Source organism: Vibrio zhanjiangensis (assembly GCF_030161235.1).
Classification (GTDB): Bacteria; Pseudomonadota; Gammaproteobacteria; order Enterobacterales; family Vibrionaceae; genus Vibrio; species Vibrio zhanjiangensis.
In genome coordinates this window covers 1-57671 of record NZ_BSPW01000091.1, presented here as the reverse complement: position 1 = coordinate 57671, position 57671 = coordinate 1, and the positions used below count along the sequence as shown (strand labels likewise).

Below are 57671 nucleotides of genomic sequence, written 5' to 3'. Positions count from 1 at the left end.
GTTTTTTGTCTAGCTGTCTCACTTCCCTGCTGTAATATTCTTAATAGATAGTTTGGTTCAGACAGTAATTTGCTGCGTTCTTGTCGAATAGGTTTTAAGATTTCTTGTAGGCACTCTTCTAAGATTCGTTTTGTTTCACCATCCCCAAGTCCACCAGCGCGATAATGTTGCTTTAGTTTGTCTACATAGGATGCATCTGGATGGAACGCATCAAGGTAAGTGAACACCACATTACCCTCAACTCTACCTGGGTCGTTAACTTTAAGATGCATTGGGTCTGTGTACATAGATTTGATTGCTGCACTAATCTGCTTAGGGCTTGAACCTAGATTAATGGTGTTGCCCATTGTTTTTGACATTTTAGTTTTACCATCAGTACTTGGTAACCGAGATGATTTACTGAGTAATGGCTGGCACTCAGTTAGTACCTTCTTTCCAGCAAGTGAGTTTATTTTTCGAACAATCTCATTCGTTTGTTCGATCATAGGTAACTGGTCGTCTCCAACGGGGACGAGTGATGCATTAAATGCGGTGATATCTGCAGCTTGAGATATTGGGTAGGTTAAAAAGCCTGCCGGTATCGAGCGTTGGAATCCTTTGCTTACTATTTCTGCTTTTACCGTTGGGTTACGTTCAAGTCTAGCAATTGTGACTAAGTTACTATAATACATTGTAATTTCAGACAATGCTGGCAGTTGTGATTGCAAACAAATGGTGGTTTGTGTTGGTTCAATACCTACGGCCAAATAGTCTGCAACAACATTAAGTATGTTAGAGGAAACCTTGGAAGGGTTGGTGGCATTGTCGGTCAGGCCTTGCATATCCGCAACCAGTATTGTTTGGTCATTGTGTTTCTGCAGTTCTACTCGTTGCTGCAGTGAACCGACATAATGGCCAAGGTGAAGTGGACCAGTCGCGCGATCACCTGTCAATATGATCTGATTTTGGATGGTATTGGTTAGATTTTTCATGAATGAGTTCTCCGGCTGTTAATTCTTGGCTACTGGAGATAATTCAAAGGTATGATGCCGCCTTATGCTGTTATTCCAGCAGCATAAGGACGAAAAAAGTCTTGGCTGCTCTTAAAGAGAGCGCCACCAATTAGTCTGAAACGATAGTTGTATGCGTAAGTTCATATTGAAAAAGCTACCATAGGTGATCATAAGGGTCAATATGTAACATTCGTCATCAATTGAGTAAAACAAATTCAAATCCACAAAGTAAATAATGATACTATTGTGTGGTAAAGCTAAGGAAGTTTTTTCTTCTTTTGGCTTTTTTTATAGATTTATTTTTTGAAAATATGAAAAATGATAGATAACAAGATAAAAACATTCTCTCGTTAAATTCGTATACTGTGACACGTCTTAAGTTCACTACAAGGTAGTGTTTACTCTGTCGGTTTGTTATTAGGTGAATGTTCCCATGAATTCGAAGTCTGTATCTTATCTGCTTTTTCTTTCCGTCTGTTTAATTTGGGGAACCACTTGGTTTGCTATGGAGGTCGCACTGGAAACCATCCCGCCTATTTTTGCAACGGCGATGCGTTTCTTGCTGGCTGCCCCGTTGTTAGCAGCGTTAGCTAAACTGTTTGGACAACCTTTGCTGTTTCCCAGAGGGAAGGGGCCGTGGATACTGATAGTCGCCATGATGTATTTTGCTATTCCATTTACCTTGATGATCTATGGAGAACAATACATATCATCTGGGCTGGCGTCGATAATCTTTGCTAATATGCCAGTTGTTGTTATGTTGATGTCTGGCTTGTTTCTGGGGTTACGCTTAGCAAAGCATCAGCTGTTTGGCCTTGTCATCGCGGTAGTGAGTTTGTCGCTTATTCTCGGAACTGAGATGCAGCTAGGTGGTACCGATTATCTGATCGGCAGTATTTGTCTTGGGATGGCTGTTGCTATTCACGCTGTCATGTATGTACTGGTGCAGAAATATTGTCAAGACATTCAAGTACTGACTTATAATGCGATACCTTGCTTTGTTGCTTCACTATTGCTCTTCGTTGTCTCTTTCATGGGAGAAAACATTGACTATCATGCGTTTAGTACCGAGTCAGTGTCCGCAGTCGCGTACTTAGGGCTAGTGGCAAGTGTTGGCGGGATTGTTGCCTACTTTAAGTTAGGACAGGTTTCTACGCCATTTCAAGCATCTATCTGCTTTCTGATTTTCCCCGTCGTTGCTCTGTTTATATCTGCTTATGTGAACGGTGAGGTTTTATCACTACAATCGTTAATACTACTTGTGCCCTTACTCGGCGGTATTTTATTGACTAAGGTACCCAAGTCGATATTTTCTCGGCGTTTTTACAAATTTATCGCCAATATCTAATGAAATAACATGTTGAGTAGTGCTGTAGCGCGAGTCTTCACTTGACAAGATGCCCATATTAGAGATATCAAGCGTCTCAAAGCAAATTTGCAACAAAAGGGTATGGTAATCAGGGTGGTTTACAGGCTCATTAAACTTGCGGTGATATGTGGTGTGTTTTTCACCGTTTACGACTTGATTGAACAGGGGCAAGTGACTTGGCCAGCTCGCTTATTTGGCATCACGTGGTGACAGCTTAAATGGTTGGATTAAGTTTTTCATTTAACGCTCTGCTGATGTAATCGATAAAAACACGTAGACGAGCGGGCATGTACTTTGTCTGAGCGTACTGCATCGCAACAGCACCGTGATAGTTACTCTTGATAGTCCAGTCTGAGAGGATAGGGATGACCTCTTGTGATTCAATCGCCGTGGCAATAACAAAGTCATGAAATATACCGATCCCCAGTGCTTGTTTCACTCCATTTAAACGCATTTGTGAGTGATTAACGGCATATCGTCCTGAAACGGCAATAGAGTGGAATTCATCATCTTTGAAAAAATCCCAGACATTGTCACGCCTTGTTTCTGCCAGATAAAGGCAATCGTGGTTGACTAACTCTGTCGGGTGAATAGGTATGCCTTTATTTTTGATATATTCAGGGCTGGCGCACAGTACAAGATTAGTTTTGCCTATCTCTTTCAAAACTAAGTTTTCATCCGGTTTGTCGGTGAGTTTAAAAGCGACATCAATACCATCTTTTAATAGGTCAATTTCCCCATCTGCGACACGCAATTTAAGCTGTATTTCAGGATACTGATGTAAAAAGGGGACCACAAAAGGTTGTAAAACGGAGTTAAGGAAAGCTTCAGGTGCTGCAACAGTGAGTGCTCCGGTTGGTTGAGTGTGGTCTGTCGTTGATAGCTCCCAAGCTTTTTGTGCAGCATTGACCATGACAATCGCTTGATCGTATATCTGCTGACCCGTTGGTGTTATGAGCAAGGTGCGAGTGGTGCGTTCAAACAACTTGACTGAGAGAGCATTCTCCAAACGTGTGATGAGTTTACTGAGTGCAGAGGGTGTCACACTAAGCTTCTTCGCTGCGGCAGTAAAGCTACCTTCATCGACAATTAAAATGAATGAAGCAAGGTCTGGAAGTAGAGCAATAAGTTTTGAGTTAACCATATCAACACCATGAACAAATACACTTTTGCAATCAGTCAACATTCAATGGTGGCTAACGCATTCTTTAAGCTGAACATTGCACCACTTCCATACTACCATGTGATTCACGTCATAAAAAAGCACTATTTGTGCCTAGGTTTCAATAATGTTTTTCCAGTAGGCGGGATAATGCAAATCTGTCGCTTAGATTACACTTACGCTCTGAACTTATTACCGCAGCTATACTATGGCTTTTACGTGTGCTAAGACGGCAATGGTTCAATACTTCATACAATAACAACCAAGGAATTTAACATGGCTTCTGCATTTTACGACCAAATCAAGCAACAAATTGAAGAGGTAAAGACCGAAGGTCTATACAAATCTGAGCGTGTCATTACTTCTCAACAACAGGCCGCTGTTAAAATTTCGACCGGCGAAGAAGTGTTAAACTTTTGTGCAAACAACTACTTAGGACTTGCAAACCATCCTGAATTGATTGAAGCCGGCAAGATTGGAATGGAACAATATGGCTTCGGCATGGCGTCTGTCCGTTTTATCTGCGGAACTCAAAATATTCACAAGGAACTTGAGCAGAAGTTGTCTACTTTCCTTGGTAAAGAAGATACGATCCTTTATACCTCTTGCTTTGATGCAAACGCTGGCCTTTTTGAAACTATTCTTGATAAAGAAGACGCGATTATCTCAGATGCGTTAAACCATGCTTCCATTATTGATGGTGTACGTTTGTGTAAAGCAATGCGTTTTCGTTATGCAAACAACAACATGCAAGAATTGGAACAGCAATTAATTGCCGCAAAAGAGGCCGGGGCACGCAACATCTTAGTTGTGACAGACGGTGTGTTTTCTATGGATGGTGTGGTAGCCAACTTACCTGCCATTTGTGATTTAGCGGAAAAATATGGTGCGTTGACAATGGTTGATGATTCTCACGCAGTTGGCTTTATGGGGAAAACTGGAGCCGGCACCCACGAGTATCACGACGTTGTTGACCGTATTGATATCATCACAGGTACGCTTGGTAAAGCAATGGGTGGAGCTTCTGGTGGCTATACCTCTGCGAAGAAAGAGGTGGTTGATTGGCTACGTCAGCGTTCACGTCCGTATTTGTTCTCTAATTCGGTTGCACCCGCAATTGTAAACGCGTCTATACGTGTTTTAGACCTTCTTCAAGAAAGCGGTGATCTTCGTGACCGTTTATGGGAAAACGCTAAGCATTTCCGTAGCCGTATGACGGAAGCGGGTTTTACTCTAGCCGGAGCTGATCACGCGATAATCCCTATTATGTTAGGTGATGCAAAAGTTGCAGCTGAGTTTGCTGAACGTGCCTTAGAAAAAGGCATTTATGTCGTTGGATTTTCCTTCCCTGTTGTGCCTAAGGGACAAGCTCGTATTCGTACGCAAATGTCAGCGGCACATTCTCGTGAGCAATTGGATCGAGCGATTGATGCATTTATTCAAGTTGGCCGAGATATGGAGATCATCAAATAATGAAAATCAAAGCCCTGTCAAAACTGAAGCCAGAAGAAGGTATCTGGATGACGGAAGTGAATATTCCGGAACCTGGACATAATGACATACTCATCAAAATAAAGAAAACAGCCATTTGTGGTACAGATGTTCATATCTATAACTGGGATGAATGGTCACAAAATACAATTCCTGTTCCTATGGTTGTTGGTCATGAGTATGTGGGTGAGGTCGTTGGTATTGGTCAAGAAGTTCGGGGCTTCGAAATTGGAGATCGAGTTTCCGGAGAAGGGCATATTACCTGTGGACATTGCCGAAATTGTCGTGGTGGCCGTACGCATTTATGCCGTAATACCGTTGGTGTCGGGGTCAACCGTGAAGGTGCCTTTGCCGAGTATCTAGTGATTCCTGCATTTAATGCTTTTAAGATTCCTGATGGTATCTCCGATGATCTCGCGTCGATTTTTGATCCCTTTGGTAATGCAGTTCACACCGCTTTATCGTTTGATTTGGTTGGTGAAGATGTGCTTATTACGGGCGCTGGACCAATCGGTATTATGGCAGCGGCTGTCGCTAAGCATGTTGGCGCTCGCCATGTCGTGATCACCGATGTTAACGAGTATCGCTTGGAGCTTGCACGCAAAATGGGCGTAACTCGCGCCGTCAATGTTGCCAATGAGAGCTTACAAGATGTGATGACAGAATTGGGTATGACAGAAGGATTCGATGTTGGTCTTGAAATGTCAGGTGTTCAATCCGCGTTTAGTAGTATGCTCAAAACAATGAACCATGGTGGACGCATTGCTCTTTTAGGTATTCCTCCATCCGATATGGGTATTGATTGGAACCAAGTGATTTTCAAAGGTCTTGTGATAAAAGGTATCTACGGCAGAGAGATGTTTGAAACATGGTACAAGATGGCAAGCTTGATTCAATCTGGCTTAGATCTTACCCCTATTATTACTCATCACTTCACCGTTGATGACTTCCAAAAAGGCTTTGATGCCATGCGTTCAGGTCAGTCGGGTAAGGTAATACTCGATTGGCAGTAGCGAAGTTTTAGCAATTTTTAGCTTCAGACTGTAGGAATAAAAAGGCGGCTAAGTACTTCTGCTTAGCTGCCTTCTTTTTGTATCCAATTTACAAGTGATAAAAGCATACATTTTATTCTTTTTTCTTTGTACACCACATTCATATTTAATTGCTTTGTTTTACGATCTTTTACTATTCGCCAGTTTTGTATTCGACTTATGATTCCCGCATTTTTTGACAAATAACTCACTATAGAGAAGGGAAGAATATGATAAGGAAAACAATATTGGCAGTCAGTTTGGCTGTCTCGGTGTGTGGCATCACACAAGCGACAGAATGGGGATATAAGGATGATGTAGGTCCCGAACATTGGGGAGAGTTTGCAAAAGCGTGTGCTGAGGGTAAAAACCAAAGCCCAATTGATATTAGCGACACGGTTGAGGCAGAGCTACAGTCATTAGATATTCACTATAATGGTATGGTAACGGGTTTAACGAACAACGGTCATACATTACAGGCGGTTGTAAGTGGCGATAATGTTTTTTCTATCGATGGTATAGAATTTAACTTGGCACAATTTCATTTTCACACCCCTTCTGAAAACCACATAAAAGGTCAAAGTTACCCTTTAGAGGCGCATTTTGTTAATGCAGACAAATCAGGTAATCTTGCCGTTTTATCTGTGATGTATGCAGTAGATAAAAGTGAGAATAGCCAGATAGGTAAGCTGATTGATTCCATGCCCCAAACCCATCAAACCGTCCAATTGAAACAAGCATTTCCGGTTAAGGATATGTTGCCTAAAATGGCCAAATATTACCGTTTCAACGGATCGTTGACGACACCCCCATGTTCTGAGGGCGTTCGATGGATAGTGGCTCAATCGCAGCAGAGTCTGACTTCGGAACAAGTACAAAAGATGCAGGCGGTGATGGGGGAAAATAATCGTCCGTTGCAAGACCACAATGCGCGAGTTGTACTTTCAGATGATTAATTGAACTCGTTTAAAATAGGTTCTGTGATGAATGGGTATAACTTGCTTACAGAGCCTATTGATATTCAGCGTTTATTGCTCAGCTATTTGTGCGTACTGTCGAAGTAAATCTGTCAAACATGCTACCCACTCTAGGGCGTTTAATGGCGCATTTTCAAGCAAAATTTCTGCATGCTTGCAGTGTGTTTCCAGCGTAATAGCTTGCTCCAATTTGAAAGACACGGCGTAAAAATGCCACAGTAGTAATCGCTGCATGCGTTGAATATTCTGCATTGAATTTTCGGATTCAGCAAAAAGAGCAGGTAACTGACTTAATGCTATTGCACTCATTCTCAGCAGGGCATCAAATTGCGCTTGCTGGAACTTATCTTCAGAATCTGTTTCCTCACTATCAAATGTAAAAAGCTCTGTCATTGACTGCTCGTCTATCAGGCGATGGAGCATTTTAAGACTTAATTCTTCTAAATCATGTTTCGGGGTTACTTTCAAATATGAGAGGGTATAGTCGCGTTCCACAAAATTGCCAGTGTTGCTGATAGTTGATGGGTATTCTATAGCGCACTAAGTAGAAATCCAACAGAACCTGTCGGGAATTGGTACGATTTCTTCCAACAAATAGCCCCACGTAAAAGTGGGGCTAAAGCTATTTTGTTTTGGAACTAGCCTCTGACGTTGTTCGCGAATACTTAGTTCACGAGTACGTTAGTTGATACAGTTATAAAGCTAGATGGCTGACGCTAATTTGCAAACATTAATATGTGATGTGTTTAATTCCATATTCGTTTTTGTGATCCTTGTCTATTGTTTCATGTCAATTATGTGCATATCAATAAAGGCAATGGTGTCAGCTAATCCAGTTATTATCGCCCTATATAATGCACACATACTTCCAGTCAGACTGCTAGTATTGTGATTTTTGTAGGAAAACACTCACTAGGAAAGAGCAGATATTTATAGGGTATCTATTATCTAATTATTCATATTGCTGGCTTTTTATAAAGACAAACTCATCTTAGGTCTTGGAATGAAAAAAATTGGTTTTCTGTTTACACATTTAGTTTGTGGTGGGTTAGGGTTCGCTATTGGCGTTTACACTTTACCGATACTTATCCAACCAGATTCTCCTTCTATGAGCTCTGTTGAAAGTGTTACTAACAACGCAATTTATACCGCGACTTTCCAACGTGAGCGTGAAGACAGTGATTTTTTCCATTGGGGTGAGGGTTCAGTATCGATTAGTGGGCAACAGATTGCTTTTATTGGGGAACTGGCCCCCGGCCCAGACTATAAGCTGTATTTATCACCACAATTTATTGAAACAGAAAAGGAGTTTAATCGATACAAGCACAAAATGGCGAAAATCGGTGATATAAAAACGTTTGACCGTTTTGCACTTACCCTTCCTCAAGAGCTGGAGCTCTCTCGGTACAACACTGTGGTGGTTTGGTGTGAGAGCTTTGGTGAATTTATTACCTCAGCGCGTTTTCAGTAACCATGATGCGGTTCCAGTATTTTACAGAGTGAATTGATAAAACTTGGCATGTTAGATCGGTTGCTTTAGAGTGAGGGCCTTTTATGGGGCCTGACCTTATGTTATTTGCTTGGATAGGGAGCTTAGAATGGAGAATTTGCATCTCATTACCGATTTTCTTCTGACTAACAAGTTTATTTTCACATTACTCATTATTGGGCTTGTCGTTATTGTCAGAAAATTTGTCTTGTTCAAGATTCGAGGCGATGTCGCTTTTGTGACTGAAAAGCAGCGTAGCTGGATGTCGAGAACAAAAAATGGTGCCTTCGCCATTACGGTTTTTCTACTTTTTGTACTCTGGAAATCGGAAATCAATCAGTTTGCCTTGTCGGTAACCGCTATCGCCGTTGCGATTGTGGTAGCATCAAAAGAGATCATTCTTTGTTTCACGGGTTCTATTCAACGTGCGAGTTCCCGGTCTTTTCGTATAGGGGATTGGATTGAAGTCGGCAAATTGTGTGGCGAAGTCATTGAGCATAATATGATGGCGACGGTTATCCAAGAAATTGATTTGCATCATGGGCAATATAACTACACGGGAAAAACCGCAACATTGCCCAATAGCATGTTTTTTACTTATCCAGTAAAAAATCTAAATTTCATGAAGCGTTATGTTTTTCACAATTTTTCGATAGTCGTCGCCGAATTTGTTAACTTGTATCCTTTACTACCCGATATGATCGCTAAGATCGAAGAACATTGTCATTACTTCAGTGAAGTGGCGACTCGATACAATGCTATGATTGAAAAACATGCAGGTGTCGATTTGCCTGGCGCTGAACCGCATGTCCACATAAATAGTACACCAACAGGAGAGCAAGTTGTTCATTTCATGCTTTTTTGTCCAACAGATAAAGCCAACCACCTTGAACAGAAAATTAGGCAAGATTTTATGGTTTTGTATGAGAATAAGTTCAAGCCAAAAGAAGAGAGAGTGGAATGGGGTCTTCAGGAGCATAATGTTGAAATACAGAATTAGACCGCTTATTTGTCGTTCACTCACATGTACAGGGTCTTAGAGTAGGAAATACATGTGAATAAGGACAAGGACGTACCATCACCATGTGTTCGTATGTGTTGCCTAGATGAAAAAAATATATGTCTTGGGTGTTATCGTACTTTGGATGAAATTCTAGAATGGAGCGCTTATAGTGCCCAAGATAAGGCAAGGGTGATAGCTCGTTGTGACACACGCAGAAAGGCCCTAGATAAGAAGCGCAAAAGTTAACTAACGTTCTTATTGTCGTCCTCGTTGAGCTCAATCTGGTGCCTTGTAACTAAGCAAGGCTAGGCGTCAGCAATTTCGAGCTCAACTCGAATTGGTTGCTTGGCGATAATTGATTTTAGCTCACACAATCGTTTTACTAATCGTCCGTCAAGTTGAGTGCCTGCTCTTACAAGACATCCTCCATTCTGTGCAAAGATATCGCCCACCAACGTCATGCCAGAACGTAAATCGTAAAGGCTATTGAGTGTGGTAATCTGACCGGTATTTTTCTTTCTAAGAGCACTCGTTTGATTGTTTGTTTTGCGGCTGAGATCGGTTTCTATTTCTTCATAAAGATGTTGCTGATAGAGCTCAGTGTGGCCGGTCACAGCTTGTTCAATTTGTTGACGAGCATCTTTCACCGCTACAGGTTTGGGTAAAAAGGCATCGATTTCGAGCCTCATGCAAGCAGATATTGTCTCTATATCAGACAAGGAGGTCACAGCGATGATACTGGTCTCTGGGGTAGCGTGTGTTTTATCTGTACGTATCGCCTTAATAAGCTGTAATCCATTAATATGGGGCATGTTAATGTCAGTCACCACGAGGTCAACGTGATTGTATTCGATTTTTTCTATTGCGGTTTGTCCATCTGGTGCACTTAAGATGTTCTCGTAACCACTCTTAAAAAGCATACCTATCAGCGATTTTCGGGATACGTTGTTGTCTTCTACGACCAAGATTGTGAATTTGTCTGGTTCAAATTGTGCCATACATTTTCCTCTTTTATATCAGTCGATTAGTTTCTACGCATTTTCAATTAGTATTTGTTTAGCAAGAATTGAACCATAATGAAGATTAAAGATATGAAAATATCGTTATTCGTATATATATGATTTCTTATGGCTGGATTTTTTAAAATATATATAAAAATCAGGTAATTATCACGATTAAAATGGTTTTATAGAAGGGAGCGATACAAAGAAAACTCCCACTGTCTATGTGTCGTTAGTGGGAGAGCATTTATTTTGATTCTCAGATTGAAATTATTATAAGGCAATTTGAATAGCACATTACGTGGCGATATTGAGATTAAGCCTTAAATCAAGTGGGAGCTTGGACAGTTTATCGCTCAAGATTCGCCGAGTTTTTTCTATGTCTGCAATAGCAAGTTGCTTGTCATCCGAATGAACATTTAGACTGACTCTCAGTTCACGTCCCACTTTTGTGACAGCATCGACTTCAATGTGTTGTTTAACTTGCTTATCCAAAGCGTCAACTTCGCGGTCGACAACGTCGAGTATATCTGTACTCGGAGCCATCATAAGCATTTCTCGGATGGAGCCTCTTAACATGTCAGCAGGTACTTTGATAAAGTAAAAAGACATCAGGATCATCATCATAGGATCTGCATAGACTGCGTAGCTTTCAAATGGAGACAGTGTTATTGCCCATGCTAAAACAAAGCCTAATGTTACCGCTACACTTAAAAGAGTATCCATTTGCCACTGTTTAACTTCAGCCTGAATTAATCCAGAAGAGAATCGCTTGGACTTCATAGCAATATGCCACCAAGCGTAACCGCAGCCCACAACATTGATAGCCCCAAACAAACTCGCGATGGAAGCATCAACCTCACGGCCTCCAGTAAACAGCGCTAGGACAGCAGAGTAGAGTGAGTAACTCACAATGATGAGGATGACGCTACCTTTAACCGCAATCACAACAGGTTCCAACACCGCTTTTCCGAAAGGGAAATGATGTCGGGATGGACTTTGTATATACTTTGATACTGCCAGCGACAATAAAGTTAACACCAAGCTGACGGAAGAATAAACCCCATCAAAAACGATGACTAATGAGCCTACAAGTGTGCCAAGAACGAGTCCACCTACGGCAAAGCCTGATGCTAAAAGCGCTGAAAAAATAAGGACTCGTTTTTCATTCAAGCTTGTTTGGGCACACATAGAGAAGTCTCTGTTAAATACATACTCTTATTCTTCTCGTTAAAGACAGGATTTACAAACACGATTTGTATTAAAATTGGCCACAAGATGAGTGGTAAGATTATTTTCTAATATTATTCAATGAGATAAATCAAATTTCATGCGCCAATAATTTTGTCGCTGAGTGTCCTTTTTGTAAATATAGTTATCAAGATGAACGATGTTGGCTGCCCAAAGCGTGTTTTTTTGTTGATATCTTGATGGGATTAGAAGTCAAATAAGTACTCATTTAGCCTGTCGGCTAACCATGACATTCCGGGATGTTCAGCCATTCCTGCAGCAGTGAACATACAATAGTCTTCTTGTGTTAATCCATAAGTATGTTTTATTACCGCGAGTTCTTGTCGACGGAGGTAATGACGGATAAGAGGTTCGGGGAGAACTCCCCAAGCATCTTCAGTAAGAATGGTACTTAACATATTATCAAAGCTTGAAAACCCAATATGACGCAATGAAAATGGTTGAAGTTCTGGGTTATCTTTTTCGTTAAGATAAACCATGACAACCTGCATAGCATTGCGTAGTTGTTCGTCTGATACACGATGCATTTGACTCAATTTATGCTCGGCTTTACATACCGACATTAGGCGAATCTTCCCTAATGGATGGTAGGTAATCAGAGGATCGTCTATTCGTTCATAATCAACACCAAAGGCAAAATCTACTTGTTGAGTGGTGACTAAATTCGCCAGATCACCGCTGGAGGCGAGTACTATGTTAAATGAGGTTGCGGGAAACATATTATTGAGTTTGTGTGAGAATTCTTGCCACATCTCATTGGGAAGAGAGTCATCTCTTGCTATCCATACTTCTGCGTTAAACTCTCCTGAAACTTGAGCACAAGTTTGTCGAATGCGAGATACAGTAACCAGCAAATTTTCACAATCTTTATAGATGGCTTTACCGGCTTCAGAGAGCGTAAGGTGGTTACCCGTCCGGGCAAAAAGCTCTATATCTAGGTCTTTTTCTAATGCTTTTATAGACATACTAAGCTTTGTTCGATTGCAATTTAGCTGGCGAGCAGCCTCTGAAACCGATCCGGTGTCTGCTATGGTGCAAAAGGCTTCAATTTGCGATAGATTCATCTTAGGTTGTTACTTCATTAGTGTGTGTACGCATATATGTTATAAGAATACACAAATGTTGTCTGTTTTATGAAGCTAAAAGCTATGAATTTAATGTAGTTTTGGTAATCTTGTTCGGTGCCTAATTGGGAAGTAACAGGGAGATGAGGATGGCCATAAGCTGGGACGATTACGCGGTAGAGTGGGAAAATGAGCCCTCTGCGCTCTTGTATGCGGACAAAGCCTTTGAATCTCTTCAACAAGTTGTTGATATCCAGAGTACGAGAGTGCTTGACTTTGGGTGTGGCACTGGGTTGTTAAGTCAAAAGCTCTCTCCGCTGGTAAAAGATATTGTTGCGTTGGACAGTTCAGAAGCAATGATAGAGCAACTGGATAGTAAGCAGCTCAAAAATGTAGAGCCTGTGGTTGATACTCTTAGTCGGGGTTTAGTGGCGATGCATCCAGCATTTCGTCATCAGTTTGACTTGGTGGTGGCTTCATCGGTCTGTAGTTTCTTGCCGAATTATTCCGATGTTGCTGATATTGTTTATAGCTTATTGAATAAAGGCAACTACTTTGTTCATTGGGATTGGTTTTCTGAGGATGACCAAGAGGGGACGATGAACCCAAGACATGTGTTGCAAGTATTGAGCAGCGTTGGTTTTGATGAGGTGGAAGTAACCACCCCATTTAGCATTGATACCCCAAGAGGTAAGTTGACAGTTTTGATGGCGACGGCAAAAAAGTAACGCTTAGTGAATTTTTAGTTTTACGCCCAAACTGTTGGATTTGGGCGTAGATTGATTAACACGCGGTTTGAATAGCATATTGAGCAATTTCCTCTAGGACTAGAGGGTTTGCTATGGCTCCTTTGTTCTTGACTTCTTTTCCATGCAGTACTTGTTTTACCGCCATCTCGACAAGTTTTCCTGATTTGGTTTTTGGTATATCGCTTATGGCGTATATCTCGGCGGGCACGTGCCTTGGTGAACATTTGGTTTTAAGCTCTAACTTGATCCTTGCAATCAGCGCATCATCGAGGAGATGGTCATCATCCAATTGAACGAATAAAACGACGCGCTCATCCCCATCAACCGACCGGCCGACGGCAATAGAGTCTTTGATTTGGGGCAGTCGGTTGACTTGTTGATATATTTCCGCGGTACCAATACGTACTCCACCAGGGTTAAGGGTAGTATCACTTCTACCATAAAATATTAACCCGCCATTGGTTGTTTTTTCTACATCATCACCGTGATGCCAAGTGTTGGGATATTTGTCCCAATAGGCTTTGTGATATCGTTCACCACTATCCCTCCAAAAACCTAGAGGCTGATTTGGAAAACTGTTAAGGCAAACAAGCTCACCACGCTGATTGACCACAGTCTGGCCTTGTTCGTTAAAGACTTGTACGTTAAGACCTAGGCCGGGGGCTTGACATTCTCCACGAAATACAGGGGAGATGGGGTTGCCGATAACAAAACAGCCGCATATATCGGTGCCACCCGAAATCGAGGCGAGATGAAGATCTGTTTTAATCTGGCTATACACAAAATCAAACTGATTTGGATAAAGCACTGAACCAGTAGAACACAGGGTTTTTAGGTACTTTAATTCGTGATGTTGAATGGGAGAGTATTGTGACTTTTCAAGTGCTTCTAGGTACTTGGCTGATGTCCCGAAAAGTGAAACTTGAGATCGCTCCGCCAGCTCCCAGAGAACGTTTTCGGACGGGTACATTGGGCTACCATCATATATAACAAGTGTTGCACCGCTGGCTAGCGCTGATACATGCCAGTTCCACATCATCCAGCCACATGTTGTGTAATAAAAGACTCTATCGCGTGGTTGTATATCACAATGGAGTTGATGTTCTTTCAGATGATTAAGTATCGTGCCTCCAACTGAGTGAACGATACATTTGGGTTTACCAGTGGTGCCTGACGAATATAGGATGAACAGAGGCTCGTTAAAGCCAATACGTTGATACTCGACAGTGCGTGGAAGATAGCTAGATAAGATTGACTCCCAATCATGCACCTTATCTTTTATCTCTTCACTATTTTCAGTCATCGCTAGGTAGTGAATACAACACACATGTTGGATACTTGCAATGCTGTCTGCAATCTGAAGATTTTTATCCTCCATATCGAAGACTTTTCCATTGAAGCTATAACCATTGCAGCAAAATAACACTTTAGGCTGAACTTGACCAAAGCGTTCGTTGACACTGTCAACTCCGAAATCTGGTGAGGTAGAGGTCCAAATAGCTCCCAAACTGGTCGTGGCGAGCATTGCGATGACCGTTTCTGGCATGTGAGGCAAATAACCAGCGACAACATCACCAGTCCCGACGCCATTTTGTTTTAACCATTGTTGTACAATGGATACTTGATCGCAGATCTGCTGCCAAGTCAGGCTTTGCTCTTCTGCGCGTTCATTCCTGAAAAGAATGGCGACGGATTCTGGTTCCTGAAATGCGTATGAGAGTAGGTTTTCGGCATAATTCAATCTCGCTTGTGGAAACCATATCGTGTCACGACTGGGTGAAAATGATTCCCAGCGAGCAACACCTTCGCCGTAAATACAATCGCCCTTAAAGCCGATGACATCGCAGTACTGCCATAAGTTCGACCAAAAGTGCTTTGCATTTTCTATCGACCACTGGAGTAAGTCAGAATAGGTTTCGAACGCTTCGCCCTGCATATTGATATGCTTGATGAACTGGTGCAAGTTAGATGCCTGTATGCGTTGACTACTAGGTTTCCAAATAGGTGTGGCGGTATCTTGGCTAGACATGACTTCCTCGTCTTGGGTGGTTTCCATTACAACATGGCTAAGTTTTGTGTTAAAGGCTGCCAAAGTCAAACAAATCACTTATAGATCATATCCCTGATAATTAAGAAGAAATTACAACGGTGTAAATAAAATGTTACATATCTCGGTGGTGAGGATCGCAACTCGTCGATTGTCACCGATTTAGTCAGACGATAGGCTTTATGTAAAGGATTTGTTAAAGAGCGTTGCGATGAGCGAGTACGTTTCTAAACCAGTTGATAAACAGGGGTTTGTCGATTGGAGCCGTGAAGAGGACCAAATTTGGCATGATTTGGTTTCACGTCAATTATCTCTAGTTAACGAGCGTGCATGTAAGGAATACTTGCGCGGTTTAGAGTTATTGAATTTGCCTGTCAAACGGGTTCCTCAATTGCCAGAAATCAATCACATATTGCAAAGAGAAACTGGTTGGAAAGTTGAACCTGTACCTGCACTGATAAACTTTGATCGTTTTTTTGCTTTGCTTGCGGAGAAAAAGTTTCCAGTCGCGACCTTTCTGCGCTCGCGTGAAGAGTTTGATTATTTGCAGGAACCGGATTTCTTTCACGAGATTTTTGGCCATTGCGCTATGCTGACCAATCCGGAATTTGCCCGTTTTACTGAAACGTACGGTAAGTTGGGCAGAGACGCAGACAGCAAAGAGCGAGTATATCTTGCAAGGCTATACTGGTTCACTGTTGAGTTTGGTTTAGTGAGAGAGGGGCAGGGCTTTAAAATCTACGGTGGAGGCATTTTGTCTTCGCCAGGGGAAACACTGTATGCCCTTGATGATGAAAGGCCAGTTAGAGAAGAGTTTGATATTCAAACTGTACTACGCACACCTTATCGTATTGATATAATGCAACCAGCGTATTTTTTCTTAAACGACATCGAACACTTGTATCAGTTGAGCCAAGAGAACCTAATGACTCATGTTCATCAGGCTATGAAGGCCGGACTCCTTCCCCCATTATTTGAATCAAAGGAAAAAACACATGCTTAACGAATTACGTTGTGAAGCTTGCAGCCCAGAGTCTATAGCACTAACGAGTGAAGAGCAGAGGCTTTTGCTTACTGAGTTAGACAACTGGCAGATTGTAGTGCGTAACGATATTCCACAACTCGAAAAAGTATATAAATTCAAGAATTTTCAGTTAGCATGGGACTTTTCAAATAAAATAGCTCAGCTAGCAGAAGATGAATTTCATCATCCATCAATCCTACTTGAGTGGGGTAAGGTGACGGTAACTTGGTGGAGTCATGCTATAAAGGGATTACACCGTAACGATTTTATTTGTGCTGCCAAATGTGACCGTCTACTTTAAATCTTTGTGGCCTGAAGCGACAGTTCCCCCAACGCTTCAGGCCTTTTTTATGTAGATGGCCGTTCAGACCTAGATGTTTCGAGCAATAGCCATTTGCTCATCACGGCAAATTTGCAACCAATATTTAAGTGTTTGTTGCAGCATTTTTACCTGATCACCAATTCGGTTGATTTCTTTCAGTTCTTCGTCGGTGAGAGGCCGAGCAGGTAGATTTTTGGACAATTCCGTGAAGTAATCTACCGTGACGCCTTGTGTAGACCAGAAATTCATACCATAACCAGTGCCTTCGTTGGGACTAGTAGTATAGTAATAATTCCAGCCGTCAAGGTCACTATTTATGTAAGTGATTGTATTTTTGCCGTAGTGATCTGTCATAAAGGCATCAATATCAGACAAACTACCGGTAAGAAACATATTATATTCTTCGGAGGTGAGTTCTATAGACTCGTCAGCTAGTACACTAGAGAGTAATGCCATACGCATTAATGGAGATACTTCACCAACGCCATTATTCCAGTCGTCATACCATTGGTCCAAATTCCCCCAGTTGTCTTCAAATTGCTGTACTAAAGCATCAGGACAATTGGACTGACTGCTCATAGAACGAGTAATTGTATACGCAAGGCTATCAGGTGGTGCTTGGTTGTAAATGCTGTTAAATAAGCTAGCGATATCGTCGGCAAAATCATCACCATTATAGTATTCGTGAGAGCCATGCATTCCTGAACCACCACATTCCATAAAACGTTGTAGTGTATTCATGTCTTCAGTCGATAAGTGGTAGTCATCGGCATGGATTAACACGTCCATAAGAACAAGTTGGAAGGCGTCTTCCAAGGCATATCCCGTTAATGGAGATGTTTGGGATATATCTTCCCACATGACTTCCATGGCATCTTCAAATGCTCCTAAGCCCTTAGTTTGTTGTTCTATTGCTTCAAGTTGAGCACTGTAGGCTTCAATACTTGCTGCAATAGTTAATGCAATCGCATCCTCAGGGTTACTGCTCACCATGGATTGAACAACTTGTTTTTGGTGGGCTGCAACCATAGCCAGAACTTCAGAATCTGCTGGCTGCTCATCAACTAGTGCAATTGCAGGGTCGACTTTCTCAAGGTCTTTTTGAGCTTTTTCAATCGTTGCAAGATAAGTCTCAACGTTTTGTGGAGCGACTTGAGGAGTCTGTTGCTCAATGCCGCTGAGTAGAGCGTTGGTTATGTTATTGGTTATCATTCCGAGATTCCTAGCATAGTGAGATGGGAAAATACTAATTTGCAAGATTATAGAGGTATCTCTTAAATGGTTAGACGGATTTAAAGTGAGATTTTATGAACTTAAGTTTTTTGATTGAATAATATGGTTTTTTGTGAAAATACTTAAGTACAGAGTACCTGAAATTGATACTTCAGATACTCTATAACCCAGTTAAGAATTAGATGTTACGAGCGATGGCCATTTGCTCATCACGGCAAATTTGTAACCAATATTTAAGTGTCTGTTGCAGCATTTTTACCTGATCGCCAATGCGGTTTACTTCTTCGAGTTCTGCATCAGTGAGTTCTCTGCCTGGAAACGTGTCCAGAACTTCAATGAGATCGTCTGGGTAAATTCCAGCGCTTCCGGTAAAGTCAGGATAACGATCGGTTTCTACATGGTCGCCAGCACCACTACCAGAAGCCCCAGGGCTTGGAGCCCATCCATCAATATCCATTAAGTAGAGCCCCAGTTCACCATCAGGGATTCCCAATAATTCTTCGAAATCACTGACATCACCCATGATTAACCGGTCCCATTGTTCTGCTGTAATTGTTCCTTTGTCTGCTGCGTCAGCAAGTATGATTATTTTTAATGTTGGGCTCAGTCTCTCACAATCTTCAGAACTTAATTCATCTGAACCGTTGATAAAACCATTGGGATCTGTCCAATAATTATCAGCACATTCTTCTAGTCCTTTTTGATTCGTAGGGTCATTGTAAAATGTGAGAATTTGGCCAGTCAGTGAATCATCTGGGATTGGGTTTGGAACCAATGGAGTTAAAGAAGTAACTAGTGTATTCAAAAACCAGTCAACAATTTCTTCTGGTGGATGATTATCATACTGGCCATATGGTGCGTGCAAACCGCTGCCAAAGTGTTCTGTAATTTGCGCTAGATAGACTTCGTAGTCGTTGCCAAGCAAAGCAGTAAGGTTTAACCCCCACTCATCAGAGTGCATAAGTAAATCGATCACTAATAGCTGCATAAGGTCCTCATATTCGGTACCATCAACACCGTCAGCGAGGATAGACTGGTATATCATATCTAGCATTGGTTCTAGAACAGCACTTCCGCCCTCGGTCCAAGCTTGTATATCCTCTAATTGCTTTGAATATGCTTCTATGCCTGCGGCAAGCGTTAATGCAATAGTATCTTCTGGATTACTGCTCATCATCGACTGGACAACTTGCTTTTGGTGGGCTGCAACCATAGCCAGGACTTCGGAATCTGCTGGCTGGTTGTCGAGTAGAGCAATAGAGGGGTCGATTTTCTCTAGGTTTTTTTGGCCTTTATCAATCGTTGCAAGGTAAGCCTCGAGATTTTTGGGAGCAACTTGAGGAGTACTTTGTTCGATGCCACTGAACAGTGCGTTGGTTATGTTATTGGTAATCATTTCAAGATTCCTACTTTTAGAAATGTTTTGGAGCGGAGCTTGGAGGAGTATAAAGTAATGAGATTTATGAGAGGTCAGATTTATTCTGACTTGTTGTGATTTCATAAAGTAAGGTAATACAGGTATGTATTATTCATAGCTTACTTTGTCTTAAACCTACGAAGCATATTCTATATTGTTGATAAATGAGGATTAAAATCAATTCCTCTGCTGTGAGCCACTTTCTAGCACCTTTACTTCTTTTTCATAAACATCTAATAGAAATTTATATTTATTAAGCAAAGTTTTAGTATCTTGTAGTATGTTTTGATTGATCTGCATATATCTCTGGCTAGAGGCGCTGTTGATTGCTAATCCAGCTTGGTTACAGTGATCATATATACTCGCCCAATTAGCATAAGCTAATTTTACAATGTCAGACTGCTCTCTTACACGTGATACTTCATTGTTAATTTGGGCAACAGTAAGGGTTAAGGCTTCGAATTGTTGGTCTAGTTTTTTTTGATGAATTTTGCTATTTGACCGTATCAAAGAACGCATGTCATCTTGGTCAAACGTTTTATGCAGTAGAGGCTGATTTTGGTATGCGATCAAGAACTGATTGAATAGAAGGGCTTTTTTGTTATACCAATCTTCGGCTTCCTGCTGCAAATTGAGCGCTTTGTTCCATGTTGCTTCGACACAATGCCCAGCAACACTCTCCATTGGTAAAGTGAACACTAAAGTTGCCGCTATAGTGAGATATAGCCTGTAAAATGTCATATTAGCTATAGTATTGATGAAGTATGACTTAAGTATAGAAAAGACGCCGATCCAAGATGAAAAAGATATTGATGTTCGTTTTACTGTTATTAGGCCTTGCTTGTGCTGGTGGGGGATATTACATTTTTTATTTTAAGCCACAGCAAGAGGCCGAAGAAGCTGCGCAAAGAGAAAAGAATAAAAAATCCTCGGAACCTATAGTAGAGAAGCAGAAGGAACATAGTCCTCCTAAGCCCGAAGTGACAGATTATTATGTCAGTCCACCTAAACTTGGCGTTCGAGAAGCGCCGACCTATGACGCCTTTGTTGAGAGCGTCGTATATCGTGGAGAAAAACTCCATATCTTAGAGAAAAAAAATGGGTGGGGGCGAATATCTCGTTACTATGTTTATGAAGAGGGTGGGGATGAGATTGCCGAATGGGTTCCGATGGAGGCATTACTTGAAATCGCGCCAACGATAACAAAAGAAGAGAGAGTGGAAACCGTCAGCAGTTATGTTGAAAAATCAGACGATTTTAAACAACACTTTGAGATGTTTGTAAAAATGACGGACAAGCTGCTTAAAGATAAGACATGCACACCGGAAGATTTTGAAGAAACCCACGGATGGGTACGTTCACTGGCATTTAAATATCGAGATGTGTATTTTGTCTATTGTGGCGGGATAAAACAGGCCAATAAAGTGTATCTTGATGTTCGGACGGGGGAGATCTTTTACCGATAACTCAGGTGTTATACTGATGGCCATCGTTTTAAAATAATGTTCTACTGAGCATTAACAGATTTAATGGACCACTCTTTTTAGAAACTTTTATTTGTCGATAGGACCACAAGACATTAGGATTGCTAGGTCCCATTTTATTGGTGTTGTGAATGATTCAGCGTTTTATCGCGTTACTTTGTTGGATTGCATTGATTGCTTTGGCATTGCCATCGCAAGCGATGTCATATCTGGCTGAATACTCCAAGCATGATAGCTCAAGGTTTGGCCAATCTTCGTACTCCAATGTTACCGCTAATGCGTTATTGACCAAATCTACTCAATCCAAGGTTCCGACTCCTACCAGATTATCAAAATATAATACCGATGTAGACTTATTGAACATAACTCAATTGAGTCGTCATAAATCGTCTGTTCGCGACGATAATGATGCTGAAGGAGAGAGGTTTGGTGATGGATACTCTCTGGATAAGTTAACAAAAGTTTTCTCTGCTCATCGGCTTTATTTTTCAAGTCAAAATGGTCGCCAAATTGGCGCTGATTTCAATTCTCAATACCGTATTTCGGGTTGGAAAGAGTCAAACGCATTATATGTGGCTCTTAACGGCCACTTTTCTTAAGCGTACTTCCCCTTACTGCAAGTTGTTTCTCGTGTAGACGTATCAATAAATATTCATAATTGAAATGCGTTGCGATTTAGTGATAGTTTTGACGATATATCGCGAGAGATTCATACAGAACTTGCAACTTTATTTCTGCTGTGCCCCAGCTTTGGCTATGTAAAACTATTTAAGATAACAATATGACGAATAATTTCTCAAAGAAAAAACAATCTAGAGTGATAAATCGATACTCTGGATGGAAATATGCTGTTCTGATTGTAACAGTCATTATCTTAACGTTAAGCGCTATACCAACATGGTATGGAGAGTTACCATCAATACAGGTGACAACGTCACAAAATAATAAAGCAATTGATAACCCGATAGAGTTGAATCGATTTCTTGAGCAGAACAATATTCATGCTAAAGAAGTCCGTAAGGAGCAAAGCTCAACGACTATCGTTTTCGATAATGAAACCGATCAAACACACGCCAGAGAATTACTCAATACTTTACTGAGTAAACAAGATAGCATTACTTTTTCCTATGTTTCTGTTGCGCCTAAATGGTTGAGCAATATGGGTTTCAACCCTATCAAGTTAGGTCTTGATTTACGGGGTGGTGTACAGTTCTTGCTTAATGTTGATGTAGACAAAGCTTTTGAAGAGCAGCGTAATACGATCGTTGATGAAATTAGAGATATGCTGCGTCAAGAACATTTACGTGGAGTGAAATTAGTCCAAGTAGGTGTGGATGGGTTTGATCTGAAGAGCAGCTCTGGAGAAGCATTGACTAAGTCGGCAAATTATATTCGTCAGAACTATCCAGGTTGGGAAATTAAACGCCATTCTGGCTATCTAGCTGTCAAACCAACGGTAGAGAATAAGTCAGATTTTCAAACGGTAACCATAAAACAGAACTTAAAGATTATGCGTGACCGTATTGAAGAGTTGGGCATCACAGAAGCGATGGTTCAGCGCCAAGGTGAACATAGTATTCGTATTGAATTACCTGGAGTTCAAGACCCATCACAGGCCAAAAAAGTGATTGGTGCGACGGCAACACTTGCATTTCATGAGGCGAAAGCTTCGACTGATATTACCTCTTATGGCGATATTGTACTGAAAGATAATAGTGGACGCGATGTTATATTATCAAAACGTCCTGTTTTGACGGGTGAGCATATTGTCAATGCACGTGCTGGAATGGATAAAATGGGCTTCTCTGAAGTGAATATCTCACTTGATCATGCTGGCGGCAAGATAATGAGTGATTTTTCGGCTCAACACATCGGCAAACCCATGGCAACTGTCTACCGTGAGTATACACCCAATGCTAGTGGAGAAACTGAGCGGAGCGAAAAAGTCATCAGTGTCGCTACAATCCAGTCTCAACTTGGAAGTCAATTTAGGATTACAGGCGCTGGTTCTTTAGATGAGGCGCAAAATTTAGCATTGTTACTACGAGCGGGTTCGTTGACCGCGCCTGTAACTATCGTTGAAGAACGGACTATTGGCGCTTCATTAGGTGCAGAAAATATTGAAAATGGTTTTGCTGCACTGGCACTAGGTATGGTGATGACCCTGACGTTTATGGCCTTATGGTATCGCCGACTTGGATGGGTTGCGAATGTAGCACTAGTGATCAACATGGTGAGCCTACTTGGACTGATCGCCCTGCTTCCTGGCGCCGTGCTAACCTTACCAGGAATTGCTGGACTCGTGCTGACCGTAGGTATGGCAGTAGATACCAATGTACTGATCTTTGAAAGGATAAAAGACAAGATGGCGGAAGGTCGAACTTTTGCGCAGTCGATTGACCAAGGTTTTGGCAGCGCTCTAAGTACAATTCTTGATGCGAATATTACTACAATGATCACCGCAGTGGTCCTTTATTCCATTGGTAATGGACCAATTCAAGGCTTTGCTTTGACACTAGGTTTAGGCTTGTTGACGAGTATGTTTAGCGGAATTTTTGCCTCAAGAGCGATCATAAATTTAGTATGGGGTCGTGATGGCCGTAGAGATGTAAGGGTGTAATCATGGTTCAATATTTAACAAACAATATCCGTCAAATTCGTTATATCACGGGCATGGTATCTATCGCTTTGATGGTTATTTCACTGGTGGCATTCGCTGCTAAAGGTCTCAATATGGGGCTCGATTTTACCGGGGGCATGGTTACAGAAGTTCAGGTAGATAAAACGCTAAACAACAACGACTTGATTGAAGTGCTTAAACCCAGTTTGGGAGAATTCACGTCGGTGACACACTCCGATCAAGAGGGCCGTTGGATCATTCGTTATCCAGTTCCAGAGGAAGGTGCTCAATCTCCTGATATTTCATCTATATTGGCCAATATTTCACATAAGGTCGATGTGATTAGTAATAGTATGGTTGGGTCACAAGTTGGTCAGGATCTGGTTGATCAAGGTGGTTTGGCTTTGCTGATTTCAATGATGTGTATTTTAGGATATTTGTGTTTTCGCTTTGAGTGGAGACTCGCAAGTGGTTCTTTACTGGCACTTATTCATGATGTAGTTTTAGTCTTGGGCTTTTTCGCTATCACACAGATGGAATTCAATTTAACCGTATTCGCAGCGATTTTGGCGATTCTCGGATATTCACTTAATGACTCAATTATTATTGCTGATCGCATTCGCGAGTTATTGGTAGCCAAGCAGTCGACTCCCATTGAAGAGATTAACGATCAAGCTGTTATCGCAACCTTTTCCAGAACTATGGTGACATCGGGCACGACATTACTCACTGTCGCTGCTTTGTGGATCATGGGCGGGAATGCACTTGAGGGTTTTGCAATTGCCATGTTTATCGGTATTCTCTCGGGTACTTGGTCTTCCATTTCTATTGGTACTGTTTTACCTGAATGGCTAAAGCTTGAACCTAAACATTACCTTCCTTCAGAAGTTGATTCTGCACCTTAGTTAGGTGTTAAAGCCCCATGAACAAAAACATGGGGCATCTGGTTATTACTGGGTAGTAGAAGCGAGAAACTCTTCAAAACGCTTCCATGATTTCTTGTCAGCTTCTTCTCTATATCGATCGCTATCAAACACTGTAAAGGCATGCGGTGCCCCGCTGTACGTGATCATTTCATGATCAATATTTTGAGCCTCTAACTCATTTGCTAGCGCAGCAAATTGGTCCATGGTAATGGCACTGTCTGCCGTACCATGTAGCACCAGTATTGGTGCGGATACCTCTTTATACGACTGACCTTCTGGTGTTTTTAAACCACCGTGGAAAGTAACGAAGCCTTTAGCTTTCATGCCTGAGCGAGCCGCTTCTAGCGTAGCTGCGCCACCAAAGCAGTATCCCATGATCACCACATTATCTGTATTGGAACCAAGAGATGCCGCGTATTTTAAGCTGCCCTGGATCAATGCTCTAAGCTTGTCTCGATCTTTATAAAGTTCACCAGTGTGCTGCTTTTTGTCTTTCACTTCAGTTGGGCGGACCCCTTTACCAAACAAGTCTGCAGCAAATACGTTATAGCCTAGGCCATTGAGCATCTGGGCTCGTTTTTTTTCATACTCAGTTAGCCCATCCCAGTCGTGAATGAGGAGCACTAGGGGAGCATCGTCTTTGGCTTTAGCCCAAAAACCTTCGTAATCTTGACCATTTACATTGTAAATTTTGTCTTCACCTGCAGTAGTGATTTTGCTGAATAACAAGAGCATTGCTAATACCGATAGACGTTTTTTCATAACCACCTCCATATAATCAATGAAGTGTAGTCGTAATGGTTAAGTGATGGGCTATTAAATAGCCTATACATAGCGTAATAAGCGTTGCATCACACTGATAGTATGCGTAATTATTTTATTGATTTTGTACAATTCTGACATATTTCAACTTAACTCTGCATTAATATAAGCGTTATAGACAACCTTAATGTAGCTGATAGCCTTGTCAGCCACCTATGATTATTGCCTTAGGAGAAATGAATGTTAGCTCGAACTCTATGCTCTTTATTAATATTACTAAGCTCTTTTTCGAGTGTTGCTGCTCTGAATGATAAAAAGCAGTATCTGAATAATATCGAGGACAGTCTTCAGGGGATTCAAGAATCTCAGCAAAAAACTCAAGATAGCATGCACTATGTGCGAACTATGGATGGTTCGCAATACGTTCCCGAGCCTAAAAGTCGAAATGATAAGCCAGCGTACAGCTATTTCAGTTTGGAGTCGTATGACATTTATAGTAGCCAAGGTGGAAAACGCATGGTTCAGGCGACAATAACAAATAATTCTGGCGGTGGTGTTTCTCTGAAACCAAGTCAAATCAAAGCCTACTTTGGTAATGATCAATACGTTTCTCCATCACGTATCGAGCAAGACGGAAGTTTTGCTCAGGGAGAAACAAAGTCGGTGATCCTTTACTTCGGTGAAACCAGTGAATCGATTTTGGGCCTTTTAACCCGGTCATACTAAAGAAGTGAGTCCGTTACCAAGGTGTACGGACTTGGGTCTAACTGGCAGGTGTTTATTGGTATTATAAAACACTGCCAGCTATTGATTTATGCTAGTTCAACCAATTTCTCAACCAGTTTATCTATACCGCTGGCAGCTTGTGATATGTTTGATGCTAACATATAGGCTGGCGTAGACAATACGTTATGTTTCTCGTCAAAAACAAACTCATCAACAGCACAGTTAACGTGTTCACCACCTAATGCAACATAAGCAGCAGCAGTGCCTTCATCGTTACCTATTGTCGCCTTAGCGCCAGTATCGTAGATCATAGGAATAATGGTCGGAGCTATGCATAAGTACCCAGCTGGCTTTTGGGCTTGTGCGAAATCTTGACATGCCGATTTTACATGGGTATTGATACTGCATTCGGCACCTTTTACGGCAAAGTCGGTAAGATTTTTTGCTGCGCCGAAACCACCTGGAACAAGTAGGGCGTCAAAGTCGTCAGCTTTGAGATTCGCTACGTCCTCAATATTACCTCTTGCAATTCGAGCGGCTTCAGTTAAAACATTGCGCTTTTCTGGCATTTCTTCGCCAGTAATATGATTTATGACATGTAATTGCTCGATATTTGGAGCAAAACAGTGCCAACTTGCTCCTTGCTTTTCTATCGCGTGCAAAGCTAACACTGACTCGTGAATTTCAGCACCATCGTAAACACCTGAACCGCTAAGGATTACCGCAATTTTCTTCATTATTGTCTCCTAAATATTTCCTTGGGTATACACGACAATCAGAGTACATTATTTCTGACTTATTGGCATTTGTAAAAGAGGTCATTGATAGTTTTTAACAACTATTTTACTTAAAATGTGGTTTTTATTGCTTACCAAATATTGCTTTATCCCAATAAGGCATATCCGGTGCGAATTGTTGAGATAGAAAGTCAATAAAAGTTCGAACTTTGAGTGGTAGATGTCTTTTGTCGGGAAACACAGCATAGATAGCATGTACAGGTAAGGTATATTGAGTCATGATAGGCTGTAGTTGGCCCAATTTTATGTCTTTAGATATCAGAAATGTTGGCATTTGCGCGATACCAACCCCTGCGAGTAGCGCTTTACGTATCGCTTCGCTGTTATTAATCGCGAGGTTGCCCTGTGGAGCCACATTAAATTGACCTGTTGCATTTTCAAATTCCCAGTGATGACCACCTCTGTAATAGGTATAGCGTAAGCAATTGTGGTGACGTAGATCTTTGGGTGCCTCTGGTTCTCCGTACCGTTGAATGTAATCGTTGGACGCACATAATATACTCCGGCATGTGGTGAGACGCTTAGCAATCAAGTTTGAAACTGGCAGGTGGCCGATCCTTACCCCTAAGTCAAAGCCTTCATCAACTAAATCTACCATTTTGTCTTCTAGGTGCAAATCAACTTGTATATCTGGGTAGTAGCTCAAAAACTCAGAAAGTAGTGGGGCAATATGATTACCACCAAATGACATTGGAGCGGTAATTTTTAATCGTCCCCGTGGTTTACCTTGTAGCTCGGTTACTAAATCAATGCCTTGCTGAGCAAGAGTGAGAGATTGAGAGGCATATTCGTAATATTGTTTGCCCGCTTCAGTAAGGCTGAGCCTTCGCGTAGTTCGGTTGAGCAGACGACAACCCAGTTCTTCTTCCAACAGATGTATGCGTTTGCTCACGGCTGACTTAGTAATAAGCAATTTTTGCGCGGCGGCTGAAAAACTGCCATTTTCTACAACCGCAACAAAAATAGGTATCGATGTATATGACTGCATAAGTTGAGTAAAAGTAAACAAAGAGTTTCTTAGTAAGTGTATTATCATCCATATGAAAACAATCTACAATGCTTCTCGGATAACACAGGAGAGATAAATGAAGTACGATTGGGTTCTATTTGATGCCGATGAGACCTTATTCCATTTTGATGCTTTCAAGGGAATGCAGCTTATGTTTTCTCGTTTTGGGGTCGATTTTACATATAAAGACTACACAGAGTATCAAGAGGTTAATAAGCCACTTTGGGTGGCATATCAAAATGGGAGTATTGATGCGCAAGAGCTAAAACATTCTCGTTTTTTCCAATGGTCTGAAAAGCTAGGTAAGACAACAATAGAACTGAACAGCGCATTTTTAAATGCTATGGCCGATATTTGTACTTTACTTCCAGGAGCCAAAGAGCTAATCAGGGTTTTGTTTGGCAGAGCAAAGCTAGGAATTATTACCAACGGCTTTACAGAACTACAGGCTGTTCGCCTTGAGCGCACAGGCATGAGAGAGTTCTTTGATCAAGTTATTATTTCAGAGCAGGTTGGTGTGGCAAAACCTGACAGCAAAATTTTTAACTATGCTCTAGAGAAAATGGAAAACCCATGTAAGAGTAAGGTTTTGATGGTGGGAGATACATTACATTCTGACATTTTGGGTGGCATGAATTGTGGTATAGAAACATGTTGGCTAAATAGGAATAATGAGACAAAAGAAGCTGGGATTGAACCCACTTATACGGTAACTTCACTGTTTGAACTCAAAAAGCTTCTGACGAGTTAACATTCTTTTGGGTTTGTGTCTATAATCTTGATTACAATATATGCAGTTGGTTTAATATGGTGAAGCAGGATGACAGGCGTAATCATAAAGTGGGACGCAAAGCATGGGTATGGGCTGATCTCAACTAAGAATCTACCTATCCAGAAGGTTTTCTTTCATGTAAGAGACATGAGTACTGAAGAAGGCCCTCCATACGTATCGGAACAGGTTGAGTTTGATGTCGTAAGGGATATGAGTGGGTGTAAAATGGCCATGAATATCAGTCCTGTGCTGATGAAATTTAACAACTAGTGCTTTGGAGCATTGATACTTACATAATGCTCCAAACTTTTATCTTCCTCGATTTGAAAACTTGTTTTCAAGACATCCAGCCCACTGATTCTATCGAGCCTGAACTGGCGGTAATCCTCTCTTATTTCACACCAAGCGACCAATGTCCATGCATGTCCCCAAAATACAAGACCGAGTGGTTGCACAATACGCTTAGATTTGAGTAGGTTCCGATCAAGATAGCAAAACTGGGTCTTAAACTGAGCTTTGATGGCATATCGTAGCGTTTCACTCAATGACGATATGTTCGCGTCATTGTGTACATTAGGTACACGTATAGGGAAGTTCTCTATCTGCTGTTTCAACTTGTCAGGAAGGACCGACAAAATTTTGGTTGAAGCCGTCACTGCTGCTTGAGACAGTTGGTTATCAGATAAACTTTTCACCATCTGCATACCCAGCTCCAGTGCTAGCATCTCTTGTTCCGTAAACATTAATGGAGGTAGGTGAGAGCCTGCGCTAAGTACATACCCTACACCGGCTTCCGAGTGAATAGGCACACCTGTGTTTATTAGGGACTGGATATCCCTGTATACAGTTCGTTCGCTGACATTCAAAGTTTGGGCCAAGTCACCAGCTGTAATCGCATAACGTTTTGAACGTAGCAACGTTATGAGTTCTAACAGCCTCTCGGGTTTGTTCATCAAGTTTCTCTTTACGCTAGATGATATGCGGTTAAACGTCGTTAATATTGGTGAGTGGATTATCTTTACGAGGCCTTACAATGTAAATAAGACCTTTATCTATTGGTGTAAAGTATTATGTATTGTTTGACAACACAAGTACTTACTCACACGGCGGAGCCATATGAATCACGGCCAATCCACCCAGTGATGTTTCACGATATTTCTTATTCATATCTTTGCCTGTCTGATACATGGTGGCGATCACTTTGTCTAAAGATATTAGGCACTTGCTCGTTCTTTTTAACGCCATTCTAGAGGCATTAATGGCTTTCATTGCCCCCATTGCATTGCGCTCTATGCAAGGGACTTGTACTAATCCTCCGATTGGATCACATGTCATACCCAACGAATGCTCCATTGCAATCTCTGCTGCTATACAGATTTGCTCGTTGCTTCCGCCGCGTAATGCAGTAAGCCCAGCTGCCGCCATGGAGGAAGATACACCAATTTCCCCTTGGCAACCGACTTCAGCACCAGAAATAGAAGCATTGGTTTTATATAGAATACCTATTGCTCCTGCGACGGCTAAAAAATCTTTAATTTGTTTGAGGTTAAGAGATTTAACAAAACGGTGGTAGTACATCAGCACCGCGGGAATTACCCCAGCCGCTCCATTGGTTGGAGAGGTAACGACCTGTCCACCCGCAGCATTTTCTTCGCTGACTGCAAATGCGAATAAGTTGATCCAGTCCATCACTTCCATTGGATCATTTTCAACGACTTCGTTAGCCTCAAGCTTTTTCAGTAAGTTTGGTGCTCTGCGAGTGACATTGAGGCCCCCCTCTAGTATTCCCTCGGTTTCGAAACCTCTTTGCATACACAAGGACATGACTTTCCATATTTTATCTGCTTTTTGATCAATCTCTTTAGTATCGAAAAAGCAAACTTCATTTTGAAGGATCATACCGCCTAAACTCAGGCCACTTTTCTCTGCCATCTCAAGCATCTCATCAGCAGAGGTGAACGGAAATGGGACCTCTACTTGGTTATCGGAACTGCCGTTTTCTAGTTCATCTGCGGTGAGGATAAAGCCTCCCCCTATGGAATAATAGGTTTCCATTATTAGCTGAGTTCCAGAGGTGTCATAAGCGGTTAATGTCATACCGTTCTCATGCAGTGGGAGATTGGTGGTATGAAAAATAATGTCTCTTGAGTAATCAAACTTTAGGTCGAGTTGATTCGCTAACAGCAGTGAGCCTGAATCTAAAGTATGTTGGAGGGCTTGTTTTGCACTGGTCATTTTGATTGTATCTGGCCTATTACCCATCAAGCCAAGTATGATAGCGCGATCGGTATGATGGCCTTTACCTGTTAAAGATAATGAGCCATACAAATCTATCTGGATCCTTGCTACTTTGGATATGGATTCGCTGAGCAGATGAGTAAAATGATGGCCAGCTACCATGGGCCCATTAGTATGGGAGCTTGACGGGCCAACACCGATTTTAAAGATATCAAAAATCGATAGCATAAACTTACTTCCTGTTTAAGTGGTCTTCTATTCAGACTCTCGTTAAATATAGTTAACAACTTGATAACTTTGCTGACACTATCGATAAACAGTGTATTTGTACAGGAATTATGAAAACAGTGAGCAAGAATTGAGAAGCAAAAAGGCGAGGGGGACTCTAGGTCCCCTCGTTTTAAACATACTAGTGTTTTAGACTAAGGCGGGTTTTTACTGCTCCAAGTGCGATAAGGCAGTAGCACAACAGCTCCATTGATTCTTCAGAGACGTTCTTTACCTCTCGAACATAATGTTCTTGCATAACGCTATGCCAAAAACTTCCCATGCCGTATAAACGTGAAAACACCACGAGTAGCACAATACCACCAATCATGGTATTCATATGTCGAATATCGAGAATTGTTGCCATTTGATTCACGGAGTCTTTACCTCCACGAAGTGCGTATACGGTTGAGACTATGGTAACCAAAGCTGCTGGAAGCACCCATGCGCCATGAAAGATTAGATCAAACCAAGCATCCATTTCTCTTATCGTCACTACAACCAGGAATCCAAAAATTAATACGGCGGCGTGGATAAGGTCTTGACGCTCTCGAATGATTAAGTAAAAGGAGCTGGTTGAAACGATTAACATCAGTAATTGAAGAGATTCAGTGAAAGAAGCTTCACCTACGCCGTCTTTGAATACAGAAAAATCGATACGAATCGCTAGGTTAACCAATATACAAATGGCCAATATGACCAATGCATCAAGAGAAGATTTATAAATAACTTTCTTAGACTTATCTAGAATACCATCTTGTGACGTAAGCCGTCGTTCATCAAAAATAGGGTGTTCGCGTTTCATAATTACAACCAGTTACATATCGTTTAATTGTGATTCAATTAGCATTTTATTGTTGTTTTTTTGTCAATTGTCATAATACTGCCATAAATAAAACACTGTTCAATTGCGTGAGTTGCTGTTATTTGAAGCTATAGTTCGACTTGAGAGAGGAAAAAACAGGCGTAAGTTTGTTAAACGATCGAAGGTGTCTAAACTAAAGGTAGGGCTATAAAATCTACCTATTGGTCAAAGTTAATACTGGTACTGCTTGTTCGTTGGGTGGGACAGTTGAAAGTAAGGATTTACAGATGTCGGAAAAGAAACATCGTTTGGTCACGCGTAGCGATTTTGACGGTTTGGTTTGTGCCGTTCTGCTTAAGCAACTTGGTCTGATTGACGATATAAAATTTGTTCACCCCAAAGACATGCAAGATGGTTTGGTTGACATAACTTCACTTGATATAGTGACTAATTTGCCATACGTAAAGCATGCTCATCTTGTTTTCGACCATCATTTATCTGAGACCATACGCAATCCAGGAGAGCGGCCCAATCATATTATTGATCCTAATGCCCCGTCTGCCGCTAGGGTAGTGTGGGAGCATTATGGTGGTGAAAAAGTCTTTCCTCAAGCTTGGTTAGGTATGATGGAAGCTGTTGATAAAGGGGATTCAGCTCAGTTTACTCGAGATGAAGTTTTGGACTCAACAGGATGGAATTTACTTAACTTTCTCATGGATGCTAGAACTGGCCTAGGACGCTTTAGAGATTTTAGGATTTCAAATTACAATTTGATGATGGATTTGATCGACTACTGCACCACGCACAGTATTGAAGAAATACTGGAGCATCCAGATGTTTCTGAACGTATCGAGCTTTACAAGGAGCACGAAAACTTATTTAAGCAGCAAATACAGCGGTGTGCGACGGTACACAAAAATCTCGTTGTGTTGGATCTGACTGGAGAAGATACAATTTATGCTGGAAACCGTTTTATGATTTACGCCTTGTATCCACAATGTAATATCTCGATTCATAAATTGTGGGGATTTCAGAAGCAAAACACGGTGTTTGCCACCGGAAAGTCAATTTTTGATAGAAGTTCCAAGACAAATGTTGGTGAGTTAATGTTGAAATATGGAGGAGGTGGGCATAAAGCAGCAGGCACCTGCCAGATCGAAAATGATCAAGCAGATCAGGTGCTCAAAGAACTTATCGATGCTATTACCTCTGATGGCTGAAAGTAAGACGTTATTGGATTTTATATCGTCGCTTACGGTTACTGATTGCCCCAAAAAAAGTTTTTAAATGCTGTTGAAAACTTTTCAAATGTGACATCACTTGTCGCATCGCTAACGGCTTTGGTCGTGGCGCTTAACGTGTTTGCTATGCCGTCCACTTGGTCACCAAAAGAGTGAGTAAATGCATCATTCAATTTAGCCAATGTTACAGTGTCCTTAACGGTGGTAATGGCGTCTGGAATATCAGTCACAGCAACACCAAGATCACAGATTGTATTAACTGGGCTTACACGTTGAATTGCACCTGGCGCTCGCTCCCTCAATACTGCAATAGAGCCCGCTGTAATGGCATAGCCAAGTTTATGGCGTTTGGATTTGCCGAAATCTTTATCTATGTGTGAACTGGAGTTTTTGACAAAAGAATCCGCTTTTTGGTTGAATTTGGAGCTCACTATTTCCTTCAGGTGAATATTGTTCAACTCTGGCTGATCCAGTATTGAGTTTTTGATTCCCGCAGTAACTTTATGAAGCCTCTTGGATTTCCAACCTTTTATTGGTTCATCGGAACTCGGTGTTTGAGACAAGGTTGTTTTTGACCCTATATTGGCATTACACGGTTACGTCCGAGCTGTTTCGCTTCGTAGAGAAGTTTGTCGACTCTTTCAATCAGCGATTCTGGCTTCTCACCGGGTTGAAGTTCTGCCACCCCAAAAGACGCTGTTATACTACCAACCGACTCTCCGGATCGTCTGTCTTTTACAGACAATTTTTCTATTGATCGGCGCAAACTATCTGCAAACTGGCGGGCGATTCTCAGCTGCTTGTTGGGGACGATTAAGGCAAATTCTTCACCGCCAAATCGGTAGGCATGGATACCATCTCTACCGCTAATCTGGAAACGTTTTGCGATCCCTTTCAGTACAGCATCACCGAATAAATGCCCATAATTGTCATTTAAACTTTTAAAATGATCAACGTCCGCCAATATAAGGCACATAGGCTGTTCAGCCTCACACAAGGCACTAATATCATTGTCGAATGAACGCCGATTGTAAAGGCTAGTGAGACCGTCAAATAGTGCATCTTGCTGAGCTTCGGCGAGTTTAGTTTTTAGTCTTTGAATCTCGCTTGATGCTGTTTCGAGTTGAGAATTTAAAAAGTTAGTTGAACTTCTGATTTCCTTTGATTCAGATATGAGCTGGCGAACCACTTTGGTAACATCCTCGATAGACATGGCTTGGTCTTCGAATTTTTCAAGATTTTCAAAACCTTGGTCTATTACTTTCGAAAAGTGAGAGGTGTCAGATAGTGTGTCTGTCATAGACGAGGCGACTTGATTGACCAACACTTCAACATTGGCCTTTAGCTCTTTCATATCCGTTTCTGAACGGCTTGCTACATAGTTATCGTAAAGCCATTTCCCTGCGGCTGGGGGACACAAGCCATAGTTACCTATGATGGATTCCAATTCTTGATTCATTTCTGGGATAGCGTTGTCCACATATGTGTACCACAAGGCGTAATTCGCAGGCGTTGCGGCAACATGGTTTTGCATCATAAGTGGGACAGCTTTTTTAAGGTTAGCGGTCGATTTTTTGAAATCGTCGTCTAGCATCTTTGTCCAGTATTCTTCTTTACCTATCCAATAGAATAAGATTAGCGGATCTCAGCACGCGTTGCTCAAGTTAATAGATAGAAAATCTGATGTTGCTTTTATATTAGTATGTTAGACATTCACTTTTTTGTGAGGGAACTATATCTGCAATTCAAGTTTTTTGACTTCGTTGCTGTTATCTAACCTATCTGCCCCGCGCAGCATTGCTTTGATTAAATCACTGGCATTAAACTTTTCGAGCGCCTCATGTGCTCCTACTTGTTGTGCTCTATCGACACAAATTTCGCTCGATAGTGAGGTATGTAAAATAATATAAGCCTTGCTAAGGCTGTGATCACTTTGAGTTTCAAATGCGAGTTCATACCCATCGAGTCCAGGCATTTCTATGTCACTAACTAAAAGCTCAATAGGTTGGCCTTTGGCTGCCTCTTCTTTCATCAAGGCAAGGGCTTCAATACCATTGTTACAAATTTGATAACCAATGTTGATGCTGTCTAAAGCTTCTGAAAGTTGCTTTCTTGCAATGGCAGAGTCATCTACCAATAGTATCTTCAATACTTTCAACTTTTCCCTTTCTATGTCAGTGAGCATAGGTACAGCAGTGGATTCATATTGGGGGTAAATTTTAGAGAGTAGAAGCTCAACATCTAACATCTGGACAATTTTTTCTTCGAATCGAGTAATACCAGTAACGAATACATTCTTTCCTGTCGCTTTGGGAGAGGACTCGATAGTTTTCCAGTCACACTCTATAATTTTTTCAATTGAGCGGACCATAAAAGCGACAATGGTTCTCAAACAGTCGGTCACAATCAAATAGCATGAAGAGTATTCTTCTGGTTGAATAGGACGAAGACCAATGGCAGCTGGCATATTGATGACAGGAATGGTGTGATTACGAATGGTAACGGTACCAACAACATGGTGGTGTGAATACGGAATTTGAGTCGTGGGTTGATACGGTACGATTTCTCTGACTTTTAAGGTTCCAATAGCGAAAAGTTGCTGGTTTTGCGTCAGCGTAAACATCAACATTCCTTGTGATTGGTTAGCTTTACTGATGGTCTTTGACATGTTTCGAATTACTCGCGTTCTATAGTGTATTTATGGAGATGGTAGCTTATTTATAAGTCATATCAATGCAACTTGAAACAATTAGCTGATAAATTGATTTTTTGGTTGAATTTTAACCAATTATTATGGTGTTTTCACTCTATTTCGCTACAATGCTCAGCTACCCATTCTGCTGATGTGAGTGAGAGCAACATATGGCAAATACCGCCGCAGCTTTACACATTTTGGTAAAGCACAAAGAGCAAGCTGAAGAGATCATAAAGCAGCTTAAGAAGGGAGCAAAATTCCAAACCCTCGCCAAGAAATATTCAACCTGCCCTTCAGGAAAAAAGGGTGGGGATTTAGGTGAGTTTCGTAAAGGTCAGATGGTGCCACAATTTGACAAAATTTGCTTTCAGGGAGAGATGCTTGTACCGCATTTGGTGAAAACCAAGTTTGGATGGCATGTAGTGAAGGTTTTGTATCGAACTTAGCTTTGTTACTAAATAGAAAGATTGTTAGGTATATCATCTCATTAAATGAAAAAGCTCATCTATTTAGAGATGAGCTTTTAATTTAGAGGGTTTTATATCTTATTGGCAATGCGCGTCGCCAACATTTACCCAAACATCTGATGAAGAACTTGGTTCATTACCTTGTGTCCACCATTTAGCTTCCCAGCGCGAACCGTTATGGTCAACTTGGTCACCACCGTTGTAAACCGCAGCAGATGTCCAAGGAAGTTCGACTTCAGAGTCTAAATTCCAAGCAGAAGCCGTAGGTGTTGGTTCTTCTGTGTTCCACCATTTTGCTGTATACACCAAGCCGTTGTGGCTGACTGTTTCGGTTGTATAGACTTGACCTCTCACCCAAGCCGGAACATTGCTAGCCTCTGGGTCCGTTGTTGAGCATGATCCGCCTGTCCCACCATCTTCTTTCGCTTTAACCAAGATAGTAAGGCTTTTTGTATCTGTTGCTGAACCGTCTGAAACGGTTACAGATACAGTGATATTGGTATCTTGAGTAAACTCAGGCGCAATAAAGCTTGCTGAACTTCCATTCGCATTGAGGGTTACATCGGCAGATGACCAAGAGTAAGTTAGGCTATCACCGTCAGGATCTGAACTACCCGAAGCATCTAGAGTGACTCGTTCACCAGCATCAGCTTCTACAGGGCCGGTAATGACTGCTTCAGGCGGTCTATTTTCCGGCTCAGTAGTAAACTGAGTCGTCACCTTCATAGTATCATATGCAGATACACCATCTTGATCAGTTACCGTGAGTTTGAAACTGTATACATTATTTGAACCATCATCTCCAATCGTGATCGTTGCTACTGCACTGTTGGCATTGTTAATTGCGATTGTAGGCCCAGCGATTTGTTCCCAAAGATACGATACTTCACCCTCTGCATCATGAGATCGTGAGCCATCCAAATTGACCACACCAGCTTCAGTTACCAATTTATCTTCACCGGCATCAGCTACAGGTGGGCGATTTACACCTTCTCCGCCATTAAGAAGTCCATTTTGCATAGCGTTTAGAATATCACCATTGTCCCCATCTATTTCCCATGAGAACAAGCCTGCAAATCCATGTGAACGAGCATAAGCTGCTTTTGCTTCCACAGATTGTGCATTGTCGTAGGTGATCAGTTCACCAGTGGACTCTTTGTAAATGTATGGAGCCTGAGCTTGTTGGTCGTAGTGGTATTCTACACCTGGTTGGCCCAAGTAGTCGGTAACAATATCCTTATAGTCAATAACACCCTTTTCCCAACTGCCGTCAATTGTTTCAACAGCATCGCCTGACATAACACCAGAACCTGTCATTGGATTTTGAGGGTCGGTCATGCTGTCTCGGGTGACACCTTTCCAACCACGTCCATACATGGCCGCGCCTAAAACAAGTTTGCTTGGTGAAACACCTTGCTCAAGTAATTGAGTTGCTGCATTGTGCGTTGTGTACTCTGGACCTCCATCAGGATCTTCAGTTCCATCACATTGTCCTTGTGAAATATGAGAACCACACTCAAGAGCGGCTTGATGGCCTAGATTAGTACTCCATGCACCATAAAAGTCGTATGACATGACGAAGATGTAATCCATGTATTGTTGAGCATCTGAATAATCAACATCTTCAATTTTGTCCCAACCAGCTCCGATAGCAGAAGTGAGTTCATAAGTCTTTCCAGTCTCAGCGGATAACTGATCCAGCATATTGCGCAGTTCTTTCATTAGGTCTACGTATGCTTGACCATCCAGATCTGGATTACCCAACTCTGTGTTGGCGCCGTCTCCGCCGGGAAATTCCCAGTCAATATCGACACCATCATAGAACTTCCAGGTGAGTAGAAACTCTTTAACAGAAGCGACGAAAGTGTCGCGGTTTGCTTTGTTAGTGAATCCGTAGAATGGGTCAGATAGCGTCCATCCTCCGATAGAAGGCAAAATTTTAAGTTCAGGATAACGCTGCTTAAGAGCCATCATCTGACCGTAGGTACCTTTAATTGAGGAATTGGCGGTACCAGGCAAGCTTGAGCCGAAAGCTCCCCATTGATCGTGTACAACAACTTCATAATCTTTAGAATCACCACAAGCTAGCTTTAGTGCTGTTTGAGCATCGTTATCAGTAAGTGAAGCATTTGGGCCACACATAGGGATAAAACCATAGATGATGTGCGTAAGGTTTTCGGCTGGAATGTTATCTACGCTGAACTTACGGTCATATTGACTCCACTCAACAAAGTAGCTACCCACAACCGTGCCGTCAGGTTGAGGTGGGAAAGACTGATTGTTGCTATCAACATTCATCGTCAGTGGAGCCATTCCTGCACCATCTGTGTCAGTCACAGTAATTTTATGCACATCTGAAGAAGAGCAATCCCCACTCGCATCGCAAACATTGACGGTCATATCGTATTGACCTGCTTTATCAATTTGCACTTCTGTTGCACCGGAGAACGCTTGGTTTTGAGGTCCATTGATCGCTTCAGTGAAGACAACTTTATCCCCTAGTTTAACTTGCCACTTTGTCGCTGGGGTACCACTGTTGTACCAGATATCCCACTTTACAGGGAATGAAACACTGTCGCGTCTGATCACGGCCTTTTTGTATGATTGTCTACCTGCCTCGCCATTTATTTCTACAAAAGACTGGTTTTTCACATTGGTCATGTCGTAACTTAGTTGGGGCTTAGACGGTGCTGCTTGTACAGTTAAGCACGCGGTACCTAGACCAAGAGCGATTAGTGTTGATAATTGAGTCCTGCGCCAATTGCGCTGACATTTAGATTGAGTATCCATAACTTCTTCCTTTTCAAACCTATCTTATGAGTTGGTGACAGATAAACGCATAGCGATATTTCGGATTGAAAATTATCTTTTATATTCATTTTTTAGACGTAATAAAATCCTATTTTAGATGAGTTTTACCTTTTAGTATTTTTTAGAACTTTCAGATATAGACTAAATAAGGGGTTTGTTGTTTTTGTCAAAAACGGCAATAACTATTTGACGAAACAAGTGATTAATAAGAAATATTCTATGTCTTAGAACTATTTTTTTTGTTTATGGTTTGTGTGTTCTTTGGCAAGTGTAGGAGCCATAAATGATAGTCTATAGTTAAGTCATAACCGTACCAATCTCTGGTTAATGATACTAGTTGGGTTAAAATGCGACGATTTTTTCTTCTAAGTATATTGTTTTTTTTACCCATATCTTGGGCAACGCCGCCTGATGTCATCAAGCTTACCAATGGAGAGTGGCCTCCATATTTGTCCAAATCTCTTCCTAATGGTGGTCCTTCGTCTCAAGTCATTGCTGAGTCATTTCGGCTTCAAGGTATTGAAGTGGTATGGGGGTGGTACCCTTGGGCACGATCATATTTGCTGGCTCAGGAGGGCAAGTTTGATGGGACTGTGATTTGGTCTGCCAATGACGAGCGCAAGGCATCATTCTTTTACACGGTACCAGTACTCGAAGAAAAGCGTGTATTGTTCCATCTTGTGAGTCGGCATATTGAGTGGACAAGCATGCAGGACCTAAGCCAGTACGAGATAGGTGCGACAGTGGGTTATCAGTATTCCCAAGAATTTCAGCAAGCTGAAGCACAAGGCATTATCAAAGTTCGCCGAATTGCTGAAGAAGGTAACAACTTCAAAAAGTTGATCGCAAATCGTGTCGATCTTGTTATCGCAACTCATCGAGTGGGTTATGCACTGATAGCGTCTGAACTTTCCGAAGATGAAGCTAAATTAATCACACATAACCCAGATTATGTTGATGCTCAGCAATGGAGTGTATTGATCTCTAAGAATTGTGAATACGGTGAATATTTCGTTGAACAGTTTAATATCGGTTTTTCTAAGCTAGTAGAATCTGGAAGGTATGACGAAATAATGAATGACTAGTGTCGGGTATTTATTTTATTTCGATGAGTTTACCTATTGTGAAATTTAATTCACCCAGATTATTGGTCTTGGGTGAATTATTTTCTTTGGTTAAGAGAGATACAGTTTTAATTTCTCTACAAGAAAATTTATATCGCTCTCAGATACGTCTTTATGAGTCACAAACCTGATGGGGTTACCGGGGCTGATAATAATGCCATCATTACTCAGCTTTTTGGCTATGCCGTGAATGTCGATTTGGGCATCAAGTTTGGCAAAAACGATATTGGTTTGTACAAAGTCTGGATTGATATGAACACCAGGCAGTTCGCTGAGTTTGATGGCGAGTAGCTTGGCGTTGGCGTGATCCGTTTCTAGTTGGGTAACTTGCTCGGTAAGGGCGAGTTTACCAGCAGCTGCGAGAATTCCGGCCTGCCTCATTCCTCCTCCTACCATCTTACGTAAGCGGCGCGCTTTGGTAATAAAGTCCTTGCTGCCCATAAGAATTGAACCAATGGGTGCGCAAAGTCCTTTTGACAAACATACGGTCATAGAGTCAAAATGCTTCGCTATTTCTTTGATATCAACATCGAGCGCGACCGCTGCATTGTAGGCTCTTGCACCATCTAGATGCAGCGAAAGCTTATTTTCGTCACAAAATTCACGTGCTTTAGCGAGATAGGTGAGTGGTAACACCTTGCCATTGATGGTGTTTTCAAGACTGAGTAAACGTGTCCGAGCGAAATGACTATCATCTGGTTTGATAGCAGCGGCTAGTTTGCCAAAATCAAGCGTACCATCGGGATTATTTTCAATGGGTTGCGGTTGAATTGAGCCCAATACAGCAGCACCACCTGCCTCATATTTGTAGTTGTGAGCCTGCTGACCGCACAAATATTCATCTCCGCGTTCGCAGTGGGCCATGAGTCCAAGTAAGTTAGCTTGTGTTCCTGATGTTGTAAACAAGGCTGATTCAAATCCATGCCGCTCAGCTGCCCATGTTTCTAATTCGTTAACCGTAGGGTCATCCCCATAGACATCATCACCAACTGGAGCATTAGCCATGGCTTGTCGCATTGTTTGAGTCGGTTGGGTAACGGTATCCGAACGGAAGTCCATGCATGTTCTCCTATATATATCCACATAATTTCGCTTTGCTCAGGCACGCGATAGTTTTAGCGTCGGTAATGTCACCGTCAATAATCTTTTGCTCTATTTCTGAATAAGGAAAACAAACGACCTCTATCACTTCGTCATCATCGCACATAAGCTGATGAGTTTGTGACAACCCTGTGGCAATGAATAGATGTTGAATTTCATCACAAAAGCCTGCCAAAGGTGTCACTTCTCCCAGAGATATCATAGTTTCTGCATGGTATCCAGTTTCTTCTGCTAGTTCTCTTACTGCACAAAGCTCGACTGGCTCGTTGTTCTCAATGGTCCCAGCTGGTAGCTCTAGCAGCCATTTTTTTAGTGATGGCCGATATTGATGCACCATGACAATATAGCCATTGGAAAGAATTGGTAGTATGACTGCAGCGCCTGGATGAGAGATCGTTGTGTGGGTAATGACAGTACCGTTGGGTAGCGTGGTCTTTAGCTCTTGGAGGGAAATGCCTTTCCAAGTGTGGAGAATTTTCAAAGCAGAGTCCATATTAATTTATAAGTTAGTCACTATTTAAGATGTGATAATAAAATCCAACATCTGATTAAAAAAAGGTTATTCGACATTATGTCTCAAACCTTAGACACTGTTACAGTGATTTGCGTCTCAATTTTGAAATCATAGTTTTCAAAGCGTTACGTAAAAATTGCTTCTGATATAAAGAGCGATCAAAACAAAAAAATCCACTTGTAACAGAGTTATAACATATGTATAAAGCTATGCAGATTGCACATGCTAGTTAATACTTAGGAGCACACTATGATTAGCCCTACTAGAGTGTCCCACTCACAAAAAGCTCTACTTTCTGAGCGTATTAACAAGCTTGCTCAAGCTCTATCTGATGGTGTTTATGAGCGTGAGGATACAATAAAAATGTGTCTGCTTGCTGCGCTCGCTGGCGAAAGCGTTTTTTTACTCGGTCCTCCTGGGATCGCTAAAAGCTTGATAGCGAAAAGATTAATCCAAGCATTTGATAATGCCTCTTATTTTGAATACTTAATGACACGCTTTTCAACCCCTGAAGAAGTGTTCGGACCACTTAGTATTCAAGAACTTAAGGACAATGGCCGTTATGTTCGTTTGACTGAAGGGTATTTGCCTACTGCCGAAGTGGTATTTCTTGATGAAATTTGGAAAGCGGGTCCTGCTATCTTAAATACCTTATTGACTGTGGTAAACGAGAAAACCTTTAAAAACGGCAGTGACATCGCTAAGGTCCCTATGCGCTTGCTCGTATCAGCATCGAATGAATTACCAGATGAAGACAGTGGCCTAGAAGCTTTGTACGACCGGATGTTAGTACGTATTTTTGTTAATAGGATTCAGAATAAGCAAAATTTCAAATCAATGTTGATGGTGGGAACCAAACAGGAAGCCGTCATACCTGAAGGGTTAGCGATTACAGAGCAAGAATATCACCAATGGCAATCGGAACTCGAACAACTTGAATTGAGCGACACGACGTTCGAAAAGTTGTATAAGCTGAAGCAGATGCTAGAAGAATCGGCTACTCATGGTCATTTAGTTGATGAAACTGAAATGTACATCTCAGATAGACGTTGGAAAAAGTCAGCGAAATTGCTCAAAGCAAGTGCTTATTTTAATGGTCGTGATGAAGTCAATCCACTGGACTTATTACTGCTTCAAGATTGTTTATGGAACAGCCCAGAATCGCGAGAGACAGTCCAAAGCGTTATCAAGCAGTTTGCTCTCACTTATGCGTTTGATCAGCAAGATGTTGAGCAGCAGGTTATGTCATGTCGGGAAGAATTGGCCGAGGTTCAGGGTGAATTGGAGTCGGAGTTCGGAATGATATTGTCAACCGAGTCGACGGCGGGTATTCGAAAAAAACACATCCTCAGTTATAACATATCAGAGGCAAAACTTTATAAGGTAGGCAATGCTGCTGGCCTAGTTAAATTGGTCCTACTGCAAAGTAATCTATCGGTTTCTGAGTCTGAAAAAGGCGATAGTCGCTGGGTTTATGTACCTAAAGCTGAGCTAGAAAAAGCGATCAGAGAAGGGCATGGGGATGTGTATGGGTACGTCAATAAAAACACCAACTTGTGTCGAATCAGATTTGATGTTGATGCTGCCAATAACTTGGTGATTAAGGACATTGCGAATCGAGCAGTATTGGTATCTGTTGTGACCAAAAAGGGACTAGATGACACCTTATACCAAGCTTGGTTAACCAAGTCTGAACAGGCGTTAGAGAAACTAACCCAAGCTGAGCATCATTTACTTAAAGTTCGTTCAGACTTTCACGGGGCGTTACCGCATAGTTTTGTCGACCAAGATTTACCTAGAGCGATGGAAGCCAGCCTTCAAACCATTCAGCAAACACTTGAAGCGACAAAAACTGAGTGTGAACGCACTGTGATGCGCTTTAGACAACTGAATCAGTTTTTCTCATGATAGGTGCAGAATATGTTGGGAGCTGATGGCCTAAATTTAGTTTTGATGATTGCAGACTCTGGAATTATTGATTCTGCCGTAAACGACTTATTGGCTCGCTCTCAGGTGATGACATTAACAGAAAGTAGGGGAATGAGAGTTAAAGTCAAAAATCACCTTCTCAAATGGCGAGGCAGTGTTAAAAAGCGCATCACTAATGTGTGTGAAACGGAAAGATTTCAGCAGGAGCTTGCGTTATACCAGGAGGTTATTTATTGGGATGAAAAAACGTTTTTCGAACGAATTCCAGACGTGATAAAACAGCTTGAATGGCACTCCGCTTTTTATCTCAAAGCCCGTCGATTAATTGATAAGAACAAGGGACTCTATAATCCCATGTTTCCTCATTACTTTTGCGATCAATGGTACCAAAGTTTGTCCGATGCAATCCGTCAAGCTCAGGTATCTGAACTGGAAGCAAGTAAAGAAAAGCTCCTTCAAGATCTTTATCAACGCATGGAAACCATGAAAAACATGAGTGGGGTGACAGAAGAAGGTGACGAGAATAGCCTTGGTCGGTTATGGGATATGGCCGCTGCCAAATTGAGTAGAACCGACTTATCAGCCATGAAACGTCATGCGGAATTTTTGAAGAAAAACCAAGGTTTACAAGATATTGCTGAGCAACTAGGTCGTATGGCGAGTGAGGTTAACGATCCTGATCTCAATCAAGCGCCTACAGAAGACATTCAGATGGTCGAAGAAAAATCGGATGAAGCGACCGATGATATTGTTGGTATCCATGAAAGTGACGATCTCAACAAGCTTCTGCCTAATGAAGCTTTGTTCTTGGCTTATCCTGAGTTGGAAGTTGTATTCTATAAGCACCTGATAGACAAGCGGTTGATGAATTATCGAATGCAAGGCAAATCACGCACTTTACGCAAAGTCAAAGCCCACCGACCTGATAACATGCAAGCCGATGTGGAAAAAGGCCCATTTATCGTATGTGTTGACTCTTCTGGCTCTATGAGTGGTTTTCCAGAGCTGTGTGCTAAGGCAATGGCTTATGCTTTGATGCAGATTGCGCTGGCTGAGGACCGAGATTGCTTTGTGATTTTATTCTCCACTGAGCAGATCACGTATCAATTAACTCGCCAAGATGGTCTAAGAGAGGCTAGTGATTTTTTGACTTACAGTTTTCATGGAGGCACGGATCTTGAGCCCGTACTGATGAAGTCCATCGACTTAATGAGTAGTGAAAGATATAAAAATGCTGATATGGTTGTTATTTCAGACTTTATCGCTCCCAAGCAATCTGAACTATTGCAACAACAAGTTGAGCGATTAAAGAAAAATCACAATCGGTTTCATGCCATTAGTCTATCCAAATACGGTAATCCAGCATTAATGTCATTGTTTGATCATTGCTGGGCTTACCACCCTAATTGGGTTGGCCGTGTGATGAAAAAGTGGTGATCAATAGTACCTGCTTTACATCCACATCTTATCTAAGCGGTAAGTGGACTTTCGCTGGATGGGTTGTGTTTACTCCGTCCTCGTAGCAAGCCGAAGATGGCCAGTATTGACATTAAAAGCATCAGAGCACCAAGGGGCATTTGGTTAGGAGAAGGTATTAGAGAGGCGAAAAGCGTCGCAAGGCCAGCCCCCAAATTTTGAATGCCGCCTAGCAAAGCACCGCCAGTACCCGCATGATATGGGAAAGGAGAAAGGGCGCCGGTTGTTGCAGCCGGAAATAAAATACCCGATCCGAGAAAGTAGATAGTTGCGCCGCCAACAAGGGTCAAAGTATCCGTTAATCCGAGTATTCCAGGAACAAGTATGATCAAAGAGCCAACCACAATCGCAATCAGTCCGATTTGCAATGCGGATTTCTCATTTTTCTTACTGGCGATCACACCAGATATGGCTGCACCGATGAGATAACCTGGGATGGGTATGACAAATAACATGCTCACATAGGTTGCACTGAGCTTAAGCACGCCACCAAGAAGGACGCCTGCCGCCGCTTCAAAAATGGCAACACCAGAAAAAGTCGCGACAAGGCAGAGTAGATAACCTTGAAACTTTCTGTTGGATAATACGTAACGATAACTGTGTAAAACCGCTTCATTCCGACGCTTAGATGGTGGCAGTGTTTCATCAAACCGAGTCAATATAGCAACCAGCACCACGATACTAAATAAAGACAAAAACCAGTAGCTTGAACGCCATCCAAAACTTTCTGTCAAATAACCTCCGAGCACGGGAGCTAACAGCGGAGAAAAAATGATGCACATGCTGATTAAGCTGTTAACTCTGTGAAGGTCAGTACCAGAAAACACATCTCGTGAAAGTGTTCGGCACATTGCGCCCCCACTTCCAATGCCAAGTCCTTGAATAAAGCTACCCGTGAGAAAAAGTTCAAAACTATCAGCAAATAAAGCGATTAAGCTACCAAGTATGTAGATACAAAGACCGATTATTATAATTGGCTTACGACCTAAGCGATCAGAAAGAGGGCCATATACAAATTGTGAAAGGCCATAGGGGATAAGATAGCAGGCCATGACAGCTTGTAGCGTTGAAGGAGAGGTAAGAAATTCATTTGCCATATAGCCAATTGATGGTACGTACATTGTTTGTGTCATCTGACCAACTGCCGCCAGCAGAGCGATGAAAAATGTCAATTTAATAACTTTATATGATGCGTGCATTTCAATTAACAACAAGCTTATAAGTAAATGATATAAATACAATTTATACAGTAATGCTCGATAAAATATGAACCTCTGAGCATTGTTGGCATGGATGTTAGAGATGAGCTGGTGATTTTGCAAACAGAATTGTGATTTTGAGCAAGATAAAATTCTATCGGTTAGATTAGAAAATCTAATCGAAATACTGACCTGTTGTTAAATGTGTGTATTATGCGATTTCAAGGTTGTTCAGGCATTTTCTACACAAGCATAAATCGTTAGATACATTGCTAGGGTGAATGCGTTCCTCAACTGAGAAACACCAACATGACTCTTTGCCTTGACTGATATCACAGGTTGCAGGCTCATGACAAGCTGGGCAAAGGTGGTCACAGAGATGGCCGGCTACTGTATTGATGATCTCTTCTCTCTTCAAGTCCGAAAATTCTTTCCAATTTACAATTTCATCTATGGTTCTATGACAACCATTACAGATACCGCCATTGTTTTTGCATGCCGCAATACAGGGTGTTTTCACATTTATTTCCAAGCTTAGGAGGTACAATAGATTTCATTGCGATCCTATACCTTGTGAATAAAACTGCAATCATTATTGGAGATTTATAATATAAAGGGCCAAATAAATATTTCTTGAGTCTAAGTAAGAAAGCGCGAGGTTTCTTTTTGTTTGTATGATGGAATAGGTCCATTAAAGAGTGACACTTTGTCTCTGCCATTGTGTTTGGATTGGTAGAGAGCAAGGTCAGCACGTTTGACCCAATTTTCTGTGCTTTCTGTGGCAAGAAACTCAGCAATCCCAGAACTGATGGTTACCGTTGCACCTTCAGGATACTCGCTTTGTCTAACATTCTGGCTGATGTACATCATGGCATTTTTTGCTTCAACTTGATCTTTATTTGGAAAGAGCAATAAAAATTCATCGCCACCTAATCTAAACAGAAGATCCGATTCGTCCATATGACGATATAAAATACCGACGACTTGTTTAATGACTTTATCGCCTACATCATGTCCGTACTGATCATTGATGTTTTTGAACTTGTCGATATCGATGACGGCAACGGATGACGTTGAATAGGAAGTCGTTACGTGATCGAGATAGTTTTGAAGTTCATGTCTGTTGAGAGCGCCAGTCATACTATCCCGCTCTGAAAGGTAACGAAGCTCTTTCTGCAGCCGTTTTATGGCTTGAACAATCACATGAGCGATGACGGCCGTTGCAAGCAATGAAAAAGCATATCGGGAAGTAGACGCTATATGTTGATGCGGAAACGCCGCTAGCGTGCAGCCAACCAAAAGGGTGACGTTAGCACTTAGTGCGAGTTTTGATGGTAACAAGAACACCACGCTTATTATGATAGGGAAGACCCAGTACGTAGCCAGAGTGCCAAAAATGTGAATGGCCAATATAATTGAGCTGACGAGTAGAATGAGAGGGAGGGTATGACCAAAGAAACCTTTGCGCTTATACACAATCGCGGTGACATCGAGAAGTAGAGTGATTTCAAACGTGAGCAGCAGAGCGCCCAGCATGGTTTCACCAATCAGAATATTGTTGATCCCAATTGGCACAAAAAATATCAAGGTTGTGGCGGCAACAAACTTCAGTACTTGCTTTTGTCTTCGAATGTCGAGAATAGCGTCGGTATGCTCAGACTGAGGCCTGTGATTTTTATCCATAAAATCCTTAGAGTGAACGTTTCACCTTGTATAAAACGTAACCCTAAAGTGGGACTAAATCAATTTTGCCAGCCGGAGTCATTCAGGCGTTGTGATACTTCCTATCTCTAAAACGGGGGCAACATCGATATCTTCAGCATTCATCATCGACGAGATTCGTTGTACCGACGATAAGAGTAGAGACTGCTCCCACTCTTCAAGTTTTTGAAACTTATTGATAAAGTTTTGTTGAAGTGGCATTGGTGCCTTTTCTAACACCATTTTCCCTTTGTCAGTCAAATGCGCGTGGACTTTACGCTTATCTTGTTCGCTGCGAACACGTTTGACGAGTTCGTGACGTTCAAGACGGTCTAGTATTGTCGTCGCTGTTGCTTGACTCATATTGGTATGGTTTGAAAGCTGGCGAATAGTGACTTCACCAAGCTCTCTAATGGAGCGCATTAAAATCAATTGTGGTCCGGTTAAACCAGACTCTTTACTCAGTCTTTTCGAGTGCAGATCGATAGCGCGGATTATCTGTCGTATCGATATAAGAACCTCTTCGTGCTTTTCCAATGTTGTTCCTTCTGTTAGTAGCGCTATGGAGGCGAAAAAATACCTCAAATTTCTCATGAAATGAAGCCTATCACATCATAAATACCAAATTAGCCTAATGTTGAGTGCGTAAAGTAGCGATTATGAAACTATATTTATTTTAAACACAAATATGACGAGGTCAAATGTTTAGAAGTCAAAATTAAAATCAACTGCCAGCTTTTTCTTTCTGGCCAAAATGTCTACTAAATAAGTGTTTATTGTCTAATTTTTGGACGGTCAAGGGTAAAATACTGGAATGATTTGTCTCAATAAGTACAATGTAGGCGATTCGACTAAGTCTTGATATAGGAAAAATTGTTTTCACGGCTAATGATTTTTCTATCTGAAGGTTTAGTCAGGGAAGAAAACCAACCATAGAGAGGAATGATGACTAAAGGTATAGATAAGTACAGTATTGACAGTACCGACTACACCGTCGGACAAGATAACGTCCAAAAATGGGGTTTTGATGTTCATAATCCTGTATTTGGCGTGAGTGCAGGTCTTATTGGCTTGTTTCTAGTCATGACAGCCTTAATGGACGCAGAATCGGCAAAAGCGCTTCTCGACGGAATTAAGTGGAAGATTATCGGTAGTTTTGACTGGCTGTTTATATGGTCAGGCAATATATTCGTTTTGTTTTGTATTGCTCTGATTGTGACGCCATTTGGCAAAATCCGTCTTGGAGGGCAAGATGCGACAGCCGATTACTCCTATCTTTCATGGCTGTCCATGCTGTTTGCCGCTGGTATGGGAATCGGCTTGATGTTTTGGAGTGTTGCTGAGCCTGTCGCCTATTTTACCGGTTGGTATAAAACGCCACTTGGTGTTGAACCCAATACAGCAGAAGCGGCCAAGCTTGCTATGGGGGCGACCATGTATCACTGGGGGCTTCATCCTTGGGCAATTTATGGTGTCGTGGCATTATCATTGGCGTTTTTTGCCTACAACAAGGGACTTCCACTTTCCATTCGCTCAATTTTCTATCCAATACTAGGTGATAGAGCTTGGGGCTGGGCTGGTCATGTTGTCGATATTCTAGCGGTTCTCGCGACGCTATTTGGCTTGGCTACATCCCTTGGTTTAGGGGCTCAGCAAGCGGCCAGTGGTATTCATCATGTGTTTGGTCTTGAGGCAAACATGGGGCTGCAAATCGCCGTGATCACCATAGTCACTTTGCTCGCGGTTGTGTCTGTCGTGCGTGGTATTGATGGCGGCGTCAAAGTCATCAGTAATATCAACATGATAGTAGCTTTTTTGTTGCTTATTATGGTTGCCTTAATTGGTTATGCTGTCGCATTTGGCAATATTGGCACAACCCTTATGGCTTACATTGAAAATATTATTCCACTCAGTAATCCTCATGGTCGTGAAGACGAAGCATGGTTCCAAGGTTGGACAGTATTCTACTGGGCTTGGTGGATTTCATGGTCACCATTTGTCGGTATGTTTATCGCACGCGTATCTAAAGGTAGAACGGTGAGAGAATTTATGACAGCAGTGCTGATTGTACCTTCGATTGTTACGCTACTTTGGATGTCTGTATTTGGTGGTATGGCGATTGATCAGGTAGTGAACAATATTGGTGAGCTGGGAGCAAATGGCCTCACGGATGTTTCTTTAGCTATGTTCCAAATGTTTGATGTTTTGCCTCTCGGTACTGTGTTATCCGTGATTGCAGTGATTTTGGTGTTGGTATTCTTTATCACTTCGTCCGATTCCGGCTCTTTAGTGATTGATAGTATCACCGCGGGTGGTAAAGTCGATGCGCCAGTCCTTCAACGAATTTTTTGGGCGTTTATGGAAGGTGCCATTGCTGTTGCCTTGCTTTGGATTGGCGGAACAGAAGCCATTCAGGGCCTACAAGCGGGCGCAATATCAACGGCGTTACCCTTTACGTTTGTGTTGCTACTTATGTGTGTGAGCTTAGTAATGGGCATGCGCACAGAGCAATATCAGCGTTAAATACGGATCTGCTAAATCTAACAAAGGGCGACTCATCGCCCTTTTTTGATTTTCATCCAATGGCTACAATAATGAACGAAGCTAACATAAATACTGTATTTTCAATGCTATATCGATAATGCTAAAAAAAACTAAAACAGTATCGTCTTGTCTTTATCTTATTTCCCTGTATTTCTGCGTATTTCGTTTCACTCTTTATACCACTTATCAATAGACTCCACCGCAACTTATCGATATTAACTATTTTATTAAAGGTGGCTGTTAAATGAACATTCCAACGAAACGTCTTTCGCTAAAGCTTTTATGCTTAGCAAGCTTGCCTGTCATACTTATGGGTTGTGGTGGCAGTAGTAGTGAAACTTACCCAGCCAATACTGTGAAAGAGGAATCCCTTGGTGTGATAGACGCGAGACAAATTACACTAGGGGGTCTGATGGGTGGAGGCAGCACTTATACCGTGGTCGATTGGGGGGATGGAACGACTGAAGAAGTAAACGGTGGGGGTCAACGTAGCCACAGCTATGAGGGTAGCTATTCTGGTGATATTTCCCTGACAACACATTGCTATGCGCCATGTAATACAACGATTGATATTTCAGGAAATGTGACGATCGACACGTCAGGGTTGGCGAACACTTCGCCCTCAAGATTATCGGTGAGCGGAGTAACTGCATTTACTGGCTCTTTATCTAACCTACCCAGAAGCATCAATGACTTAGCTATTTCTGCTGAGTCATTGGAAGGTAATTTAGCGGACCTACCACCCAACCTTACGTCACTAATCTTAAGAAATGACGGCAATGAAAAGATATCAGGCAGTATTGCTTCTCTACCTAGCTCCATTGAGTTTTTAGAGCTCTATTCTACGGAGTATTTTATCGGTGAGCTTGCGGATCTGCCTTCGTCAGTTAAAAGTGTCCACCTTTCACGCAACACACTTAGTGGCAGGCTCTCTGAGCTCAACCGTTCGCTTGTGAGTGTATATATTTATAACGTTACCCTAAAGGAACAGGGCGATAATCTTTATGATTTACCGCCAAACCTTACTAGCTTAGGGTTAGACAAGTGGACAGTCACTGGGGATATTTCTGCACTGCCACGTACTCTAAAGCATCTTGACATCATAGACGGAAATGCAGTTTACGGCACAATATCTGAGTTGCCTGCGAGCTTAACGAGTCTTACCCTTGGCAATGGATTTAACCTTACTGGCGAGTATTCACAACTGCCTAGAAAGCTCACGTCTTTGTCATTGGGGCAAGATGTAATGGTAGGTGGACATATGGAAGATTTACCTAATACGCTAACATCATTTACTTGGTATGATGCTGTCTCTCCAACACAGCCGGTGACTAAGCTGCCTAATGGGTTGCGTTCGGTAAGGTTGTTTTCTAAGACTGAGACCTTCACCTCTGATAACGTTAACGCAGTTCTAAACGCATTAGACGTCAATGGATTATCTTCAGATAACACATACGGGGATTTAAGTGTGACTCTGGCTGGCGACAGTATGGAAGCTGCGACTGAGCAAGGTACAGTTGACTCCTTAACAAACAAAGGTTGGACTGTTGACGTCAAGAGATAAATAAGTACTTGCGAGTAACTGGTTACTTGGGGAAGTCTGGTTATATCCAGACTTCCCCAATTTTTGTCTTGCGGTGATAATGGTGGGCTATTTGAGCTTGCAGCAGTTCTGCGGTGGCCACTGCATCAGTCAGTGCATGGTGTGGTGTGTAATTGGGCAGTCCATAACGTGTTCTGCTTGCGCCAAGTCGAACTGATTCCGGCTTTTTACCCTGCAGTCGTTTGAAAAATCCACCATTGGTCTGTGCCTGATAAAGTGTTTCTAATTGCATAGTGTCGATGACAGGAAACCCAATACCTTCATTTATACGATCTTTAAGGGCTCGGTCGAAAAATTCTCTTTCTATTCGCTGATAATGTACAACCATGACTTTTCCTGCCATTTGTTCGAGAACTTGCTTATAGATGTCAATTAAATCGGGGGCATCGAGAATATCACTGTGAGTGATACCATGAATAATGACCGATTCTTCGGCCAGCTTTTGGCGAGGTTTTACGATCCAGTGTCGGGCTTGGTTGATAAAAATTCTATTTACATTAAATGGCACTGTACCGATAGTAATAATGTCATCTTGAGTAGAATCCAAACCAGTGGTTTCAAAGTCCATGGCTAAGAAAGTAATGTCTTCCAAAGGAACGCTTGGGTTGGGCAAACCAGTGCCGTAATAGGCTTTTAGTGCGGCATTTTGACTGCGCTGCTTATTCACATCAAATGTTTTTTGCCAGTTGAGGTAGGAGGTATTGAAGAACTTTTTAATCATCATGACCTACTTAAAGTTATTACTGGCTTGGTAACGGAATTTGAGAAAATTCTGCGCGTTACTTAAGATTTGGAAGGCATCTTTGAGGTTTCGGCGTTCAAAATCAGACAGATTCTCTGGTTCTATATTGTTATCGGGTTCTACGCCATTTTCGACATCAAACGCTTGGTGGCGAATTCGTACCATCGAAATGAACTCTAGCGCATCTCGCAGATCACGTGCTTTGCCTTTGGGCAAAATGCCGGCTTCATGAATATCGTCTAAGCGCTCGAACGAGTTGGTAGAGCGCGAACCGACGGCAAGAGCATGAACACGGATCAGATCCGCAAGCGGAGCTGTTCCTCTGCGTTTTAGGTTGATGGAGTTATTGTGTCGGCCGTCTTGCTCCATCACAAAAGCTTTAAAGAAACCAAGAGGCGGAGTGCGGTTCATGGCATTACGAGCCAGGCAGGCAAGAAAACGATTGTTTTTGCGCGCACGCCTGACAATAAAGCCATTGAGTTGCTCTGCCCATTTTAGCCGGCCGTAAACACCCACAAGATCAAAGAAAATCGAGGCATTGAGCAAGGCTTTAGGATTCGGGTCATCAATCCAATCCGAAAAACAGGCTTCCCATTCCGTGCGCGTCATGCGCCATACGGGATTGGTTGCCATAATATCGCCCGTACAATAGGTGTAGCCACATTGATCTAAGCCATCACAAATACGTTTTGCCAATTCAGCAAAGTATTGGCCATGTTTGTCATTGTCGTAGGTATTATCAAGAATGATGGCGTTATCTTGATCCGTAACCAGTATTTGTTCATCACGGCCCATAGAGCCAAGCGCAAGAAAGCAATATGGAACAGGCGGCTCACCAAGCTCTTCTTCGGCAAGCTCTATGATGCGTTGCTTAAAGCTTTTTCCTATCACAGACATTGCACTGCCAACCATATGTGAGTTGGCGTCTTCATTGACCAGCCGAACAAAACTGTCTTTGACTTGCTTAGCAAGTGAGGCAAGTTCTTCAATGGATTGCTGTTGGAAAATGCTGCTCACTAGCAGCAGTGAATTCTGTGATTCATAACGAACAATGTCCGTCGTTTCAATAATGCCAATAGGCTTTTTATCTTTTAAGACGGGTAGATGATGAACATTGTAGCGCAGCATGGTGAGCATGGCTTCGTAGACATAGGCGTTATGATCAAGAGATATCACCTCGGTTGTCATCACGTCAGACACGGGATCGCTTGGGTCTAGCCCTTCTGCCAATACGCGTGTGCATAAGTCTCTGTCGGTAATTATGCCGACAAGAGGAGACTGGTCTTCCTCGTTATCTTCGAGAATGTTTGGATCGATAATCAGTAATGACGATACATTCTCATCGGCCATTTTAATCGCCGCATTTTGGATCGTTTCGTCTTTTTCCAGAAATGGTGTTTCACCTTTTAATAAGGTGCGAACCTTCGAGGTCGTAAGATCGTTTTGCTCGTTGCTGCTTGAGACCGCTTGTCGAAGTCGAGCGGTATCTTCAACCTCGACAAAATCGGCAAAGGTTTCGTGGTTATCGTAGAGCTCCTGAAAGGCAGATTCAGGTATACAATACAGCAAGGTATCTTTGATGGCGGTGGCTGGGAAACGGACTTTATTATTGGTTAACAGCCCCATTTGACCAAATAGCGCGCCTTCATCGAGACGGTTATAAAGCTCACCTTTACGCCTGTAGATCTCTACCACACCGCTTCTAACCATATAGAGGTCGTGAATTTCGTCGCCAAAGTGAATAATGGGTGTTCCTTCACGAAAATAAGAAATCTCAACATGCTGGGTGACGAAGTCAAGTACGTCATCGTCTAGTTCGTCAAAGGGAGGGTGTTGGGACAAGAAGTTTTTTATGTCCAGTAATTCTGCTTCCATGAAGGTGCCTGATGTAACGATTCTATTTATTAATGTTACATGATCTTATGAGGGACTTCATGCTAGGTAACTAAAAACTCACATAAAAATTGTCTCTATGTTACTTGGTGAGATCTTCAATAATGGGGCAGCAGCTTCCTTCATCACCAGGACATGCATTGATCCATGCAGTGAGTTGTTGCTGTATTTCAGTGAGTTGGCTAATTTTTACTTCCACTTCATTAAGCTTTTGCTGAGCTTTTTGTTTAACTTCACGACTTGTGCGTCGAGGGTTTTGAGCCAGTTCAACAAATTCTTTGCATTCTTGCAGTGAAAAGCCAGCATTTTTGGCGCGAGACACCAAATTCAGTTCTTGAACGTGCTTATCGCCGTACTCTCGATAGCCAGAATCACTGCGATTCGGTGCGCTTATTACGCCTTTTTCCTCGTAAAGACGAATCGATTTACTCGACAAACCAGTGAGTTTTGATATGGCTCCTATATTCATGCCGACCCTCTTTGATACGTTACCTTTCGACTAGGGTTGAATATGACTCAAGCTTGCCGCTATCACAAGTCAATTGTGATAATTCTCTTTGACGGTTAACGGATTAAATTTATCTTGGAAATTAAATTTTAGCTTGTGTTGGATCAACGAAAATGGGTTTGTCTGTCTCTCTCGACTTAAAAAAAGTTGAATTATTAAAAAAATATTGAGTAAGATTATCGTACGTAAGGGAGACCTCACTCCCGCTTATGCTTAATAACAGGGTACAGCTTATGCCAAAATCGTTTGTTTTAGTGATTAATTCAGGAAGCTCTTCTCTAAAATTCGCTATTATTGATTCTGCTTCAGGCGAAGCGATTGTCTCCGGCTTAGGTGAGTGTTTTGGTTTGCCAGAAGCTGTCATTAGCTGGAAATACCAAGGGACTAAATCACAACAAGTGATTGAAATAAAAGACAACCATCATGAGTACACAATAGAAAAGGTGGTCGATCTGATCGAGTCATTAGCCTTGTCAAAACAATTGGTTGCAGTAGGGCACCGAATTGTCCACGGCGGTGAAAAGTTTACTTCTACGGTTCGCATTGATGATAAGGTACTGGCTGAAATTGACGCTTTGTCTTCCCTTGCTCCGCTGCACAATCCTGCCGGCGTGAAGGGAATTAAGGCAGCGTTAAATGCATTTCCTAGTTTGCCGCAATTTGCCGTTTTTGATACCGCGTTTCACCAGAGTATGCCAGATAAAGCCTTTACGTACGGCATTCCACAGCCGCTATACAAAGAGCATGGCATTCGCCGTTATGGTTTTCACGGTACTAGCCATTATTATGTCAGCCGTGAAGCGGCGAAAATGCTTGGTCAGACTGTTGAGAAGTCCAATATTATATCGGTGCATTTAGGCAATGGCGCTTCGGTGTGCGCCGTGAGTGCTGGCCGCTCTGTTGATACCTCTATGGGCTTTACGCCATTGGCTGGGCTTATGATGGGCACGCGCTGCGGAGATTTAGATTCAGGGATCATTGAATTTTTGATCAAAAAAGGCTGGAGCCAAGAAAGCGTGTTTGAAACCCTAAATAAGAAATCGGGTTTTCTCGGTGTTTCTGGGCTAACTTCAGATGCCAGAGGCATACTGGAAGCGATGGAAGGAGGGCATAAAGGCGCGAAACTGGCCTTTGATGTGTTTACCTATCGCGTTGCCAAATATATAGCCTCATATCTTGTCCCGCTCGATAAGCTGGATGCGATTGTCTTTACCGGCGGCATTGGTGAAAACGCGCAGCCAATACGCAGTGAAATCATTAAAAACCTTAAACTGCTTGGCTTTGTGGAAGACGCAGTAGCAAACCAAGCCGCTCGCTTTGGCCAATCTGGTATTATTGCCAAATCCGAGTTACTTGGCGCCGTGGTCATGGTGATCCCAACCAATGAAGAATACGTGATCGCCCAGCAATCGGTTGAGTTGCTTTAGTTGACGAAAAAATAGACAGTTAAAAGCGAGCGTTAGGCTCGCTTTTTTGCGTCTAGAACTTGGATAAACCATTGCGAAGGATATATGTGACGGAGAGATGAAAAACTCGATGCATATGGTTTAATTTTTTGTGGGTTATGGTAGGTTGGTTGTAATTTGGTCTGGCGTGAAGACGAGCTGGCATGTTATTAAAAATGTTATAACTTCTGGAGATGACATGCAAAGAGAGACACTAGTAAAGTATTTTTTCAGAAACGAGCACGTAGAGTCATTCTTTAAGTGGATCGAGTGGATGACTTTAACGGTAGTAATCTGCGTAGCATGGAGTTCCAGTAAATTTAACCTATTTATTGCTCCTTTTGCTCTGATTAGTGTTGCGTACGTATGGCGGAGGTTCTGTGAAATTAGTTGATAGTGCAGGTATAGCAGCACTGCTCACAGCGTATTTGTATTGCGTAAGTACAGCGTTTACCCATGGCTACTTTAATACTTTGGGCCTAGACAGCGATCTTCTTGATCGAAATTTTCATCAGATCATTTATTCAGGCTTGATACAAAGCTTAAACAGTTTTATATGGTTTACTTTAGTAGTTTTCATCTTAGTGACAATTTGTAGTGGTCAACAAATTCCGGACACAGATTTAAGCCGATTCTCGGCATCCACTGGC

At 41.9% G+C, this 57671-nt stretch carries 55 protein-coding genes (1 of these 55 running past the window's edge); 26 read left to right on the top strand and 29 right to left on the bottom strand.

Annotated features, from left to right (window positions below; all coding sequences use genetic code 11):
* On the bottom strand, positions 1-971 hold the 5' portion of the coding sequence (trpS, locus tag QQK21_RS19880) for a tryptophan--tRNA ligase (RefSeq protein ID WP_284193909.1). 58 nt of this gene lie to the left of the window's left edge; the window shows 971 of its 1029 coding nt (coding positions 1-971); it begins with the start codon at positions 969-971; its stop codon lies beyond the left edge, outside the window.
* A gap of 454 nt (positions 972-1425) precedes the next feature.
* On the opposite strand from trpS, the gene QQK21_RS19875 reads away from it, so the two are divergent.
* Complete coding sequence (locus QQK21_RS19875; RefSeq protein WP_284193908.1) at positions 1426-2340, top strand: DMT family transporter; 915 nt, start codon at positions 1426-1428, stop codon at positions 2338-2340.
* A gap of 235 nt (positions 2341-2575) precedes the next feature.
* Here QQK21_RS19875 and QQK21_RS19870 read toward each other — a convergent pair whose 3' ends face one another.
* Positions 2576-3505 (bottom strand): LysR family transcriptional regulator, encoded by a 930-nt coding sequence (locus QQK21_RS19870; protein WP_284193907.1) that lies wholly within the window; start codon positions 3503-3505, stop codon positions 2576-2578.
* A 294-nt stretch (positions 3506-3799) separates the two neighbouring features.
* Between QQK21_RS19870 and QQK21_RS19865 the strand changes: the two genes are divergently transcribed.
* The 3 genes from QQK21_RS19865 to QQK21_RS19855 all read left to right on the top strand — a co-directional run bounded on the left by QQK21_RS19865 (position 3800) and on the right by QQK21_RS19855 (position 7001).
* Positions 3800-4996 (top strand): glycine C-acetyltransferase, encoded by a 1197-nt coding sequence (locus tag QQK21_RS19865; protein WP_284193906.1) that lies wholly within the window; start codon positions 3800-3802, stop codon positions 4994-4996.
* A complete protein-coding gene (tdh, locus tag QQK21_RS19860; RefSeq protein ID WP_284193905.1) occupies positions 4996-6027 on the top strand; it encodes an L-threonine 3-dehydrogenase in 1032 nt (343 codons plus the stop codon). The genes QQK21_RS19865 and tdh overlap by 1 nt, the downstream gene beginning before the upstream one ends.
* 251 nt (positions 6028-6278) lie before the next feature.
* A complete protein-coding gene (locus QQK21_RS19855; protein ID WP_284193914.1) occupies positions 6279-7001 on the top strand; it encodes a carbonic anhydrase in 723 nt (240 codons plus the stop codon).
* Positions 7002-7073: 72 nt separating this feature from the next.
* Here the strand turns inward: QQK21_RS19855 and QQK21_RS19850 are convergent, their stop codons facing one another.
* Positions 7074-7517, bottom strand: coding sequence for an exoribonuclease R (locus tag QQK21_RS19850; protein ID WP_284193904.1), 444 nt, complete (start codon positions 7515-7517; stop codon positions 7074-7076).
* Positions 7518-8025: 508 nt separating this feature from the next.
* On the opposite strand from QQK21_RS19850, the gene QQK21_RS19845 reads away from it, so the two are divergent.
* The 3 genes from QQK21_RS19845 to QQK21_RS19835 all read left to right on the top strand — a co-directional run bounded on the left by QQK21_RS19845 (position 8026) and on the right by QQK21_RS19835 (position 9760).
* Positions 8026-8493 (top strand): DM13 domain-containing protein, encoded by a 468-nt coding sequence (locus QQK21_RS19845; RefSeq protein ID WP_284193903.1) that lies wholly within the window; start codon positions 8026-8028, stop codon positions 8491-8493.
* 127 nt (positions 8494-8620) lie between these two features.
* The gene (locus tag QQK21_RS19840; protein ID WP_284193902.1) at positions 8621-9511 is read left to right on the top strand and encodes a mechanosensitive ion channel family protein; all 891 of its coding nucleotides are present in this window, start codon (positions 8621-8623) and stop codon (positions 9509-9511) included.
* 54 nt (positions 9512-9565) lie between these two features.
* On the top strand, positions 9566-9760 hold the full coding sequence (locus QQK21_RS19835) for a DUF1289 domain-containing protein (protein ID WP_284193901.1): 195 nt from the start codon (positions 9566-9568) through the stop codon (positions 9758-9760).
* 59 nt (positions 9761-9819) lie between these two features.
* Here the strand turns inward: QQK21_RS19835 and QQK21_RS19830 are convergent, their stop codons facing one another.
* The 3 genes from QQK21_RS19830 to QQK21_RS19820 all read right to left on the bottom strand — a co-directional run bounded on the left by QQK21_RS19830 (position 9820) and on the right by QQK21_RS19820 (position 12830).
* A complete protein-coding gene (locus tag QQK21_RS19830; protein WP_284193900.1) occupies positions 9820-10512 on the bottom strand; it encodes a response regulator in 693 nt (230 codons plus the stop codon).
* A 300-nt stretch (positions 10513-10812) separates the two neighbouring features.
* Entirely contained in the window at positions 10813-11706 is an 894-nt protein-coding gene (locus tag QQK21_RS19825) for a cation diffusion facilitator family transporter (RefSeq protein ID WP_284193899.1), read from the bottom strand.
* A gap of 245 nt (positions 11707-11951) precedes the next feature.
* A complete protein-coding gene (locus tag QQK21_RS19820; protein WP_284193898.1) occupies positions 11952-12830 on the bottom strand; it encodes a LysR family transcriptional regulator in 879 nt (292 codons plus the stop codon).
* Positions 12831-12979: 149 nt separating this feature from the next.
* On the opposite strand from QQK21_RS19820, the gene QQK21_RS19815 reads away from it, so the two are divergent.
* Positions 12980-13558 (top strand): class I SAM-dependent DNA methyltransferase, encoded by a 579-nt coding sequence (locus QQK21_RS19815; RefSeq protein ID WP_284193897.1) that lies wholly within the window; start codon positions 12980-12982, stop codon positions 13556-13558.
* Between the two features lie 55 nt (positions 13559-13613).
* On the opposite strand, the gene QQK21_RS19810 is transcribed toward QQK21_RS19815, so the two are convergent.
* On the bottom strand, positions 13614-15635 hold the full coding sequence (locus QQK21_RS19810; RefSeq protein ID WP_431313147.1) for an acetoacetate--CoA ligase: 2022 nt from the start codon (positions 15633-15635) through the stop codon (positions 13614-13616).
* 202 nt (positions 15636-15837) lie between these two features.
* Here QQK21_RS19810 and phhA point away from each other — a divergent pair, with 202 nt between their 5' ends.
* Together phhA and QQK21_RS19800 are read left to right on the top strand one after the other, a co-directional pair.
* On the top strand, positions 15838-16629 hold the full coding sequence (gene phhA, locus QQK21_RS19805; protein ID WP_284193896.1) for a phenylalanine 4-monooxygenase: 792 nt from the start codon (positions 15838-15840) through the stop codon (positions 16627-16629).
* The gene (locus tag QQK21_RS19800; RefSeq protein ID WP_284193895.1) at positions 16622-16951 is read left to right on the top strand and encodes a 4a-hydroxytetrahydrobiopterin dehydratase; all 330 of its coding nucleotides are present in this window, start codon (positions 16622-16624) and stop codon (positions 16949-16951) included. The genes phhA and QQK21_RS19800 overlap by 8 nt, the downstream gene beginning before the upstream one ends.
* Positions 16952-17020: 69 nt before the next feature.
* Here the strand turns inward: QQK21_RS19800 and QQK21_RS19795 are convergent, their stop codons facing one another.
* The 3 genes from QQK21_RS19795 to QQK21_RS19785 all read right to left on the bottom strand — a co-directional run bounded on the left by QQK21_RS19795 (position 17021) and on the right by QQK21_RS19785 (position 20321).
* Positions 17021-18184, bottom strand: a complete 1164-nt coding sequence (locus tag QQK21_RS19795; protein ID WP_284193894.1) for a hypothetical protein — start codon at positions 18182-18184, stop codon at positions 17021-17023.
* Between the two features lie 199 nt (positions 18185-18383).
* Positions 18384-19601: a molecular chaperone gene (locus QQK21_RS19790; protein WP_284193893.1), complete on the bottom strand. Its 1218-nt coding sequence runs from the start codon at positions 19599-19601 to the stop codon at positions 18384-18386.
* Between the two features lie 198 nt (positions 19602-19799).
* Positions 19800-20321 (bottom strand): hypothetical protein, encoded by a 522-nt coding sequence (locus QQK21_RS19785; protein ID WP_284193892.1) that lies wholly within the window; start codon positions 20319-20321, stop codon positions 19800-19802.
* A 113-nt stretch (positions 20322-20434) separates the two neighbouring features.
* Between QQK21_RS19785 and QQK21_RS19780 the strand changes: the two genes are divergently transcribed.
* The 4 genes from QQK21_RS19780 to secF all read left to right on the top strand — a co-directional run bounded on the left by QQK21_RS19780 (position 20435) and on the right by secF (position 24631).
* A complete protein-coding gene (locus QQK21_RS19780) occupies positions 20435-21088 on the top strand; it encodes an SH3 domain-containing protein (RefSeq protein WP_284193891.1) in 654 nt (217 codons plus the stop codon).
* A 149-nt stretch (positions 21089-21237) separates the two neighbouring features.
* Positions 21238-21705, top strand: coding sequence for a hypothetical protein (locus QQK21_RS19775; RefSeq protein ID WP_284193890.1), 468 nt, complete (start codon positions 21238-21240; stop codon positions 21703-21705).
* Positions 21706-21887: 182 nt separating this feature from the next.
* Complete coding sequence (gene secD, locus QQK21_RS19770) at positions 21888-23726, top strand: protein translocase subunit SecD (RefSeq protein ID WP_284193889.1); 1839 nt, start codon at positions 21888-21890, stop codon at positions 23724-23726.
* 2 nt (positions 23727-23728) lie between these two features.
* A complete protein-coding gene (gene secF / locus QQK21_RS19765) occupies positions 23729-24631 on the top strand; it encodes a protein translocase subunit SecF (protein WP_284193888.1) in 903 nt (300 codons plus the stop codon).
* 45 nt (positions 24632-24676) lie between these two features.
* On the opposite strand, the gene QQK21_RS19760 is transcribed toward secF, so the two are convergent.
* The gene (locus QQK21_RS19760; RefSeq protein ID WP_284193887.1) at positions 24677-25414 is read right to left on the bottom strand and encodes a dienelactone hydrolase family protein; all 738 of its coding nucleotides are present in this window, start codon (positions 25412-25414) and stop codon (positions 24677-24679) included.
* 240 nt (positions 25415-25654) lie between these two features.
* Between QQK21_RS19760 and QQK21_RS19755 the strand changes: the two genes are divergently transcribed.
* Positions 25655-26140 carry a hypothetical protein gene (locus QQK21_RS19755; RefSeq protein ID WP_284193886.1) on the top strand — a complete coding sequence of 162 codons (486 nt, stop codon included), beginning with the start codon at positions 25655-25657 and terminating at the stop codon, positions 26138-26140.
* Positions 26141-26226: 86 nt separating this feature from the next.
* Here QQK21_RS19755 and elbB read toward each other — a convergent pair whose 3' ends face one another.
* Both elbB and QQK21_RS19745 read right to left on the bottom strand, forming a co-directional pair.
* Positions 26227-26877, bottom strand: a complete 651-nt coding sequence (gene elbB / locus QQK21_RS19750) for an isoprenoid biosynthesis glyoxalase ElbB (RefSeq protein WP_284193885.1) — start codon at positions 26875-26877, stop codon at positions 26227-26229.
* A gap of 124 nt (positions 26878-27001) precedes the next feature.
* The gene (locus QQK21_RS19745) at positions 27002-27925 is read right to left on the bottom strand and encodes a LysR family transcriptional regulator (RefSeq protein WP_284193912.1); all 924 of its coding nucleotides are present in this window, start codon (positions 27923-27925) and stop codon (positions 27002-27004) included.
* Between the two features lie 97 nt (positions 27926-28022).
* Between QQK21_RS19745 and yjjG the strand changes: the two genes are divergently transcribed.
* Together yjjG and QQK21_RS19735 are read left to right on the top strand one after the other, a co-directional pair.
* Entirely contained in the window at positions 28023-28697 is a 675-nt protein-coding gene (gene yjjG / locus QQK21_RS19740) for a pyrimidine 5'-nucleotidase (protein WP_284193884.1), read from the top strand.
* 69 nt (positions 28698-28766) lie between these two features.
* Entirely contained in the window at positions 28767-28988 is a 222-nt protein-coding gene (locus tag QQK21_RS19735) for a cold shock domain-containing protein (RefSeq protein ID WP_284193883.1), read from the top strand.
* Here QQK21_RS19735 and QQK21_RS19730 read toward each other — a convergent pair.
* The 3 genes from QQK21_RS19730 to QQK21_RS19720 form a co-directional block, all read right to left on the bottom strand.
* Positions 28985-29671, bottom strand: a complete 687-nt coding sequence (locus QQK21_RS19730) for a helix-turn-helix transcriptional regulator (protein ID WP_284193882.1) — start codon at positions 29669-29671, stop codon at positions 28985-28987. The genes QQK21_RS19735 and QQK21_RS19730 overlap by 4 nt on opposite strands.
* A gap of 142 nt (positions 29672-29813) precedes the next feature.
* Positions 29814-31184: an L-serine ammonia-lyase gene (locus QQK21_RS19725; protein WP_284193881.1), complete on the bottom strand. Its 1371-nt coding sequence runs from the start codon at positions 31182-31184 to the stop codon at positions 29814-29816.
* A gap of 181 nt (positions 31185-31365) precedes the next feature.
* A complete protein-coding gene (locus QQK21_RS19720) occupies positions 31366-32028 on the bottom strand; it encodes a hypothetical protein (RefSeq protein WP_284193880.1) in 663 nt (220 codons plus the stop codon).
* Positions 32029-32315: 287 nt separating this feature from the next.
* On the opposite strand from QQK21_RS19720, the gene QQK21_RS19715 reads away from it, so the two are divergent.
* Positions 32316-33248: a DHH family phosphoesterase gene (locus QQK21_RS19715; RefSeq protein WP_284193879.1), complete on the top strand. Its 933-nt coding sequence runs from the start codon at positions 32316-32318 to the stop codon at positions 33246-33248.
* A gap of 38 nt (positions 33249-33286) precedes the next feature.
* Here the strand turns inward: QQK21_RS19715 and QQK21_RS19710 are convergent, their stop codons facing one another.
* The 3 genes from QQK21_RS19710 to QQK21_RS19700 form a co-directional block, all read right to left on the bottom strand.
* The gene (locus QQK21_RS19710; RefSeq protein ID WP_284193878.1) at positions 33287-33832 is read right to left on the bottom strand and encodes a hypothetical protein; all 546 of its coding nucleotides are present in this window, start codon (positions 33830-33832) and stop codon (positions 33287-33289) included.
* 14 nt (positions 33833-33846) lie between these two features.
* Positions 33847-34863, bottom strand: coding sequence for a GGDEF domain-containing protein (locus QQK21_RS19705; protein ID WP_284193877.1), 1017 nt, complete (start codon positions 34861-34863; stop codon positions 33847-33849).
* Between the two features lie 138 nt (positions 34864-35001).
* Positions 35002-35937 (bottom strand): chemotaxis protein, encoded by a 936-nt coding sequence (locus QQK21_RS19700; protein ID WP_284193876.1) that lies wholly within the window; start codon positions 35935-35937, stop codon positions 35002-35004.
* Positions 35938-36131: 194 nt separating this feature from the next.
* On the opposite strand from QQK21_RS19700, the gene QQK21_RS19695 reads away from it, so the two are divergent.
* Positions 36132-36410, top strand: coding sequence for a peptidylprolyl isomerase (locus QQK21_RS19695; RefSeq protein ID WP_284193875.1), 279 nt, complete (start codon positions 36132-36134; stop codon positions 36408-36410).
* A 99-nt stretch (positions 36411-36509) separates the two neighbouring features.
* Here the strand turns inward: QQK21_RS19695 and QQK21_RS19690 are convergent, their stop codons facing one another.
* Positions 36510-39221 (bottom strand): glycosyl hydrolase family 18 protein, encoded by a 2712-nt coding sequence (locus QQK21_RS19690; RefSeq protein WP_284193874.1) that lies wholly within the window; start codon positions 39219-39221, stop codon positions 36510-36512.
* Positions 39222-39589: 368 nt separating this feature from the next.
* Between QQK21_RS19690 and QQK21_RS19685 the strand changes: the two genes are divergently transcribed.
* Entirely contained in the window at positions 39590-40327 is a 738-nt protein-coding gene (locus QQK21_RS19685) for a substrate-binding periplasmic protein (RefSeq protein WP_284193873.1), read from the top strand.
* 90 nt (positions 40328-40417) lie between these two features.
* Here the strand turns inward: QQK21_RS19685 and ltaE are convergent, their stop codons facing one another.
* Positions 40418-41425 (bottom strand): low-specificity L-threonine aldolase, encoded by a 1008-nt coding sequence (gene ltaE / locus QQK21_RS19680; protein ID WP_284193872.1) that lies wholly within the window; start codon positions 41423-41425, stop codon positions 40418-40420.
* 10 nt (positions 41426-41435) lie between these two features.
* Positions 41436-41960, bottom strand: coding sequence for an NUDIX hydrolase (locus tag QQK21_RS19675; RefSeq protein ID WP_284193871.1), 525 nt, complete (start codon positions 41958-41960; stop codon positions 41436-41438).
* A gap of 270 nt (positions 41961-42230) precedes the next feature.
* Here QQK21_RS19675 and QQK21_RS19670 point away from each other — a divergent pair, with 270 nt between their 5' ends.
* Together QQK21_RS19670 and viaA are read left to right on the top strand one after the other, a co-directional pair.
* Entirely contained in the window at positions 42231-43889 is a 1659-nt protein-coding gene (locus QQK21_RS19670) for an ATPase RavA domain-containing protein (RefSeq protein WP_284193870.1), read from the top strand.
* Positions 43890-43901: 12 nt separating this feature from the next.
* Entirely contained in the window at positions 43902-45347 is a 1446-nt protein-coding gene (gene viaA / locus QQK21_RS19665; protein WP_284193869.1) for an ATPase RavA stimulator ViaA, read from the top strand.
* A 32-nt stretch (positions 45348-45379) separates the two neighbouring features.
* Here the strand turns inward: viaA and emrD are convergent, their stop codons facing one another.
* The 4 genes from emrD to QQK21_RS19645 all read right to left on the bottom strand — a co-directional run bounded on the left by emrD (position 45380) and on the right by QQK21_RS19645 (position 48823).
* On the bottom strand, positions 45380-46585 hold the full coding sequence (emrD, locus tag QQK21_RS19660) for a multidrug efflux MFS transporter EmrD (protein WP_284193868.1): 1206 nt from the start codon (positions 46583-46585) through the stop codon (positions 45380-45382).
* A 211-nt stretch (positions 46586-46796) separates the two neighbouring features.
* On the bottom strand, positions 46797-47105 hold the full coding sequence (locus tag QQK21_RS19655) for a cysteine-rich CWC family protein (RefSeq protein ID WP_284193867.1): 309 nt from the start codon (positions 47103-47105) through the stop codon (positions 46797-46799).
* Positions 47106-47224: 119 nt separating this feature from the next.
* Positions 47225-48268, bottom strand: coding sequence for a GGDEF domain-containing protein (locus QQK21_RS19650; protein ID WP_284193866.1), 1044 nt, complete (start codon positions 48266-48268; stop codon positions 47225-47227).
* 78 nt (positions 48269-48346) lie between these two features.
* Positions 48347-48823, bottom strand: coding sequence for a MarR family winged helix-turn-helix transcriptional regulator (locus QQK21_RS19645; protein ID WP_284193865.1), 477 nt, complete (start codon positions 48821-48823; stop codon positions 48347-48349).
* Positions 48824-49231: 408 nt separating this feature from the next.
* On the opposite strand from QQK21_RS19645, the gene QQK21_RS19640 reads away from it, so the two are divergent.
* Both QQK21_RS19640 and QQK21_RS19635 read left to right on the top strand, forming a co-directional pair.
* The gene (locus QQK21_RS19640; RefSeq protein WP_284193911.1) at positions 49232-50809 is read left to right on the top strand and encodes a BCCT family transporter; all 1578 of its coding nucleotides are present in this window, start codon (positions 49232-49234) and stop codon (positions 50807-50809) included.
* A 265-nt stretch (positions 50810-51074) separates the two neighbouring features.
* Positions 51075-52394: an FNIP repeat-containing protein gene (locus QQK21_RS19635; protein WP_284193864.1), complete on the top strand. Its 1320-nt coding sequence runs from the start codon at positions 51075-51077 to the stop codon at positions 52392-52394.
* Between the two features lie 40 nt (positions 52395-52434).
* On the opposite strand, the gene QQK21_RS19630 is transcribed toward QQK21_RS19635, so the two are convergent.
* From QQK21_RS19630 to cueR, 3 genes are all read right to left on the bottom strand, one after another.
* Positions 52435-53154: a 3'-5' exonuclease gene (locus QQK21_RS19630; protein ID WP_284193910.1), complete on the bottom strand. Its 720-nt coding sequence runs from the start codon at positions 53152-53154 to the stop codon at positions 52435-52437.
* Between the two features lie 6 nt (positions 53155-53160).
* Positions 53161-55050: a DUF294 nucleotidyltransferase-like domain-containing protein gene (locus QQK21_RS19625; protein ID WP_284193863.1), complete on the bottom strand. Its 1890-nt coding sequence runs from the start codon at positions 55048-55050 to the stop codon at positions 53161-53163.
* 100 nt (positions 55051-55150) lie between these two features.
* A complete protein-coding gene (gene cueR, locus QQK21_RS19620; RefSeq protein WP_284193862.1) occupies positions 55151-55537 on the bottom strand; it encodes a Cu(I)-responsive transcriptional regulator in 387 nt (128 codons plus the stop codon).
* Between the two features lie 272 nt (positions 55538-55809).
* Here cueR and QQK21_RS19615 point away from each other — a divergent pair, with 272 nt between their 5' ends.
* Both QQK21_RS19615 and QQK21_RS19610 read left to right on the top strand, forming a co-directional pair.
* Positions 55810-57003, top strand: coding sequence for an acetate/propionate family kinase (locus QQK21_RS19615; RefSeq protein WP_284193861.1), 1194 nt, complete (start codon positions 55810-55812; stop codon positions 57001-57003).
* Positions 57004-57401: 398 nt separating this feature from the next.
* Positions 57402-57671, top strand: a 270-nt coding sequence (locus QQK21_RS19610; RefSeq protein WP_284193860.1) for a hypothetical protein, incomplete at its 3' end; no start/stop codon positions are given.

Coding starts and splice junctions, on each gene's coding strand:
- viaA (WP_284193869.1), top strand. CDS start 43,902: ATGTTGGGAGCTGATGGCCTAAATTTAGTTTTGATGATTGCAGACTCT.
- QQK21_RS19825 (WP_284193899.1), bottom strand. CDS start 11,706: ATGTGTGCCCAAACAAGCTTGAATGAAAAACGAGTCCTTATTTTTTCA.
- QQK21_RS19845 (WP_284193903.1), top strand. CDS start 8,026: ATGAAAAAAATTGGTTTTCTGTTTACACATTTAGTTTGTGGTGGGTTA.
- QQK21_RS19780 (WP_284193891.1), top strand. CDS start 20,435: ATGTTCGTTTTACTGTTATTAGGCCTTGCTTGTGCTGGTGGGGGATAT.
- QQK21_RS19760 (WP_284193887.1), bottom strand. CDS start 25,414: ATGAAAAAACGTCTATCGGTATTAGCAATGCTCTTGTTATTCAGCAAA.
- emrD (WP_284193868.1), bottom strand. CDS start 46,585: ATGCACGCATCATATAAAGTTATTAAATTGACATTTTTCATCGCTCTG.
- QQK21_RS19690 (WP_284193874.1), bottom strand. CDS start 39,221: ATGGATACTCAATCTAAATGTCAGCGCAATTGGCGCAGGACTCAATTA.
- QQK21_RS19725 (WP_284193881.1), bottom strand. CDS start 31,184: ATGCTATCGATTTTTGATATCTTTAAAATCGGTGTTGGCCCGTCAAGC.
- yjjG (WP_284193884.1), top strand. CDS start 28,023: ATGAAGTACGATTGGGTTCTATTTGATGCCGATGAGACCTTATTCCAT.
- QQK21_RS19730 (WP_284193882.1), bottom strand. CDS start 29,671: ATGAACAAACCCGAGAGGCTGTTAGAACTCATAACGTTGCTACGTTCA.
- QQK21_RS19875 (WP_284193908.1), top strand. CDS start 1,426: ATGAATTCGAAGTCTGTATCTTATCTGCTTTTTCTTTCCGTCTGTTTA.
- QQK21_RS19625 (WP_284193863.1), bottom strand. CDS start 55,050: ATGGAAGCAGAATTACTGGACATAAAAAACTTCTTGTCCCAACACCCT.
- secF (WP_284193888.1), top strand. CDS start 23,729: ATGGTTCAATATTTAACAAACAATATCCGTCAAATTCGTTATATCACG.
- ltaE (WP_284193872.1), bottom strand. CDS start 41,425: ATGGACTTCCGTTCGGATACCGTTACCCAACCGACTCAAACAATGCGA.
- QQK21_RS19615 (WP_284193861.1), top strand. CDS start 55,810: ATGCCAAAATCGTTTGTTTTAGTGATTAATTCAGGAAGCTCTTCTCTA.
- QQK21_RS19840 (WP_284193902.1), top strand. CDS start 8,621: ATGGAGAATTTGCATCTCATTACCGATTTTCTTCTGACTAACAAGTTT.
- tdh (WP_284193905.1), top strand. CDS start 4,996: ATGAAAATCAAAGCCCTGTCAAAACTGAAGCCAGAAGAAGGTATCTGG.
- QQK21_RS19800 (WP_284193895.1), top strand. CDS start 16,622: ATGCTTAACGAATTACGTTGTGAAGCTTGCAGCCCAGAGTCTATAGCA.
- QQK21_RS19685 (WP_284193873.1), top strand. CDS start 39,590: ATGCGACGATTTTTTCTTCTAAGTATATTGTTTTTTTTACCCATATCT.
- QQK21_RS19735 (WP_284193883.1), top strand. CDS start 28,767: ATGACAGGCGTAATCATAAAGTGGGACGCAAAGCATGGGTATGGGCTG.
- QQK21_RS19745 (WP_284193912.1), bottom strand. CDS start 27,925: ATGCAGTCATATACATCGATACCTATTTTTGTTGCGGTTGTAGAAAAT.
- QQK21_RS19775 (WP_284193890.1), top strand. CDS start 21,238: ATGATTCAGCGTTTTATCGCGTTACTTTGTTGGATTGCATTGATTGCT.
- elbB (WP_284193885.1), bottom strand. CDS start 26,877: ATGAAGAAAATTGCGGTAATCCTTAGCGGTTCAGGTGTTTACGATGGT.
- QQK21_RS19870 (WP_284193907.1), bottom strand. CDS start 3,505: ATGGTTAACTCAAAACTTATTGCTCTACTTCCAGACCTTGCTTCATTC.
- QQK21_RS19650 (WP_284193866.1), bottom strand. CDS start 48,268: ATGGATAAAAATCACAGGCCTCAGTCTGAGCATACCGACGCTATTCTC.
- phhA (WP_284193896.1), top strand. CDS start 15,838: ATGAGCGAGTACGTTTCTAAACCAGTTGATAAACAGGGGTTTGTCGAT.
- QQK21_RS19695 (WP_284193875.1), top strand. CDS start 36,132: ATGGCAAATACCGCCGCAGCTTTACACATTTTGGTAAAGCACAAAGAG.
- QQK21_RS19810 (WP_431313147.1), bottom strand. CDS start 15,635: ATGGAAACCACCCAAGACGAGGAAGTCATGTCTAGCCAAGATACCGCC.
- QQK21_RS19815 (WP_284193897.1), top strand. CDS start 12,980: ATGGCCATAAGCTGGGACGATTACGCGGTAGAGTGGGAAAATGAGCCC.
- QQK21_RS19640 (WP_284193911.1), top strand. CDS start 49,232: ATGACTAAAGGTATAGATAAGTACAGTATTGACAGTACCGACTACACC.
- QQK21_RS19820 (WP_284193898.1), bottom strand. CDS start 12,830: ATGAATCTATCGCAAATTGAAGCCTTTTGCACCATAGCAGACACCGGA.
- QQK21_RS19755 (WP_284193886.1), top strand. CDS start 25,655: ATGTTAGCTCGAACTCTATGCTCTTTATTAATATTACTAAGCTCTTTT.
- QQK21_RS19705 (WP_284193877.1), bottom strand. CDS start 34,863: ATGCTAGACGACGATTTCAAAAAATCGACCGCTAACCTTAAAAAAGCT.
- secD (WP_284193889.1), top strand. CDS start 21,888: ATGACGAATAATTTCTCAAAGAAAAAACAATCTAGAGTGATAAATCGA.
- QQK21_RS19790 (WP_284193893.1), bottom strand. CDS start 19,601: ATGATTACCAATAACATAACCAACGCACTGTTCAGTGGCATCGAACAA.
- QQK21_RS19715 (WP_284193879.1), top strand. CDS start 32,316: ATGTCGGAAAAGAAACATCGTTTGGTCACGCGTAGCGATTTTGACGGT.
- cueR (WP_284193862.1), bottom strand. CDS start 55,537: ATGAATATAGGAGCCATATCAAAACTCACTGGTTTGTCGAGTAAATCG.
- QQK21_RS19795 (WP_284193894.1), bottom strand. CDS start 18,184: ATGATAACCAATAACATAACCAACGCTCTACTCAGCGGCATTGAGCAA.
- QQK21_RS19700 (WP_284193876.1), bottom strand. CDS start 35,937: ATGTCAAAGACCATCAGTAAAGCTAACCAATCACAAGGAATGTTGATG.
- QQK21_RS19675 (WP_284193871.1), bottom strand. CDS start 41,960: ATGGACTCTGCTTTGAAAATTCTCCACACTTGGAAAGGCATTTCCCTC.
- QQK21_RS19720 (WP_284193880.1), bottom strand. CDS start 32,028: ATGAAACGCGAACACCCTATTTTTGATGAACGACGGCTTACGTCACAA.
- QQK21_RS19670 (WP_284193870.1), top strand. CDS start 42,231: ATGATTAGCCCTACTAGAGTGTCCCACTCACAAAAAGCTCTACTTTCT.
- QQK21_RS19635 (WP_284193864.1), top strand. CDS start 51,075: ATGAACATTCCAACGAAACGTCTTTCGCTAAAGCTTTTATGCTTAGCA.
- QQK21_RS19865 (WP_284193906.1), top strand. CDS start 3,800: ATGGCTTCTGCATTTTACGACCAAATCAAGCAACAAATTGAAGAGGTA.
- QQK21_RS19630 (WP_284193910.1), bottom strand. CDS start 53,154: ATGATTAAAAAGTTCTTCAATACCTCCTACCTCAACTGGCAAAAAACA.
- QQK21_RS19830 (WP_284193900.1), bottom strand. CDS start 10,512: ATGGCACAATTTGAACCAGACAAATTCACAATCTTGGTCGTAGAAGAC.